Source organism: Niabella pedocola (assembly GCF_021044425.1).
Taxonomy (GTDB): domain Bacteria; phylum Bacteroidota; class Bacteroidia; order Chitinophagales; family Chitinophagaceae; genus Niabella; species Niabella pedocola.
On record NZ_JAJNEC010000005.1, the window covers coordinates 57,672 to 115,342 of the forward strand.

The following is a 57,671-nucleotide window of genomic DNA, read 5'->3' on the forward strand; positions in this document are numbered from 1 at the left end:
TGCTGAACGTGGGTTGCGGTGTGGAAACCACTTTTATATCTGTATTACGTACATATTTATACGCCAGGTTGATCGTAACAGGAACGCTGATCCGCGGTTCGGTGGCGGCCATCAATCCCGGGAAGATCTTTGCCTGATCCAGCTTACTGAAATCATTTCCCATATTGCCCGTTGAGCCTCCGTTTGCATTTGCCGAAGGTTGTCCCTGGTCGAACCCGTTTACCACGTTATCGCCATAGTTTCGCTTGCAGGCCACAGCTGACATGAGCAGTAGTATCCACAACCCGTATGCTGTTTTGTATATGCTGTTCATTGAATGCGTATTATAATATTTAGTCATTAAATCCCTGTTTACTTACGCTGTAATCCGATACGTATAATATTGTTTACAGGGTGGTTGTCAAATAATGAAAAGCTACCCGCAATTACCACTCCTTTACGGCCCGATAAGGTGGTGGTTTCAAAAATATCGTTGATCGTTCCGTTAAAGACACCGGTATTATTCAGGTTTGCAGCCAGGGTTCCATCCGGGTTAAGGATCATAAATCCCTGGCGTGTAATAAATGTACTGCCCGTCTGATCCCGATAGCGTTCAAAAGCCCCCGACAGGATAACGGTACCATCGCTCAGCTGGCCGGCATAATTGACCAGTCTTCCGCTATTGGCCGTGGACCGTTCAAAATCGCCCAGTTTAAAACCAGTGCTGATCGAACCATTGGTATTCAGCATTACGACCCCCGCCGGACAGGCTACCCCGTTAAATGACTTAAAGTCGCCCGTTACCAATAACTTCTGTGTGACAGCATTGTAAGTGATCTTCGTAATGGCACCATCGGCCCCTTCGCCCACATTAAAAGCCGGGTTTCTTTTGCCATTGTTATCCAGCATTACGATGCGTCCTACACCTTCATTGTTGTATAATGTAAAATTTCCCCCAATGATGATGCTGCCAGGCGTGGTACCGTTCATAAGCTGTACAGCATCCGAAATGGTTCCATTAGTACCGAATCCTTTTGTTCGGTACGGATCGTAATTATAGCTGGTATCCAATATACCATCCTGGTTCGTGGCAGCAACCTGCGACTGGTAGGTATAATTTTTAACCACGGAAAACGCGGTCGACAACGTATAGTCGTTGTATACATAACGGGAAAAATTACCCACCGAAATAAGGCGCCCGGCAGCATCCAGGAAAACTTTTCTTACCGGTCCGTCAAAACCGCCCTTAAAATTGACAAACACACCGATATTGGCGGATGGATTTTCCGGGTCGGGATTGTTCACATTTGTAGTCACCGAATCGATCAGGCCGTTTTGGTATACCCGCGTCATATTATTGACCCCTTTGTAGATACCAAAGCTTGAGAAGCCGGTACCGTAAACCAGGTAGCCGGGAAAATTGGTGAGCTTAACCATGCCATAAATGGTTGAGCCCCTGTTAGGCCCCTCACCCACATAAAAATTATCACGCAATGTACCGGTCGTGGGATTTAACTGGATCACTCCTGCAATATTATTATTATGGTAGGAGTCCGGTGTGGTTCCCAGGAAACTCAGCCCGTTCCATGTGGTAAAGCCTCCGCAAACAAACAGGTTCAGCACCTGCATCCAGGAATCGTAATATACACTCCATACAGGCCCGTTGGTGGCGCTGCCCAAAAGCGGGTTTCCTTTTTCATCTTTCTGCGTGGTTGCATTAAAGGTAGAGTCCAGCCAGGCCCACCCCGTTATATTAAAATCCGGACCGTAGAACTGTTTATCTCCGATGATCATAGAAGAAGCGCCGGACGAAGCGTTGCCAGGTACTATTACTGTGAGCGTGCTGTCATTGCTGTTAACCGATTTAACGGTTGCCCTCGAGCCATTCAGGTAAAACTCAATAAGCGCCGGGTTAATGCTCAGCAGCGTATCGATACCTGCAACCTTGAACCGTACGGTATCTCCGGCCTGGCCCTGAAGCGGAACCGGCATCTGAAGCAGGAGTCCAACGCTATTAATAAACGGAGGTGCATACGCCCCGGCATAGTCCATCTCCTGACGCTTAAAACAGGATGCAACAAAAAATGAGCAGATGATTAATAAAAAAATTACGTTTTTTTTCATGTTGCGAATTTTATCCGGATGATCATTGAAAACCGATATACATAGCATTAGCCAGGGTTTGCTGCGGATCAAAACCCAGGTAGTGCGTACTAAATACCAGCACATGGCAGTAACCATTCCTGGGCTTAACATTACTGGTAGCCACCCTTGTGCTCCACCAGCCCTGGTAGGGAGCCGCCGGGTTGGGAATATAGGAGAAGTAAAGGCTCCGGTACCCGATGTATTTGATACCGTTTGCATCCCCGTAATTCACGCCCACATTCATTACACGACCTCCGGCCGAGCGTACAAACTCTCCTGAAAAAGACGAGATGTTCTGCATATCCAGCTGCGGATAGTGCTCCAGGCCACGCGCGCCCCTGAACATATACATCATGAGGGTATTCCTCCAGAATTCGGGTTTAATATTATCAACAGAAGTAAGCGTATCGTGCCCCAGTGATCTCAGGTTCCTGTTGATAAAAAGAAACGTGCTTCTTATGGAGGAATCAGCCGGGGCGAAGAAGGTGATCGTACTGTCTGTAAAATAACTCTGCAGACCGGCCTTTTTTATAATGTGCACCAGCGTATCGAACATATAGGGCTTCGATTGAAGAAACTCCAGCATATTTCCATCAAAGTTGGGTGTGCTAAGACCAGAATCTACATAATAATCCTTTCTGCAACCCGTTATCACTGCAACAGAGAGAAAGCCTATTAAAAAAGTCTTCAACAACAAATATTTCATAAAGCGCATTTTTAAAATCATACGTTAGTTCCAGTAAGGATTTAAAGATATATTGGGATTAACCGTGGAGATAGCGGCATCAATGGGATAGGTCCAGGCCCCGTTCATAAAGTCTTCATAGTTGATCGTATTAACCGTATACAGGGAGCTCATGATCTTCTTTGTGCGAACCAGGTCATAGAAGAACGTGCTTTCTCCCATCAACTCCCGCTCCCGCTCCCACCAGATCGCATCTTCCAGTGTAATGCTTTCGGTGAGATTAGTCACATTTTTTCCGCCTTCAAACTCCGTGGCGCCCGCCCTTTTTCGTACCACATTAATGGCTTCAAGAGCTCCGGGGTAATCGCCCAGTTTTTCCAGCGCCTCTGCGCGCAGCAGGTAAGCATCCACATACCGGAACAGGATCTTGGCATCCGTTGGATTTCCCGAAACCCCACCGTTGAAGTTGGCGAACTTTTTAAAAATAAAAGTGCCATCGGTATTGAACATATTCTCGAACCACTTTGAGGCCCGCGCATCCGTATTGCTGCCATTATAATCTACATCATACAGCTGATGCAGGTAATACGGATCATAGTACAGGGGTGTTATACTTACACTTGGTTTGTAGGGTGTCATCAGGGTAAGGGCGCCCACCGTAGCATAAAATCCAAAAAGCTCACCCGGTTTTGAACTCTGGCTTATTTCAAACAAGCTTTCATCTGTATGCCCGTTGAAGATCACCTGGTAATCATCGTAAGGCAGCAGTTTATAATAGTTTCCGCCCTCACCGATCAGCGTATTGCTGACATCCGCTACTTTCTGATAGTAGGCCATGGCATTCACCTCATCGAACCCGGCCATCCACATATACATTTCCATCATTAATATGAGGGCGCCGCCCTTCATAGCCCTCGAACCCTTTTTTGAGGCATCCGCATAGGTCCATGGCAGATCATCCAGCACGCCCTGTAAATCACTAATACATTTCTTAAACAGTTCCAGCTGATTGGTTCTTCCGTTTTTACCTACATCATTGATATCAGAAATATAGGGAACATCGCCCCAATGGCGCGCCATTATGAAATACGTAAGGCTCCTGATAAATACCGCTTCCGCACGATACAATTTGCGGTCGGCATCCGTAAGATCTGCGATCTCCGTTTTGGGAATATTGGCAATCAGATTGTTTGCCCCCGATACCACCCGGTACAATTGCATCCACTGATCCAGGTTATTGAATCCCCATTCATTCCACCATGAATAAGTGGAAGACGCTATCAGGTTCTTCATTTTGTTTCCCCGCAGCAATGCCACAAATTCATTGCCATTTGAAACATAAGGCACCCAGGAGCCGCACCGGTAATCGGCCGTTGCAAGCAGGCTGTTCCCGCTTCCGCAAGTATAGCTTCTCAGCAAGGTGTAGATACCGTTTGCATATTGTTCCACATCCTGTTTTGTTTTCCAGAAGTTATTACCGGACATAGCGCCTACCGGGCTCACATTGAGAAATTTCTTACACGAAAGATTCGTGCATAAAACAGCAACCAGGAGAAAAAATATGATGGCACGATATTTCATTGTATGATGCTTTAAAATTTTTAAAAAGTAACGGTAACACCCAGTGTATACCTCCTCGCCAGCGGATACCCATAGGGATTATCGCGCCCCAGATCCGTTATTACTTCGGGACTGGGGCCCGAATAGTTGGAAATGGTGGCGACATTGGAACCGGTTAAAAAGACCCTTAAGATCTGAAGGTGCCATCGCTTCAGCAATTCCTTCTTAAAATCATAGCCCAGGGTTATTGAATTAATCTTGAAATAGGAACCATCCTCCTGAAACAACGTCTGGTTATAACGGAATGCGGCAATGGCAGCGTTATGATCATAGGTATAAGGATTGGGATAAACGGCGTTGTCTCCGGGTGCCTTCCAGTAATTATACTCCTCTACAGGCGGCACGGCCTGTACACCAGACAAGGTGCTGTTCAGCGGGTTGTAGAACTGCTGAAACTTATAGGCCAGCGGCGTATTGAGCACATCCCTGAAAAATGTAAAAGAAGTAAATATATTGAACGTAAAATTATGATAGGCCAGGAAGTTTGAAATCCCTCCTGTTAATTTTGGTACCGGGTTACCCACGGCCACACGATCGCGGTTATCGATCACGTAATCGCCATTCAGGTCCGCAAAGATCGGATCACCTGCCTGCAGGTAAACACCATTGATCCGCATCGGAAGGTTGGTGGCCGGGTCCACAGGCACATCGGTATTCCGGGCATACACGCCCTTCGTTACAAAAAGATAGTTGGAAAAACTGCTTCTCCCCAACCGGTATAACAGGGGCAGGTTTAACTGGTCTCCGGGATTAATAACCCACTCACGCGCATCGTTGGGCAACCGGGTTAATATGTTACGGTTAAAGGCTCCCACCAGGCCAAAGGTCCAGCTCAATTTACTGTCCCTGGGCAGCGGCCGTACATTCAGGGTCAGCTCATGACCGTAATCTACCCAACTCACATCATTGGATGGGTATTTGGAATAACCTGTTTCAAAAGGCACATCTATAAGCAGGGAATTATTTTGAACGAATTTGTAATAGAAATCATATTGTATGGTAAGCTTCCGGTTAAAGAACTCGCCTTCATAACCAATATTCGTCATCCGGTTCGTGATCGGTTTATAATAGGCATTGGGCTCTGTTCCGAAACTGTTTAACACAGAAGGCTGCCCATTATAGGAAGATCCGGGATAGTACTGGCCATATACCATAAAAATATTTCCCTGCGGAACGATCGTTTGCCCCCAGCTTGCCCTGATGGAACTGGAATTCATCCAGCTGCTCCAGCCCTCGGCAAATTTTTCTTTGTAAATATTCCACCGGAAGGAGATCATCGGGTTACGATTAAATCCTGTTAAAGGCCCGTTGATGGAAGTGCCGTCAAAACGGAAACTTGCGTTGAACACATATTTCTGCATATAATCATAGGAAACGTTGGCGCCGTATCCAAACTGCCGTACGTCTACCGGCTCACCCAGCGTTCCATATACCGCAGCTCTAAGGTCGTACCCAAACGGCCCGGAAATAAAGTTATTGGGGGTAGAAGGCAGCTGGGCATACGTGGTTTTTGATTTATTCACATTCAGGTCACTGAATACATAGCCTGACACCGTGTGTTTCTCCTTCAGGAACCGGCGCGTATATTGCAGCATATTGAGATTATAATAGGTGTTGGCACTGCGGTCCTGCGTATTGTACTGGGTATAGCCATAATTCAGCCATCCGGGATAAAATATATTATAGCTGGTCGTATTGAAGGTAATGCTGCCCGTACTGCGGAACCGTAGGTCTTTTATGATCTCGTACGTCAGATCGAGGTTGGCCCCCAAGGTATTTTTTTTATTATCATCCTTTAAAATGAATGAAGCCAGGGCCGTATTATTCTCTGTATACACATTGGGCGGTGGTAACAGGGTTGAGGCCATACCACTGGTGCCCACGCCGGTCTGCAACAGTCCCACACCACTACCGTTCTGACGGAGCTCGGATGCCGCATTTACAGAGGTCAGCATACGGATCTTTTTATTCTCACTCTGGTATTGGGAGTTGATCCCCGCACTATACCTTTTATAACCGGTATTCTTGATAATACCCATATCCTGCATGTAGTTCAGGTTCACTTTGTAATCGAACTGGCTCATACCGCCTGCGAAGCGCAAATTGTGGCTATGATTTAATTGCGGACCAAAAAAGTAGGATTGCCAGTTCACCGAATTATTCAGGTAAGGATTTAAACTATCCGAAAGAAAATAATTGGCATTCACAGTGGCCAGTCCCCAGTTAAATGCATTGTTTGTCTGGGCATTGTTATAAAGCACCTGGTTTACCTTTATCTGCCGTTCCAGGTGCCCGCCATATACATCGCGAAGGGGCGGAACCGCCGTATAAATATACTTCCCATCATAAGTAATCTGGGGAACTTTAGACCGGCCGCGTTTCGTGTTGATGATCCAGACACCGTTGGCTCCTCTTGAACCATACACCGATGTTGATGCAGCATCCTTTAAGATCTCAACGCTTTCAATATCCTCGGGTGGTATTACCGAAAGCGGGTTGGCGCCGCCGCCGGCCTGGGCAAAACCGTATTCGGTATCCTCATTCGGATCAATCGGCACCCCGTCTATAATGAACAATGGTTGCCCCGAAGCTAAGTAGGCATTATTTCCATCGCCCGTTACATTGATATTGGACAATCCGCGCTGAAAGATGGATCCCCTGGCACCCGGCATACCCGAAGTATTCTGAATATTTACCCCTGCCACTTTTCCCTGCAACAATTCCGTTACACTGGCAGCCGGTACGTCTTTAATATCATCTGCGGTAATTACGGTTGAAGCACCGGTAACCAATGACCGGCTCTTTTTGGTAAAACCCTGTACCACCACATCCGTAAGCGCTCCGGATGCCAGCTTCAGGTAAATTTCGATATTGGCTTCTCCTCCGCTCACCTGGTAGGTAGCAGGGCTATAGTTTAAATGGGTTACAGCAATTGTGGCACCCGCCGCAGCATCGATCTCGAAACGGCCCACGGTATCTGTATACACGCCGCGGGCTCCGGCTGTTACGTTAGCACCGGCTACCGGCAACCGGCTCTGTTCATCAAATACAGTGCCCCGCACCTTTTGCGCACCCGCCCGGATGGAGCACATCAATAATAGCAATGCCGGAAGCAGCAGATGTAAACGCAAGCGTCCTCCCTGCCTTTTATTAAAACGGGATATTGATAATCTCGTTGGGTTGTGCAGCCACAAAACGGTAAAAATTTTATCCATAATCAGCGATTCCTGGTTAATTATTTTCGGTCATCAATCATTAGAAAATTTTGGAGAGCTGTTCCTGAACTGAAAAGCGATCTCCCAATCGCCCTTTTCATAGATCGCGTAATTGAATACGAGCGCACACACATATCCAAAGCCGGCCGTGCCCTTGCGATAATAAGAAAATGTTACAGCCGCCCTGGTAGCCGCAGCATTTGTATACTTTGTAGGTATGGGCCCCAATGGTATGGGATAGGCCACCTGGTAAACAACCGCGGTATCCGTTAATTTCATATCAAAGCCGTGCACCAGACCGGGCCAGTCCGTAGTATTAAATAACCGCGGGTTTATCGGCGCAAAAGCCGAATCCAGGAATTTGAACGTAAGACTATTGCCGGTACCTTTCTTTGTGAAATAAACATCTACTTCGCTCTCCTGCATCCCCAATCCGTCTTTAAGACGTTGAACGTTGCTAAGGCTGATGCCATTGGTAGGATAAGATACCGCCGGGCCTGTTGTCATCCCTGTTTCCGGATTATAGTTAGAGGGCGCATATGGAATGGCCTTCCGGGGCATGAACCGTAAATTATAGTAATAGTTCAAGCCACCGGAATTGGAAACTTTTACGTCAAATTTGTATCCCGAATCGGGCTGGGAACGTATATGGCTCAGATCCATCCCGGACCAGGTTACCAGCTGACCGGAATGCTGTCTTATTTCAAAAACCCGGTGATTCTCAATTTTACGTTTGTTTTCTATTTCAGCCAGCGAGGTTTCTTTGCCGGTATAAGCACCACCGTCCTTCCATACCCAAATAGGATATATGCTATCAGTCAGTTCCGGTGCAGGATCACCATTATAACGCCGAAGATTGAGCATCGTAAACTCGAGGGGCTGTGAAGAGTTGGCCCCATTAAAATTGTCGGAGAATACCGTATTTCTTCCCAGTGTTGGGTCATAAAAGGTGCGTGTAAACGTTGCAAGCGGATCGATCGAATCGCGATCTTCCGGAAAATCCTTTTTACAGGAGGATATAAGAAGGAGCAATCCTGCCACCCCAAAGCATATCAGTAAATATAAATAGCGCATAAGTAGGAACGTATATTTGTTTAGTATAACCACAGTTCAGCCAGGTTGCATTGTTTATAGGATGCAAAGCCTCCGTAATTTGCAATAACCGTAAACCGGTAATACCGCCCCCTGCGCGCAACAGGGAGATAGAACCGTTGTTTGGCCTGCAATCCCACGGTTCCGTTCACCAGCTTCAACCGGAAGGTATCCGGTGGCGACCATACCGCAGGGTCGTTAAGATTGGCTCCTTCCGGAGCAAACTCTGTTGTGAAGGCCGTGACCATCAGCTCTCCGCTGGTCCATTCTGCTTTATTCTGGATTGCTACAGACGTTACATCGTAGCTATGCGTCATATCGGTTATAAACCAAAAAGGCGGCGGCGGCATGGTACCGGTATTTTTGGTATTCCAGTATGTGTTCAGATTATTATCAAACAAATGCGAAACAGTACCTCCATAAACCGTAGACGGCTGTTGCGATACCCAGGACAACGGCTTCCATTCATTTCTCAGGATGTACGGTGTATTCATGTAGTCAAAAAAATTCGAGAATCCGAATTCATGATCGTCAGCCAGAACATGCACCAGCACATTTCCTGCCCGTACGGTGTTAACGGAGGACGTAAGTGCCGGCTTCCAGTATGCATCATACAGGGAAAAGTTCATATCCCTCAGCTCTATGATCTTGGGGCCTCCGCTGATTGCACCCGTTGAATTTTGCTGCACACCGCTCAGGTTCATCATATAATCGTAATTGATCGATTTTAAGATGATGCCTGTAGAAGACCGGGCCAGGACATCAAAGCTCCAGATCCCGGGAAGAATATAGCGGGAAATGAGGAATCGCATCATCTGGTTATTGAAACGTCCGGAATCAGCCTGTTCCAAATTCAAATGTGCCGGATCAATATACAGCACAGGGCTGTCTGTACGGGCCCTGTTGGTATTGAAGTTATTGATAGCGATCTCAAAGGATTTATTGGGGATCGCAAATAAGGTAAAACTATCCGTCGAATTCAGGCGGGCTACAATATCAGGATATTTATTCAGCACCTTCACCATGGAATCAAAGTGGTTTTCCTGGAGAAACTTCATTACAGTTCCATCATATACGGTTGATACCGGCTTATAATCGTAATAGGTTCCATAATCGTGCTTGCAGGAGCAAGTGAGCAGCACCAGCAGCAGCACGGAAGAAATAACAGATACTTGCTTCATAATTTTCAGGAATTAAGATTATCGCTTCCAGTAAGAGTTTTGTTCTATAAGCGGATTATTGTCCAGCACACGCTGGCTTACCGGCCAGTAAATACCTCCCTGTTCCACCAGCTTATTAAATTCGTAATCGTTGGCCAGGTACTTTTTGTAGCGGATGAGATCATACCAGGCATATCCCTCTCCCATCAGTTCGATCCGGCGTTCCCTGAAAATATTCCACAGCAGCCCATTCTCGCGGCTGCGTTCCGTTGGAATGTATACAGGACCACCAGAGCCCAACGGTCTTAAGTTATTGGCAAACCCGTTGGTAAACCGCTGTAGCCTTATATTTTCAAGAAATCCCTGGGCATTACCAACGGTACCGTTATACAGATAACATTCGGCCAGTAAAAGACAGATATCTTCGGCCCTTGCCAGGGGAATGCAGGAACCGTATATTGAAAATCCATTGGCCGCGGGAGCAAAGGTTTTAAACTTGGACAATATGGGAATCGATGCATAATAATTGGTAAAATATACCGACTGGTAGCTGCTGGCAGCCGACTGGTAGGGATGCCGCAGGTCCGTAATGCTATAAAACAACCGGTCGATCGTATCACGGGGAACGTAGATATCCGGCTTCTGGCGGGGAACATATGGATTGGCAAGGGTAAGCGACTCCATATGACCTACCCCGCTGGGGCCCGATTCTTTATTATCCATATTATAGGACAGCGAAAGCAACTGGTAACAATAACTTCCAATGACGCCGTTGCCATAAAAGATGCTGTTATTACCGGTTAAATAGTTGGTTGCATTCTGATAGCCCACAAGCTGTGTGCGTGCCTGTGCCAGGTTATCCCATATTTTCCGGGCTACCGGCTCCAGCCGCTCGTAATCTCCCATCCAGGCGTAAATTTGCGCCAGCACGGTCATGCCCTGCCAGTATCCCCAATAAAAATTGCCGATCTGGGCCCATGTTTTGCCATAATACGGGCCGCTGAACTTTAACTTGCTTTGATCAGTACCGCCGTATTCCGTTGGCAAACTATCCAGGTAGAACTTAACATCATTGATACAAAAATCAAGTACCTGCCGCTGCGGGGTTCGTGTAAGATTGGTATTTAACCCTTCTGTAGTAGCGGAAGTAACCAGGGGCACATCTCCCCAGATACGGGAGATATACAAATACAGGAACGCCCTTAATACATGGGCCTGCGCCACATCCACTTTATGATATAATGCGGAATACCGGGTATCCTGAAGACATCCTCCTGATTTTTCGATAAATGTATTACAGGCATCAATTGCCGCATAAAACCGACGCCAGTCTTTGAGATCTTCCATCCCCGGCAGATCCTCGTTCAGCCGGTTCCGGATGATCGCTTCGATGTAAGAACCCGAACGGGGTGTAGCAAAGTCGGCCATCCGGAGATCGCCGTAAAGCCAGTGTGCGTTATTGTTGGCAAGCGCAGCCCTGGCAAGCCCATACAAGCCGGCAAGCGCGGACTTGGCATCATCATAAGACTGCCACATATTAATAGAACTGGCTGCTTCAGTGGATTCAATATCTAATTGCTTTGTGCAGGAAACCGCCATCGAAGATACCAGGAACAAAAGCAACACAACTTTATTAAAAAAGTATTTACTCAGACTGTACATGATCGCTTCTGTTTTTATTTTAAAAATTAATTTTTACGCCCAGGGAATAAGAAGTAACCAATGGAAGCGTATACCCGGTATAGGCGCCCCGGTAATTCACCTGTTCCGGATCGCCGCCCGAAAATTTTGTAATTGTAAACAGATTGGTTCCCGTAACATACACAAGCATCTTGGGAATTCTTTTCTTCTTAAAGTAATCGAGGGAAGCCAGATCATACCCCAGCGTTGCATACCGCAGCTTCAGGAAACCGGCATCCTCGAGGAAAAGATCCTGGTCTGCCCTGTAGGGGATTACACCGCTCCAGGGATTATACAATGGATAGGCATTGTAGTCGAATGTTTGCTGCCAGAACGTTATTTCCTTTACCGAGGAAATGTCCCTTGAGTTTTCTCCATTGATAAAATCCAGCTTTGTTGAAGTCAGCTGATTCAGCAGTTGCTGTCCCAGGGCATAATAAAACATAAAATCAAGATTGAAATTCCGGAACGAAAAGGTGCTTCCGATACCCCCGGTATATACCGGCATAAAGTGCCCCTTCAGTACCTTATCACTTTTGTCAATAACACCGTCGTCATTAACATCCGTCCATAGCGGGTCGCCCACCGAAAAAGGAATGGTACCCCCAAAAGTCATAGGCGATACAGAACCATCAGTATTGGTTCTACCCGCCGGTATATCAGAAGCCGTATGGATCATGCCCTGGTTTTCAAATACCCAATAGCTGTCTGTGGATTTGCCTATCTCCAGTTTCATATCCCCATATTCGATCTCGTTAAGATCATACGGCAGTTTCAGCAATTTGTTTTTGTTCCAGTTAAAGTTGGTGAAGAACTGCCAGCTCAGCCCCCCTGCGTGCTGCAGTATATCGGCAGTAACGCCCAGGTTCAGCCCGGTGTTCTGAACGGCCATACCCTGTACCCATTTATAGCTAAATCCGTTTTCAGATGCCACCGGGGTGGGCACAATCATATTCTTGTCCTTGTTGTTATAAAAATCCGCCGTCAGGGTTATACGATCATTCAACCATCCCAGATCAATCCCGATATTGAGTTTTTCGCTAAACGGCCAGTTATAATACCGGTTGATCCAGCCAAAGGTGTAGGGCTGGGAAATCCCGGAATAACCACCGCTGCCGCCGATAACCGGTTCATCGGAATAGCCCAGGTCAACCCGGTATTGCGGCCCCAGTTTAAACCGGCTATCCTGGATCAGTTTGCCAAATGTGCCCCAGGAGCCTCTGAGGGCAAGCGTGCTAAATAGTCCGTTTTCCGGCAGCAGCTCGCGAATATTCAGGCGGGCGGCCACCACAGGGGTCAGCAGCCAACGGTCTGTAGGTGAAAAGCTCGAATAGCCATCGTACCGGCCAACCGCATCAATATTGAAGATGTTTTTAAAAGAATAACCGATCCTTCCGTAATAGGACAACAGGCGGGCCTTCAGGTTATCGCTGAACGGGTAAGCGAATATGTTGTCGTTATTCGAATAGGCCGATCCGTTTACAAGCACGGATTTGATCTTAATAAAATCATTGGGTGTATTGTACCCATAAATATAATCGTACTTAAAAAAATCTGCGAGGTAGCTCTGCCCGGCTTCCAGCCGTATCTGGTGGCGGTTGTTGACCAGCGGGATCGTATAACGGATCGTATTCTTTACAGATGTTCGCTGGGCCAGTCCATAATACGTGGAAATAAAGCTGTTGCCATCCATAAGATCGCTTCCCCAGAAAACATCCCTTAACGATTCTTCATAGTCGATGGATAGCTGGGTCTTTAACTGCAGGTTCCGGAAGTTGGCGGTGGCCGAGAAGTCGCCGGTGATCGCATTATTCTTATTATCGTCGATAGCGGTCCTGTATTTATCCAGGTATACCTGGTAGGCCTCGCGGTTCGGCGAAAGCGGATTGGCCAGATCCGGAACAAATCTTGTTTCGGCAAACCGGTCTCTCAGGCTTTTGTTCCGGTCACGATCTGTACGGGCAGCATTGATATTACTGGAAATGGTCAGCCATTTCAATGGCAGCATATTCATGCCGAAGGTAACGGCATATCGATCCAATTGGGTATTATCAAAATTTTGGTCCTTGGTATCACTGATATTAAAGCGGTAACTCGCCCTGTCGTGCCCGCCGTTTATTCCAAACCCCACATAATAAACAGGCTTTGATCTAAAATAAATAGCATTCCAGTTGGAAGGTCCATAATAATTCTTATCATACTGATTGGCCACATAAACGGGATAAGCGGCCATCTGTTCGGGCGTAGCGTATGCGTCGTAATAGCGCTTCCGGAAATCATTCTCATAGGCCGCATTAACGGTCCTTATTTTGGGGGTGCTTAAAATGCCTACATAGGAGTCAAAATTAATAACGGGTTTTGCAGAAGGCTGCGCTACTTTGGTGGTGATCCAAATAGCGCCGTTTGTTGCCAGGGGTCCCAGCGTTGCTATATCCGCCGGTGTTTTGAGCACTTCGATACTGCCGATATTATTTATATCCAGTGCGGCAAGCAGATTGGTACCCGAACCCAGTTTATTAAAATCATAGCGTTGAATATAATAGCTGTACGCATTCTCCTGCGTAAGGGGTGTTCCATTCAGATATACAACCGGCTGCAGACCATATACATCCTGCTTGGTAAACAGCGGCGCCGACAATCCCCTGATAAACATAAACTGCTCGCTGCCTGGTTCTCCGTTCTCCTCCTTCACAAACACCCCCGATGCATTTCCCTTTAGATATTGCTGCAAAGAAATAAGCGGTGTTTTCGAAATACCGTCCAAACGAACCCGTATTTGTTGGCCACTGCTATCATCCAGGCGTTGATTATTTGTTTGCTGAAGAGACGCCTTAAACGACTCTGCATGCGCTGATGTCGATAAAGAATCTTCGTTTCCCTGGCCGCTGGTCTGGGATTTAGTTATCATTGGTATCAACACTAAGCAGAAAATCATCAGCTGACAGAAAATCAAATTTCTTATACCGAAAGCAATTCGCATATTTGAGTTAATTTACATTTTGACTAATTTTCTCCCATACCTCTAAGCAAGCAGAAGCAGTTACGCAATCGAATATTTTTAAAAATAAAAGAAAATTATTTCTTAAAAATTCGGCAGGATTGATAATAAAAAATACTACTAAAATTCAATTAAAAAGTATTAGTCCCACGCCTGTATTCAAGTATACACGGGCATTGCAAGCATTTGACCATGCAGCAGACAGCAGCCGGCCGTGCCCGTTTTTTACGAATCTTACCTTATTAAAAATGGATACGGAAAAACACCTATCAGGCCGGCACTATGGCCTTTCAACACAGGCGTGCCGGTGCAACGGCATATTGGACGCCATTGGTTTTACGACGGGTTACCGGCACATCCACCGAACCACATCCGGCATACATAAGCCAATGATCATTATATCCGCAATACTTTTTTGCAACGAAGATGTTGCCATTTCTGTTGTTACCGGAGTCACAAAGGCTCTTGTAAACAACCTTCCGTCTGGTATCGGGCCGTTATATGAGGCACTCAAAGCCTTGCATATCCGCTATTGTTCATACTTCTTTATCTGAAAATAAGTGCCCACGATCTCGCTCCGCGTATGATCATTCGGATCTGTTCTGCCATATACCACAAACAATACATTGGGTGCCACCTCCGTCATGGACATATAGTTTCCGCAATCCGGCGGGTACAAATCATTATAGAACTGCAGCCTGGGGCCCCAGCTCGCTCCATTGTCATTACTGAACGTCAGCCAGTTTCCAGGTCGCCCGTAACTCAGGGCGATAATACCATTCTCCAGTACCAGCGCATCGGGCCAAACACCGAAATCATTCACGGATGTAGCGTTGCTCCAGGTTTTGCCCATATCGCCGGAAACGCTCATAAAAAGCGGGGTTGTTTTATGATACGGGAAAGGCATTTTCACCGACGGATTGTTATGATCACTGCTTCCAAGCGATGCGGGATAGTTTCCGGATGAACGGATAAAGCAACATATTTTGTTACCCGGCACCACCAGCAGCACGGGTTCACAAAACCCTTCACCCAACAGCTTATCTGTAAGATTAAACGCTACCGTAGCATAGTACGACCAGGTTTTTCCATGGTCCGTAGAACGTACCAGTAATACAGAAGAACCAATGGTATTGGCTATTTTGCCATAGAGGGTCATTAACAGGGATCCGTCTTTTAAACCGGTTATTTTCCTGTCGGTGACGCCGGACCAATTCATTTCTGCGGGAATATTAATGACCGCGGTAAAAACGCTCCAGGTAATTCCCTGGTCTTTGGAGCGGTAAAAAGTGGCTTCATAAACGCCGGGCTTACTGCCCTTGCGGGTCCTGAAACTGTGATGAATCGTTTCATTATCAGGTTGAGGAAACTGGTACGCAGATGGCCCTATCTCATGGTCGGTTTTATGCCAGGTTTTACCACTATCCGCTGAACGCATTGCGCCTGCCTGTAGCACGCCGTTGTTAAACCGGAACACGACACCAGACGGGCAACCTGATTTTTGCATCGGCACAATCTCCACCGTTTCACCTCTGATCACTTTGATGCCGGGCACAAAGCTTACCCGCTGCTGCATCTTTTCAAATTGCGGATTGAAGCTGTATTGGGCACGTGCCTTAAACATCACCAGGCAAAGCACCAACAATCCCGCAGAGCGGTACCGGAGTTTAAGCATCCTATATTTTTTTATTGAAGTAGTTCTTTATAAACAGCCTGCAGATGCAGGACAGCAATCGTTTTATATGAAATACGCATTAAAGCTCCGGGCGTATACCACCTGATAAATATCTTTAACGCCGCCCGCAACAGCAGCAGGATCATTTGCCAACCGATCATGTAAAATCAGCAGTGCAGGCATCATCCGGCAACCCGGTGCCCAGGCAGGATCGTTGATATTAATGTGGTAACCAGTCTTAAGCAGCACCGGCTGCAACATGGATCATTTACCGCCACACCGTTTTTATATTCACAAACTCCCGGATCCCGAAGCTGCCCAGCTCACGTCCGTAGCCCGATTGATTAATACCGCCAAAAGGCACGCGTGGATCCGATTTAACCAGGGTATTTACAAAGCAGGCTCCGGCCTGCAATTGTTCCCGGGCAATGCGCTCGCCCTTTTTTACATCCCGGGTAAATACGGCAGCACCCAAACCGAAGCTGGTATCATTTGCTATTTCGATGGCATGTGCTTCATTGCGTGCTGTTATCACGCAGGCTACCGGGCCAAAGAGTTCATCCTTATAACCCGTCATGCCCTTTTTTACATTTGTCAGGATAGTGGGTGTATAAAATGCGTGTTTCCCCTTAAACGCAGGAATCGTTCCGCCCAGGATGCAAACAGCACCTTCCTCAATATTTTTCAATACCTGCTGATGCAGTTCATCACGAAGATCCGCGCGGGACATGGGTCCCAGGTTGGTAGTCGCATCCATTGGATCGCCCAACTGCTTATGACTCATTTTCTCCTTAAACAACCGCACAAACTCCCGTTCCACCTGTTTTACTACGATGAAGCGCTTTGCTGCTATACAACTCTGGCCATTATTGATCAGCCGGCTCTGGGCACAAACCGTAGCCGCCAGCTCCAGGTCGGCATCTTCAAGGATCACATACGGATCACTGCCGCCAAGTTCCAGCACCGTTTTTTTTATCTGGCTGCCGGCCTGCGCCGCTACCTGCTGGCCAGCTTCCGTGCTGCCGGTTAAAGTAACCGCTTTCACCAGCGAATGATCAATAATCGCTTTTACGGCCTTACTGCCTACCAGGAGTGTTTGAAAAACGCCTTTGGGAAAGCCGGCTTTTAAAAGCACCTGTTCTATAGACAACGCGCAACCCGGTACATTTGATGCGTGTTTCAGCAGCCCGGCGTTACCGGCCATTAACGCAGGAGCAATAAAGCGAAAACATTGCCAGTAAGGAAAATTCCAGGGCATTACCGCCAGTACCACCCCAATGGGCTGATAGGTAACAAAGCTGTTCCTCGCTTCCGTCTTTATCTTTTCGTCTTTTAAAAAAGCAGCACCTTTTTCTGCATAGTAGGTGCATACCGATGCACATTTTTCAATTTCAGCGACACCATCCTTTAATGGCTTGCCCATTTCCCGGGCCATCAATACCGCCAGCTCGTGTTTTTGCTGCTGTAATACCGTAGCCGCCTTCAGCAGCAGACGTCCGCGCTCTTCTAATGAAGTACCCCGCCATTTCAGCCATGCTTTATGCCCGGCTTCAATTTTCGCTTCTACTGTTTTTGCCGTTTCCTCTTTGTATGTTTGAATCCGTTTCCCGTTTAAGGGATTGATCGATTGTATTGCCATTGTATTATTTTTTATGCGTTCAGACCGCCGTCCATCAGAATATTTTCACCATTGATATACGCTCCTGCCTCAGATGCCAGCAGCACCATCAGGCCTTTTATATCGTCGTGGTTAGCCATCCGTCCTAAAGGTACTTTTTTTGTGTAATTTTCAAGAAACCGCTCCGGCTGATTGTTCAACAAGCCTCCGGGGCTCACGCAGTTTACGCGTACATTCTTTCCGCGCATCATACGTGCCCAGTAACGGGTAAGATTGATTAATCCCGCATTGTGAAAATAATAATCGGGAGGCGGACTCTGCGTCATGGTAGTTCCTTCATAATTGGAAAGATCGGGACCAAACATACCCATCATGGAAGCGATGTTAATGATGCTGCCGCCTCCACTACTGATCATCAGCTCTGTCATCTCCCGCATCAGGTCAACCATCCCGGTTGCATTCACACGCATCGATTCCGCAAATTGCTCCATAGGCGCATCATAAGTGGCCATAGGACGGGCCACTGCATTGTTCACAAAAACATGCAGGGCTCCAAACTGCTTTTCAATGGCAGCTTTCAGATCCCTGATCGAAACCGCATCTCCCTGGTCCAGCTGCATGGCATGCACATCCAGTCCTCTCTCCTTAAGCGCATTTACAAACGTGTGATTGGCCTCCAGGTTACGGGAAGCGGTGATCACCGTTCCATCGGCTTCCGCCATTCCTTCTACGATACATTTACCATAATTACCGGCCCCACCGGTAACCAGGATGATCTTTCCTTTTAAACTCAACAGGTCTTTTACATTCATAATACGTCGATCATTATTTTGTTACCACCGGCTTCCCGGCTTTCCTGTGCAGCGATCAGCACCTGCATGATCCGCCGTGTTTCTTCAAATGCGATCCGTGGTGTTCCTTCTTCAACCGAACGGATAAATTCAATAACATTATCCCGGAACATGGCATAAGAGTTTTTTATATCAGCCATGCGCCAGGCATTTTTGCCAAATACAGATACCTGGAAGGTGGCCGCAATATCCATAAACAAATGGAGGGTGGCTTTAAGTCCGCCTTCAAATTCAAGCGTCACGATTTCCTTCCCGGTATCCCCGGTATTTGTAACCGAAACAACGCGGCAATTGCCAACGATGGCAAATACGGCTTCCAGCATATGCACCCCGTATTTTACCCAGTCTTTTTTCCCCACTGCTGTTATCAGCTGCAAGGGACCCAGGTTGGGAAGGTCCTGCCGAACCGCGCGACATTCTCCGGCATAGCGCATGGAGGAACAGGACATAAAGAAACGGCCTTTCCCGGCTTCCGCTGCAAACCAATCCAGGTCGGCTTTTGTAGCCACCAGCGGTTTATCAATAAAGAGCGGCACTCCTGCGTCCAGGAATGGACGGGCCATTGCCACATGGTTCTCCGGATCATCCCGGCAAAGCAGTACCGCATCCACTTCTGCGGCCATTGCCTCCAGCGAATCGGAAATATGTGCGATGCCGGCAGCCTGAGCAATGCTGTTCGCTATTTCGCGCTCCTGTGCCCATACATGCGTAACACGTGCCTGCGGAAGCCCCAGCGTTTCCTTGTTTGCCTGCAGATAGGCCGCCACCGCCGGGTAGCCGATCTTTTTAATTTCGTCTGCATCGAACCGGCCGTTCACAATCGCTGACCAGGAATACGGGTGCGCATTGCCCTCGCTCATTCCGATCATGCCTAATTTAATCATTGCTTTATTTTTATTTTAACCAACCCTGCACACTCCAGTTGTGCAGGTTTAAAAAGTCGGGATCCTTAAAGGCCGCGTTCCGCGCCTGTTCAAAAAATTCCGGTTCCAGGGCCTTACCCGCAACGGTATCCAGTGCTTCCCGCAGGTATTCCATCCGGTCGATGCCCACCAGCACAGAAGACACCTGCGGAAACGATAATACAAATTTAGTAGCCAGTTGCGGCAAGCGCAGCCCGGAAGCCTCCATTAGCGGAGCATAGGCGGCAATATGCTGCGCTACCTCTTTTAATGCAGGATGCAGCTCCTGCCCTCTTTCGCTCAGCAAGCCTTTCAGCAGCACGGAGCGGATCACGACCCCCATACCCTGTTGTTCCAGCTCTTCAAACAATACTGCCTGGCGCTGATCCATCAGGTTAAAAGGCACCTGCACCACATCCCATCCACCGCTATCCATTACCGCCCGTGTTTCCCGGGGGGTGTAGGTAGAAACACCCGTAGCCCGGATGACCCCTTCTTTCTTATACTGCTCAAATATTTTTTTAATGCCGCTATGCCGGATGATTTCTTCATCCCCGTCATGCAGCATCAGCAGGTCTACATAACCGGTTTGCAACGCATCCAGGCTTTCTTCAAGCGATCGCTCAATAGCTGCGGCCAGCGCTTTCTCCGACGGCAATGTATGATCTCCGCGCCGGAGATGTGTGCATTTTGTTGCGATGATCACTTCCTGCCGCCGTTGCCGGAATGCACGTCCCAGCAATGCTTCGCTTTTTCCATACTGGCGCGCTGTGTCAAAAAAATTCACGCCCTGGTCCAGCGCCGTCTGCAGGAGTTGAATGGCCTGGTCTTCCGGAAGCAGCTGTGACTCATGCTCGATGCCCAAACCGTAGGGAAGCCCCAGGGCCACCGTTCCGAAAGCCATTTCGGAAACTTCGATACCAGTGCTGCCTAATTTTCGTTTTTTCATTTTTTGAAAGATACTTCATTCACCTGGCAACCAGGATTGCTGTGCCTCAAAAACAGTGGCAAACAAACCGGCTCCCATAGCTGCTATCATTGCGGCCCCTCTGCAGGCGGCCTCATTATTTTTATTACGATAAAAACTTCGCCCGATCACCGCTTCCTTAATACTACCCCACAATGCGCTTTTAGCGCCCCCACCCGTAGAAAACACCGCATGGCTTTCCTGTTCTGTATCTACCCGGCTGATCAGTTGTTTTAAACTCATAGCGGTCGATTCCATGATTGCCCGTACATAATGGCCGTGGTGAAACCGGCCCTGCTGATGTAAGAAACCGCGCTTGCCGGCATACCTATGTGCACAGGGCAGGGCCACCAATCCATCACATCCGGCAGGAACCGCTGCCGCCATTTCGAGCAATGCCTCCATGGTATATTCCATGGCATAGGTTTCCCGGTACCATTCCAGCGCTCCGGCGCCGTTACGGTCGAAGCTCATTTTAAAATAGGCACCCGGCTCCAGCGCCGGTGCCATACAAACATCTTTTAAGCGTTTTTTATTATGGCTGTATAAAACCGCGGCGATCACTGTTCCGGTAGATTCGCTGAGCTTTGCTTTGGCACCGATCCCCACTCCCATTGCCGCCATATGATGATCCAGTCCCCCAGCAAATAGTTGAACACCCGCAGGAAGCCCCAGCGGGTTTCCCGCCTTAAGCCTGCCGCAATCGGTCCCCATAGCACATAGCTGTGAAAGCTGTTCATTCCTTATTCCCGATACTTCAAGCGCATCCGGCCACCATATCTGTTTTTCTACCTCCATCAAGCCCAGCAACGACGCCGTACTTGTATCTACCAGCCGCGCTCCCGTAAGACAAAACGTAAGATAATCCGGCAAGGTTAAAAGGGCCGCTGTTTGCTGCCATAAGTCCGACTGCTGCTGCTGGAACCATTTAACTTTGCTGATGCAAAAGCCAGCACCGAAAGGGATCCCGATACCGGTGGTCTCCATCCACTGTGCTTTTGCTGCAAATCCGGTAAGCGCCGGATCTTCCGGAGCCCGTTCATCCGTCCAGAGGATCAGCGGTGTCAGCGCTTGTCCGTTTATATCGGTCAATATAAACGTGTTGGCCTGAGACGAATAGGCCATTGCCGCCAACGTTGCCGGAGCAGCTTTTGCTTCTATGAAAGCTGTATGAATGCATTGTTGCAGGGATTGCCAGAACAGGCCGGTATCCAATGTCACCTCCCTGCCCTTACTGTGCCTGGGAACGGCCACCCTGCCCGAGCCCACCAGCACGCCCTCCCTATTGAAGAGTCCGGCCTTAAAATAGCTGGTTCCCATATCAATGCCCAAGAACAACATTCTATTGTAATGTATCTAATAAGTTTTTTGTTTTTGCCACAAGGAGCGCACCGCAGGATGGATCAAAAATAGCATTGGATGCCTCATAAACGCCCCTGGAGGCGGCATCGGGTGTTACAATATACCCCTGCAATTCTCCGTTGGCCAGTGTGATCACTGCCGCATCCGGGTAGCTGTTCTTGATCTCAAGACCATACTCTACAAAGATCTCTCCCGGCCAGCCAATAAAGGTAAACAAACCTGTTTTAAAGATGAGGATCTCCGCCTGCTCCGTTTTCCGGTACAATTCCTCCAGCTGCCCGCCCGCTGCCAGTACAGAAAGGTGGGCCATTTCTTTTGCTCCAAACCAATTCACCTCCCGCGAGCGGATCTCCTGCGGACTGTACCCGCCCGCCCGGGCAGTATCCAGTGCGTTTTTGCATGTTGCCACATATCCGGCTGCCGCTGCCGGAGAGGGAAACGACTTACGTACCAGCGTCAGATTTGCCCTGGCCGTTGTTATTTCAAGCGAGCTTTGATACCGGATATCCCGCATGGCAGTGAGAATGGCATTTACCAGGATACCCGCAAGCCGCCGCGCTTCTTCAAATGTATTGCCTGTTGTTACATGCCGGGGGCTTTGATTGCCTGCGGTTCCCAATTGAAACAGGAATACCGTGTCTGCTGAAAAATGTTCCTGCAGTAGCGCCCTTGCCAGTCCGGGGAAATCGCCGCTGTACAGCGTAGAGTCTTCATGCAACACCGTTGGATGCATGCTGCAGATGACCATACAGGCCATTACTGCTGCATCTGCTTTACGGCGTACCATCAATACCGGCACAGCCAGGTCCGATGCTGCGTCCGGGTGGTGGCGGTTGGTACCGATACCGGTAGCATCTGCTTTTGCAAACCCTGCTTCAGCGATAACGGCCTGTGCAAGGGCCTGCTGTACCGCTTCCAGTATCTGTGCTTCAAGAAAAGCAAGATACGCCTCGTCTACCGGTTGCAATAAGGTATCATGTGCCCCTGCAATAAATGTTACCGTAGCCGGCCCGGAATGGGTATGCGTAGCAGTGATCATTATATGTTGCCTGGGGATGCCATGGGTCATTTCTACCTGCTCCTGTACGCGTAAAACGGTTGCCCGGCCTACATAAATAAGATCGCAGGATATAAAAAGCAGTTCTTTTCCTTCGCTATGAAGATACAGTACACTGGCCTGCAGCGGATCATGCACACCGGTGCTCTTCCGTGCTACAAAAGGATAGCCTGCCAACTGAAGACTCTTTTTGGGGGTGATATCAATTGCAAATGCCCCGGCTTTTATCATTGGAGAGTTGCGGTTTGAGAATTGAGAATTGGGATTCGAGACTTGAGAATTGAGACTTGAGAATTGAGATTTGAGCCGGTTGTTTTTAGCTTTGCACTGCCAGCCCTGATTTATTACTGATCGCAGACGGCAGGCGGCTGATTTCTGATCGCTGACAGCTGGTTTCTGATATCTGATATCTGATAGCTAATACCCCTTGTTCCAGTCTGGTTCAATATCCATTGCGGCCGTTTCGGACACCAGCACATCAGTTCTTAGCGTTTGCAATATGGATTCAGGGATCTGTGGCGTTACCGGTCCGTGCAATACCAGCCGGGTCATCAATCGCTGCCAGGAAGTGGTTGTGCCATGTACCGTAATGGAATGGGTATCTACGCGGTGTTTGGCACGGATCACTTCTTTGGGTCCGATGGTTGCGGCCTTTGGTGGTACGGCAGAAAGATCTCCGCTTTTTCCAAAGCTGCCATGCAAGGAATTTTGTGCCAGGGTGAAAGGACTTAAGGTAACAATACGCGCGCACATCTCTTTCCACTCCTCCAAACCTCCGGCAAACTCCGGTGCATCCGGCTCTATAAACGCCAGGTGCCCGGTCCAGCCCGGTCCGCTGTAGCAAACATCCGCCCCGCCCAGGTCTTCAATCATTTTCCCGTAATCGTTAATGTTATGATCGGTGAACCCTACAAACTGCTCCCGCGCCGGGCGCAATGCCGGATCAATACGATCGTAGAAATAATGGAACATGGCATAGGTAAATCCATATTTCCAATCGGCCGGTGCAATCCTTCCACGCTCATCGGCATACTCGTCCATTGCAAAAGCATAAATATTTTTACAGCTTACTTTATTGGCATTAATAAGGCGTACCACGTGCCGGTAAGAAGGACAGGGATTGGGCAATATCAGCACCAGCTTTTCATTGGTTTGCGTAGCCTTCCAGATCCGTGTAAACAGGTCGGTCACCCACACATACTCCACATCTGCATCCGGATATACCGTTATTTTAAAATCGGGATTTGCATGTTTTTCGATATCCACTCTTTTGATAGCCCGCACCTTTTCAATAACCGCCTTGTCTTTAAAAGGCACCCATTGTGATGCTTCAAACTGAAAGTCACTCATAACTGAATCATTTTATTTTTTATTATTCACGTTTCACTACCCGCTTCTCACGACCAACGATCCACCGCTCTTTTCTCTATCCCTTAACAAACCGCTGTTCGCCGGAAACCCAGGTCTGGAGCACATGATGACGTGCATCCAGCACCACCATATCTGCATCAAATCCCGGTGCTATCGTTCCTTTTTTATCCGCCACTCCCAGGACGCGGGCCGGGTTGGCGCTGGCCATGGTAACCGCATCTGCTAACCCGATCTCGAGATATTCCATCGCATTGCGTACCGCCTGATCCATTGTAAGCCCGCTACCCGCCAGGGTATTATCGGCCGTCTTCCGTACCGGCGCTCCTTTATAAGCAATCTCCACCTCTCCGTTCTCCCCAAAAATAAACCGGCCGGCATGCAATCCTGCGCCTATATTGGAATCGGTGATCAAACAAACCCTTCCCGGGCCATTGGCCTTACAAACCATTGCCATCTTTACTGCAATGGGATCCACGTGTACCCCATCCAGTATAAAGTCCACGCTGATCTGTTCATCGGCCAGGATGGCTTCCACGATACCGCAGGGGCGTACGCCGGGCTCTGTAACCGGCGGACATGGAAATACATCATAAAAATGAGTGGCATGAGAGGCACCCAATGCGATGGCCGCCTTGGTTTGCATTACATTGGCCGCCGTGTGGGTCATAAACACCGGTGTATTGCCCGCGGCCATCAACGGTATAATATCTGTAATATTATCCAGGTCCGGCGAGATGCTGAATACGGACCGGTACGGCTTTGTAGCTTCAATCAACGCCTTTACACGGGCCGGATCGGCCTTGGCAATGGTATTGGCCACCAGGGAACCGGTCAGCTTTATGAAGGGCCCTTCGAGGTGAAACCCCAGGATATTGGCGCCTTCAGACTGTACCACTGCCAGTGTTTTTAAAAATGCGATATCTTCTCCTTCCCTGCGCGGACAAACAGTAGGTAAAAAACTGGTAATGCCGTACTTAAGGATGATCTGCGCGATCTGTTTCAGATCGGCCGGGCCGTTATCGATCAGGTATTGATGAATACCGTGCATGTGCAGATCAATAAACCCAGGTACGATGAACGCATCGCCCACATCAATGATATGCATATCTTCTTCATCCGCTCCGGTGGCATCACCTACGGCACTGATAACCCCCTTTTCAAACCAGACGGCCGTCTTTTGAAAGCCGTTGCCGGTCATTACATTTCCCCGCAGGCAGATCGTTTTATTTGTTGTTTGTAGTTCGGATATGGCTTGCATCGATTCTGTTTTTACACGTACCCAAATTGTTTTTCAACGTCGGAGATCGCATCCTCGATCATATCGATCCCCTTCATGGCATAGGCTTCATCCATAATGAGGGGCGGTGACATACGGAGGATATGTCCCGCCGGTATCCATGCCAGCCCGCGTTGAAAGGCCTTCTGGTACACGAGCGTTCCGGCTTCGGCAAAGGGTTCTTTTGTGGCTTTGTCCTTTACAAGTTCAATGCCCAGCAAGAATCCTTTCCCCTTTACATCGCCGATGATCGGGTGTTCCGCTTTCATCTTTTCCAGGCGTTTCATAATAGCGGCGCCTACCGTCCGCACGTTTTCGAGCAGCCCTTCGTCTTCAATCACTTCAATAGAGGCCAGCGCCGCCGCACAGGCCATCGGATTGCCGCCATAACTGGATGAAGCGGAGATGCTCTCCAGTGCTTCTCCGTATTCTTCTTTCAGCACCATCGCCGTTACCGGGAACCCATTACCAAAGGATTTTCCCAGGGTTACGATATCCGGCTGTACATTCCAGTGATTCATACAGAGGTATTCACCGGTTCGTCCCATGCCGGCCAACACTTCATCGTCAAACAAGAGGATCTTTTTCTTTTCGCAAAATGCTTTTAGCTTTGGAAAGAAATCATCCGGCGGAAAGATAGAGCCGGCCCATCCCTGGGCGGGCTCCAGTACAAATGCAGCCACATTCCCCACCGTACTTTCTGTAATAAACTGGTCATAAAAAGCAATGTATTGATCGGTATCGATCGTACCATCGGGCTTTGTCCACAACGGACGGTAAGGGTCCGGACGCGGCACCATATAAAAGCCGGGAGCCCTTGTGGGTCCGTAGCTGTATACATCGCCCCGTATCATTTGTGCACAGCTTACGGCCGCCATACTTTTTCCATGAAAGTCACGGTATCCCGAAATGAATTCGTGTTTGCCGGTTATGGCACGGGCTGCCCGGATTGCTGCTTCCACGGCGGAAGCTCCATCGCTGTAAAGCTGGATGGCATTCAGATTTCCCGGCAATACATCCGCCATCTTTTCCAGCAGCTTCTCCTTAACAGGTGTGGTAAAGTCATGTGCGTTCATCAGCTTTTTTGCCCAATAGGCAATGGCCTCTGAAATTTTGGGATGACAATGGCCCAATGAAGTCACGTAGATACCTGAAGAAAAATCGAGGTACCGGTTTCCATCTACATCCGTAAGTGTAACCCCGTAGCCTTCTTCAAAACATACAGGAAAAAGTTTTACCTGGCTGCTCAACCCCTTCATATAACGGGCTGCCCGGGTATGCATTTCTTTTGATCGTGGACCCGGCGTTTCGGTGATCAGCCGCGGAACGCCCGCGGCGTTTTCCTTCCACCAGTCTTTTGTTACGGTTAATTTTTGTTCGTCTGATTGTTCCATAAAAGTTGTTATTTCCAGATCCGGTAACCGGATATTTCCGGTTTCAAATTTGATTTATAAAATCCGGTTTGATGCCACAGGTTCTACCGAATCATGATACTAATTTTTATTTTTTATCATCAGCCTGCTATCCCCAAACAAGTGCATCGTATGCCACCCGGTTATCTGCATTACCGGTCCGCGCATCGCGATATAAAGGAGCAAAACAAAGAAGTGGCTGCATCAAAAACAGTTGATGGCATATGGTGGTTTTAAGGCCCGCGAACGGCATCTGTAAAAATCAGGTGGGTTGAACGATCCTAATAAAATGGTTTCAGTTGTTGCAGGAAGGCCAGATCATTAAAAGACGCAGCATCAATTGCCTGCTGCAGGTGTGCCTCCGACCGGGCACCGATCAGTACCTGGTCCACATCCGGGTGATGCAATGCCCAGGCCAGCGCCCATTGTACCTGCAGTTCTTTTTGTCCGGCTGCTGCAATACGCAATCGTTGTAAAGATCCCAGCGCGTCGCTTGTAAAATAAATGTCCTGGTGCGCCGGCATCCGGTCAAACCGCGATCCCTGCTCCACAGCTTCCATATGTTTACCGGTAAGAAAGCCGGCACCCAGGGGGCTATAGGTAATAACCTGTAGCTGATACTTCCTGGTTACAGCAAGCAGCGAAGCATCCAGATCTGAAACGGCCAGGTTGTGATTGTTTTGTATGGCGGTTATTTTAGGTAACCGGTGGCGCTCCTGTACTTCCAGTAACCGGCTTAGCCGGTCTGCATTAAAATTACTGGCTCCAATGTTTTTCACGAGTCCCTGTTGCATAAGCCCTCCCAGCAATGTCAACAGATCCACATCCAGCACGGATGCATGCCAGCTATGAAAAAAAAGCAGGTCGATATACGGGCGCTGCAACCGCCGGAGGCTTGCCGCAATGCGTTGTTTGAGAGATACAACATCATAAGGCGGAAGCAATTTGCTGGCAATGGTCACCTGCTCCATCATGGAAGGATGCGCCTGCAGCCAGTTTCCGATAATGGTTTCCGACGCACCCTGGCCGTATGCTTCTGCCGTATCAAAAAACAGGATCCCCCGTTCGGCAGCGGCATCCATAATCCGGAATGATTGCTGCTGGTCAATTTCCCGCCCGAATGTAACGGCACCCAGTCCTATCTTTTGTAATGGTTTCATTGTGTCTATTTATTACCAGGCCGTCCATCCACCGTCTACCAGGATGTTTTGCCCGGTAATATAAGAAGCGGCTTCAGAAACCAGGAAGGCTACGGTTCCGGCAATTTCGTGTCCTGCTCCAACGCGGCCCATCGGCGTTTTTTCCGACAGCCGTTTAATAAACTCCGGGTGTTTTTCCTGAACACCGGGGTTGGGAAACGGACCGGGTGAAATGCAGTTGCACCGCACATTACTCCGCCCCCAATGTACGGCCAGGTAACGGGTCATCTGGATGATAGCGGCCTTTCCGGCACCGTATTCAACAGGATTTTTATTCATACCCAGTCCATCATACACGGCAGGATACGGTGCCACGTTCCCATACATACTGGAGAACAGCACCACGCTGCCCGCCTGTTGTGCCGCCATATGCATGCCCACTTCCCGCGCCAATAAAAAGGTATTGGTAATGGCTTTATTTACGTTATTGAATTCCTCAGCAGTCAGTTCTTCCATTATTCTGGAAGTTGAGGCAAAGGATAGATCAACCAGTCCTTGTGGCACCCCACGCTCCGCAACCTGTTGCTCAACAAAGGCTTTTACCAGGGCTTCATCACCGGTGTTGATATCCGCCGGCGTAACGCTCGACTCCAGCGCATTTGCCGTTACAAACCGGGCCGCACGCCCGTTAAGATCACAACAGAGCACCCTGGCTCCGGCCTTGCTTAACAATGCCACCGTTGGCTGTCCCAGGTAACCGGCACCACCGATCACCCATACGTCTTTTCCCTTCAGACTTAATATATTTTCCAGTACTTCCATTTTTCCTGATTTATGCTCCTTCTAAAATAGTTAAACATTGCTCAACAGAATAACCTGCATGCACCATCCCCATTAATGCCCGGGTGATCCGGTCAGGAAAGGCATGCTGAATGATATTGCGGCCATAGACGATACCGGCGATGCCCTGGCCCAATAGTATCTTCGTGCGTTCCAGGATCTCTTTATCACTGGCCTTACCGCCCCCACGTACCAGTACCGGAATTTCGCCGGCAGTTTCCACTACTTTGTGATATGCTTCGAGCTGATCACAGGGATCCGCTTTAATGATATCGGCTCCCAGCTCTACGGCCTGTCGCACCAGGGGCAGGATCTTATCCAGGTCTCCATCCACCATATACCCGCCTGCTTCGCTGTTGGGGCGAAACACCAGGGGTTCTACCATCAGCGGCATGCAATAATGCTCTGCCTCCATTTTTATTTTAATAATATTATCGATACACTGGGCGGTCACCTCCGGTGCACCGGGAATGCGGAATAAATTTACACACATACAGGCCGCATCCGCCCGCACTGCCTGCAATACCGGCTCTTCAATCATTTTGCTGAACGCCGTTGCAGGTAATTCTTTGCCATAAACATTGGCTACATCCGTGCGCAGCACCAGCGCTGGTTTTGCCTTGCCCGGCACCCGCTGTAAATACTTTAGCTGGCCAGGGGTAAGCTGTATGGCATCGGGATTGGCATGAACGATCACATCCACGGCCTTCCGGATATCTTCGATGCCTTGTAAAAATCCCGGTTCATTAAAAAAGCCGTGGTCGATGGCTACATCAAAACATTTACCCGATTCCGGGTTCATCAAACGGTTTAACCGATATTGTTTCATGTTATTTGTGAGTTAACGATCGCTGCACGCCGTAAACACAGTTGCTTCCCGGTGCATTCAGCAAAGGCCGGCGATCGGATATGTATTAAAGTTGTTTAACGCGTGAAAATGCTGTTGTAAACATAAAGGACAATCATTTGCATCAGAACCGTTTTCACAAAAGGTCACTCAACGGTATGCGGGTAAAATAGATCTTCGTTTTTCCGGTGTGTGAAGCATAGTAACTAACCCAAAGTTCCTTTTCCTTTATCAGCATCCCGGGATAACTGCAATCCCCGCCGCTTTCCAGCACCAGTGTTTTAAGTACTTTGCCATTAAGATCTGTAAGAAGGACACCGGTTTTGGCGCCGCCGGGCAGGTATAACCGGGTGCCAACAATCAGTTTTTTCTGATCCGGTGTAAACATAAAATCGGGGCCGCCCAAACGGTAATCCAGTTTCTGATAATTGAACGCGGTAAAAGGTGCGTTGCCGGTGGCCAATACGCCCAACCGGTCACCATCTTCCCTCCGTACCAGGATGTACATTTTGCCCCGGGTATCAAACCGGATGGAAGATTCATTGGGACCTCCGTCAATATCCAGGTCCGTTATCTTTTCAAAATGTTTACCATCGGTTGTTTTTACAAGCGTTACACCAAAATTCCTGCCTCCTGCTGTTTTTATCGCCTTCCGTTCAGAGCCATCTCCATAATCAATTCCATAACCCGTGCCTTTATACCAGGTCAGCCGCCAGATCCAGTTACGTCCGCTGTTATCAAGCACCGCCCTTTCTGGTGTGGTAAATTCCATATTCTTTCCCATAAAGGCCACATGCGGGTACATGCCCAGCAGGCGCGACGGTTTTTTTGTAGTATCATACACAGATCCGCCCATAAGGCAGAGCATGCGCCCATCCGGCATTACGGAAATCTTCTGATCCCGGAGATCAATGCCTTCCTTCCTGATAAGGGCAAAAGGTTCCCAGGTTTTTCCATCTTTGGTGCGAAGGATGCGGCCCACCCCGTTGGAGCCCGGCACATGCCCCGATCCTTCGCGGAAACTGCAGTACACATACCCCTTGTATTCGATCAGATCCGTGAAAGCATTATGAGGTGCACCGCTCCAGATCTCAATGCCGGGTATTACGGTAGATGGAAGCGGAGCCGGGAACTGGGTGAGGCCAAACAGGGAAAGCAATAAAAATGGCGTAAGGGCAATCAATTTTTTCATTTGTTTTTGTTTTAAAAGTCCGATGGTTATGTTCAATCATCCAGATAATGCCGTTCTCTTAGCAGCCGGATCCAACGGTCGTATCCCTTCTTGGTAATATGTACACCATCAAAGGTCAGTTCTTTTATCAGCTGGCCGGTTCCATCATCAAAAACGGCATGCAGATCTACCAGGGTAGCCCCGGATGCTGCAGCGATCTTCCGGAGTCCTTCGTTTACGACCCGGATATGTGCTTCTTTATGATAGTGCGCGGCGAGTTTTTTGAAAGAGCTGTTGGTAGGCAACAGGGTTTGCAGGAAGATCTTTGTGCGGGGCGACCGTTCCCGGATACGTGTTACCATCCGCTGCTGGTTGCCGATCACAATGCTGTCCGGGATCCCGCGGGCGATATCATTAATGCCGATCAGTATAAAGATCTTTGCAGGTTTCCCGTCCAGGATGCCGTCCAGCCGTTCCAGCACGCCGTTGGTAATATCTCCCGGGATACCCCTGTTCCTGATCTGCGGCTGTCCCAGCGTTTGATTAAACAACCCCCAGAAGGTAATACTATTTCCCAGGAACACGATATCAGACGAATCTGTTTTCTCGGAACGATACAGATCATTTAACAGCGGATAGATCTCCGGACGGTACGTTGTGTCCCAGCTAAGCTCCTGGCTATAAGCGCTGTACCCCAACAAAAGCAGTAACAAAAAAGACCCGGTTCTAAAATTCTTCCGCATTGTCAAAAGTAGCAGACCCCGCAGGCATTACATAGTATTATATGATCGACTACCGATACTTTTTTTCATCAGATAAATTCAACTGGTACTATTTTACTTAAATTTATAATAGAATAATATCAGTCTTAATTTTTTCATTTATGAAAGCGATTGAACAACGTCTGCCTCAGGATTATGACAAATCATTTATTGTATTTCGGGAAAGTGGCCAGTTTTTTCCCTGCCCCTGGCACTACCACCCGGAGTACGAGCTGGTACTCATCACCAGCAGCACGGGTCGCCGCATGGTAGGTGACCATATTGGGTATTTTGACAAGGAGGACCTGGTTTTTATGGGTCCCGGTCTTCAGCATGTATGGCTCAACGATGATACCTATGTTAAGGGGGAAGCCGAAGAAGAGGCCGATGGGATCGTGATCCAGTTTGTAGAAAAATTCCTTGGAGAAAAATTCCTGGAGATCCCCGAAATGGAACGGCTGAAAAAGATGTTTCAGCTGGCCGCTCATGGAATGGTGATCCAGGGCGATACCCGCGACCAGATCAATACCATTATGAAGCAAATGCCGGAGATGACCGGACTGGAACGGCTGTCCGCACTCTTTAATATTTTTCATCTGCTGGCCAATACCAGAGAATATGAATTACTGGCCAGCCCGGGATATGTACAAAAGGGATGCTGGAACGGATCCGACCGGTCTGCAAAGATCACCGAGTACATCATGCGCAATTTTGACAGCGATATTTCGCTGCCGGAAATCGCTGCCCGGTCCAATATGGCCATCACTACTTTCTGCAACTTTTTCAAAGAAAATTACCGGACCACATTTGTGGAATACCTCAATACGGTAAGGGTGGGATATGCCTGTAAACTCATTGCCGAAAAAAATAAAAATGTAGTGGAAATCGCTTATGAGTGCGGGTTTAAGAACCTGGCCAATTTTAACCGGCAGTTCAAGAAGATCAAAAAAATGACACCCACCGATTACCGCAGAACGGTGGATGCTACGGCTTAGCACACAGCTGGCTTCCTTGTTTAGTAATGGCCGTTTCCATAACACCGGCTTCGTGCCCTATCAATACTCACTGGTGTAATAAAGTTGTCCTGCTGTAGTTGATGGTTAGTCGGGACGATATTGCTTACCTTTCAAACGTCATACAGCAGGCTTTCTATAAACCAGCGAGCAATTGCTTCATTTGGGCCCTTACCTCCGGCTCTGCGCCGGCCTCCAGTTTGCTGGTGCGGCAACGCCAGGTTTCATAGCCTCCCGCTTCCATTTCATGCGGAGGAGGTACATAGCCGATATTTCCGTTTGCCAGGCAAATGGTAAAATACGGAGCATCCTTCAGCTGTTCTTTTAACCATAACCCGGTTTCTGCAAAAAGCTCCCCGGGAAATGTTCCGATCCTTCCGGCACCGATGCGGATTCCCTGAATATGGACCGGACAACGGTCGGGCCCTGCTGCTAAAAACAATTGTTCCCGCGCATAAATCTGTTTGACAGTTTCTGTATTCGTACGGGTATCCGGTTCAAATGCAACATCATTCAGCCATTGCTGCGCTGTTGCAAGTTCCGCAGCTGCCGGTTTACGTACGGCACATTCAAATACAGTGGTTTCTACTGAGAGGGCAGCCGATGCATCCCACTGCAATTGAGGCACAAGAGCAACGATCTGTTTGGCCAGTGTGGCACCGATCAGCCTGCTTTTTTCAAACGGCTCGCCGGGATACCGGTGCGGGTCTAAAAAATCCCAGATATTGATATTGCCGCTGGTACCGTTTGACATGAGGGCCACGAAGCGGTCATCGGCGCCCAGCATTTCCTTCAGCGAACGGGCAAAATATCCGAAATAGTCGGCGGATATTACCGTTCTTGGAAAATCACCTACATAATGCAGGGAGTAATTGGCCAGGACGCCCAGCCAGGCCCCGTCCAACGAACGTAGGGCCATAAAAGCCAGTTCCGGATCCGGTTCACCGGCCCGCTCAAGGATCTGGTCTTCCTGTCCGAAAGGATTGGTCACCACCGTATCCGTACCTTTTTCAAAAGGATCAAAAGGCCGGAAGTCTTTTTTCATACGATACCGCCGGCAAACCACATGCTCCGGAATGCTGGCCGATCCGTAAGCAACCATACAGGGCGTCAATTGTTCACAAGCCTTCGTTACCACCTGCACCAGTGCCGTAGCCAGGGAAGCGCAATACGCCGTATCTATCTCCGATAAAAAAATACCGGTAACGGATCCTCCGGAATGCACATGTGTGGCTGCGATGAGCTGGTACTGCACCGGTATACCGGTTGCTGCTTCAATCTGCTGCTTTACGGGATTCAGAAATTCATAAGTGAGCGAGCAGATATCCACCATCACCAGCGCAAAACGGGTATTGCCCGATTGCAATACGATTGCCTTGGCATAAAGCGGATCTTCGACCGACTGTGCGTGGTGCGAAAAAAAATCCCCGTTAATTATGGAACCCACCGGCGGAGTAATCTCTGTTATTGCCGTACCGGCCGATAGCATCTTTTCGTTCATTATTTAATTTAAACACCGTGATATCTAATAAGCAGGCAGGTAGCGGATCTTCCGTATCCGGTCTGCAATAAAGACCGGTAAAAGCAGTACTATTTTTCTACGCAATCATAATACAATCTTACAGTAGCACCTGCCCTCAAACCGCTTTTTATAATTTTACACCAGTCATTATTTTCCCCTTTCAATAGCGACTAAGATAATTGAATTTAAGTGGTGATTCAAAAAAAATATTATACCTTTTTATGGCAGCTTTTTTTAACGAAACGATACTCCGATCCCCTGCAGGGGCCACCATCATAAAGCCGGTTCCCCATACTGCAATCGGATGGGATGCCATTGCACAATTATCCGGCCTGTTGCAACAACTGGGCGGGGGACCGGTCCTGATCATTGCCGATCCGGCGCTGGTTTCGCTTGACATCATTCGTCCGGTACTGGACATCCTGGCGGCGCAACAGACCCCGTATACCATCTACAGCGATCTGATACCCGAACCTACGGTAGCAACCGGTCAGCACGCGATCGACTTTGGCAGGAACGGCAATTTTAACCTGGTCATCGGGTTCGGAGGCGGCAGCGCACTGGACATGGCCAAGCTGGTGGCGGTATTTGCGCATAATGCCGGGCCCGTAAGCGACTATCTCAACCTTTCCGGCACCAAAAAGATTGAACAGCGCGGACTCCCCAAAATCCTGATCCCCACAACCTCCGGTACCGGGGCCGAAGTAACGAACATTTCGGTACTGGCGCTGGAACGGACCAAAGACGTGGTGGTGCACGATTACCTGCTGGCCGATGCAGCCATCGTAGATCCCGCTTTTACCATGTCGGTTCCGCCAAGAGTTACTGCCGCTACCGGTGCCGATGCCCTTACCCACGCCATCGAAGCGTTCCTTTCGGTAAATGCCACTTCTTATTCCGACGGACTGGCATTGCACGCCATCCGCCTGATCGGAAGTTCGCTGCAGCAGGCCGTTGCAGACGGCAGTAACCGGGAAGCCCGTGCGGCCATGGCCTATGGCAGTTACCTTGCCGGCATGGCGTTTTTTAATGCCGGCGTAGGCGCTATACATGCCCTGGCCTATCCGCTGGGCGGACAATTTCATCTGGCGCACGGCGAATCCAACGCGGTGCTGATCCCATATGTGCTGGGATACATCCTTCCGTCCTGTACTGAGCGGCTTGCCGTAGTTTACGAAGCGTTGGGACATAGTGCTGAAGGGCTGCGCATCCCTGAAGCCGCTGAAAAATGCATTGATGCCCTGGCGGCATTAACAGCAGCCGTCCGCATTCCCAAAACCCTGGGCGGGTTTCAGATCCCCGAATCAGCCGCCGCCGCCCTGGCCGCCGACGGAATCCTTCAGAAGCGCCTCCTGGCCCGCTGCCCGATGGATCTTTCAGAGCAGCAGATCCATGAAATTTATGCCCGCGCATTTACCGGCGTATACCGGCATTGACCGACACTTTTAATCTCAAGATACAAAACTGCCTACCAACCAAACAGACCACCACAGGTATGCGCTCTAAAACCCAGTCTTCCGTGCAAGTCTGTGAAATCTATGCGTACATTCAGCCTGAGCATATGTACGCACCTTACCATTGAGTTTCGCCGGCGCTCTTTACAGCCGGCTGCCAGCCCCTTTCAGCTGTGTTATAAGCACCTCATTTCGAAGGATATAATTTAGTTCACCTAAAGATGTATTTTTTTGATGCTGCTTTTGTATCTTCGCCGCTATGCCTTTCCGGTTAAATAAAACAACGGTTTGGTATTATATTTTAATGAATTATCGAATCTTTTTCTGAAAAGAAAAATAAAATGAAATTTAATGGATCCTTTAATAATTGTTTACATTCTCGGCGGCCTCGTGCTGGGCATTATCGCCGGTAAATTGATCTTTGCAAAAAATACACAGCAGAAAATTGAAGAAGCGGAGTTACATTCCAAAAACATCCTCAAAGAAGCAGAATTAAAAGCCGAAACCATCCGGAAGGAAAAAGAGCTGGAAGCCAAAGAACGTTTTGTTTCTTTAAAAGCCACACATGAAAAAGAAGTGACCGAGCGCAACCGGAAACTGGCTGAATCCGAAAACCGCATCAAACAAAAGGAGCAATCCCTGAGCCAGAAGGAAATCAATGCCGACAAGCAGATCAAGGAAAACGACGCCATCAAAGAAAACCTGAACCGCCAGATTGAGTTGGTGAATAAAAAACGGACCGAACTGGAGAAACACCAGGAAGAGCATATCCGCCGCCTGGAAAAAATTGCCGGTCTCTCCGCCGAGGAAGCCAAAAGCCAGTTGGTAGAAAGCCTGAAGAATGAGGCCCAAACACAGGCCATCGGCATCCAGCAGGAAATTATTGATGAAGCCAAACAAAAGGCCAATAAAGAAGCCCGCAAAATCATTATACAAACCATACAGCGTACCGCTGCCGAACAGGCGATTGAAAACTCGATCACTGTTTTCAACCTGGAAAGCGACGAGGTAAAAGGCCAGATCATTGGTCGTGAGGGACGGAATATCCGCGCCCTTGAAGCCGCTACCGGTGTGGATCTGATTGTGGATGACACCCCGGAAGCCATCCTGCTTTCCTGCTTTGACCCGCTGCGCCGCGAAATTGCACGGCTGAGCTTACAGCGCCTGGTTACCGACGGACGGATCCATCCGGCACGTATCGAAGAAGTAGTGGAAAAGACCCGCAAACAGATCGAAGAGCAGGTAATGGAGATTGGAGAACGTACTGTGATCGACCTCGGTATTCATGGGTTACATAAAGAACTGGTACGGATGGTAGGCCGTATGCGCTACCGTTCCTCTTACGGACAAAACCTGCTGATGCACAGCCGGGAAACCGCCAACCTTTGCGCCATCATGGCTTCGGAGCTGGGACTGAATCCCAAACTGGCTAAACGCGCCGGGTTATTACACGATATCGGTAAAGTTCCGGATGAAGAATCGGAACTGAGCCATGCGCTGCTGGGTGCAAAACTGGCAGAAAAATATGGAGAAAACCCCGCTGTGGTGAACGCTATTGCCGCACACCACGACGAAACGGAAATGCAATACGTGATCTCCCCCATCGTACAGGCCTGCGACGCCATCAGTGGTGCCCGCCCCGGAGCACGCCGCGAGATCATGCAGCAATACCTGCAGCGGATCAAGGACCTGGAGAACCTGGCCACCAGCTATCAGGGCGTGGAAAAAGCCTATGCCATCCAGGCAGGCCGTGAGCTGCGTGTAATTGTAGAATCAGATAAAGTTTCCGACCAGGACAGTGATAAGCTCTCTTTTGAAATTGCCCAGAAGATCCAGACAGAAATGACCTTCCCCGGCCAGATTAAGGTAACCGTGATCCGGGAAAAAAGAGCGGTGAATGTAGCCCGGTAATACAGTTTCCAACTATAAAAACGTTAAAAGTCTTTACAATATGTAAAGACTTTTTTATTTACATTTCATTCTGATAATCATTCGTTAAAGACATTTTTCACACCTACTGTTTCCCTATTTTTGGATCCTTATTCAAAATTGACTTTTTAACCTTCAAAAAACTGAATTTATGAAGACAAAACTACTTACGGTAGCCCTGATGACATGTGCTTATTTTTATTCGAATGCCCAGGTTGAAAAAGGATCCACGCTTTTGGGCGGACAGCTTGGTTTTACAACACAAGGTGACACGTCCAGTAAAAAAAACACCAACGGGCAGATCGCCATCCGGGCAGGCAAAGCGTATAAAGAAAATCGCGTATTTGGCATTAACCTGGGGTATGCCGGCACTAAGAATGAAATGAACTCCAATGGGAGTGAGCAAAAAAACACAAGCTTCACTGCAGGTATTTTTAACCGGTGTTATAAAGAGCTGGGACATGATTTCTACTTTTTCGGTGAAGCAGGCCTCGGTTATTCCTACGGAAAAACAACGGTGAAGGAAGACCTGCCATCGTCTAAAAGAAAAATCAACCAAACCTCATCCTCAATAGGACTGGGAGTTACGCCGGGGATCGCATACCGGGTATTGGATCACCTGCATATGGAGCTCCTCATTCCCTCATTGCTAGCGGTGAATTATAGTAACAACAAAGTAGATTTTGACGGAACCCAGCAGTTTAAAACGAACACATTCAGCTTTAACACGGCCTTCAGCAGGAACCCGCTGGAATCTTTAGGTATTGGATTCAGCTTTATTTTTTAATTAAAAGGCGTTTATAATGATGAAAAAAACAGTTGGGATCCTGATGGCGTTGGCCGGTACTTCCGGCGCAGCTTTTTCGCAAACTGAGAAAGGCTCTTTTTTAACCCGGTTCTCAGTTGGCAGCAATAAGGCTACGCTCAATTGGCGGCAACATAAATACCAGTATAAAGGGTAATTTAACCAGTCAATCCATAACCTTACCCGTACCTTTGCTCCTGATTTATGAAGGAGCAAAGGTTTATTCGTTTACTGATACTGGGTTTGTTATCCGCTATCGGTCCGTTTTCCATCGACATGTACCTCCCGGGTTTCCCGGATATTGCAAAAGACCTGCATACCAATGTGAGCAAGGTTTCGCTTACCCTTTCCGGTTTTTTCATCGGCATTTCGATCGGGCAGCTGCTCTATGGACCGTTGCTGGATAAATACGGGCGCAAAAAGCCGCTGTATATCGGCATGGCCTTATATATTGTAGCGTCCTTTGGTTGTGCCATGGCCAGTTCCATTGAAATGCTCATTGCGCTGCGGTTTTTCCAGGCCATCGGCGGTTGTGTGGGCATGGTGGCATCGCGGGCTATTGTGAGGGATCTTTTTGATGTACGCGAAAACGCCAAAATATTCTCCCTGCTGATGCTGGTGGTGGGCGTATCGCCGATCATCGCTCCAACAGCAGGCGGATACCTGGCCGCAGCCTTTGGATGGCAGGCCATTTTCATCGTACTGGGCATCATCGGTACGGTAATCCTTACCATGGTGATTTTCCTGTTGCCCGAGTCAAAAAAGCCCGATCCGGATTATTCCCTCTACCCGAGGTCGATCCTTGGAAAATTTGGAGCCGTATTCCGGGAGCAGCAATTTGTTACCTACGCCTTTGCCGGATCCTTTACAGCGGCCGGCCTCTATGCTTATATTGCAGGCTCGCCCCATGTATTTATGGAGCTTTTTGGGGTGAGTGAAAAAGTGTATGGCTGGATCTTTACCATTGTAGCTGCGGGGCTGGTAGCAGCTACGCAGATCAACGCCCGCATCCTGCGCAAATATCCCAGCGAGTACATCATTCCCAGGGCCATCAGTTTCCAAACCCTGGCCGGGGTATTGTTGCTCACAGGATTTGCGTTGAACTGGTGGGGACTGTACAGCAGCATCGCACTCTGTTGTATGTTCCTGGCCTGCCAGGGTTTTACCTTTCCGAATGCCTCCGCCCTGGCCATCGCTCCTTTTGCACAAAATGCCGGAAGTGCTTCTGCCCTCCTGGGCTGCATCCAGATGGCCGTAGGCGCTTTCAGTACGGTAATGGTGAGTGTATTTCATAATGAAACCGCAGTGCCCATGGGCGGGATCATGGCATTGTGCGCCTTTACCGCGCTCTGCATCCTGCTTTTTGGCAGACGGGCAACCCGGAAGCGTAAGGAACCGGTCGAATCCCAAACAATTGATATGCTCAAGCGCCTGTAAACGGCTTCAGCAGCAATATCCGTTCTTTTTTTTTGGAAATTATTAATTTCCTTGCTACCTTTGCATCCCGATATTTAAATCGGACTAAAAATTTAGAGTTATGAGCAGCGCTATAGACTTTGTACACGAACAACTGACCCCCAAAAAGACGTTCCCCGCTTTTAAAGCAGGCGATAACATTACCGTTAATTACAAAATTATTGAGGGTAACAAAGAGCGGATCCAGTCTTTTAAAGGAGACGTTATTAAAAAACAGGGTAACGGAAGCACTGCTACTTTTACTGTTCGGAAGATCTCTGACGGTATCGGAGTAGAAAGATTGTTCCCCTTTACTTCTCCCAACATCGAATCGATCGTTTTGAACAAAGTGGGCCAGGTGCGCCGTGCAAAACTGTTCTATCAAAGAGAGCGTTTTGGTAAAAGTGCCCGTATCCGTGAAAAACGTATGGCTGTTGCCGACGTTAAAAAAGCGGCAAAAGCGTAAACAATACCGTTATACAATATTCAGGATCCCGCTTTTTGCGGGATTTTTTTTTGCCGGCTGCTGCTTTCCAAGCCCCTCTTCCGCAAGATCTTGTACGTTGTCCGTTTACACCGGATCCGCTCCTCTGATAAAAAATATCAAAATTATTCTGCCCTTTTTAAAACAATTGCATTTTTTTGACGTAATAATCTTTGTAATCTTCAATCTTATATTTAATCGTTCAGATTACGATACAAACCGTATATTTGAACACTAATTTTTACTGATCATGGCAAATTTTCAATTATTGGGTGCTTTGGGAACCAACGAAATCATTATTATAATGGTGATTGTGCTGTTGTTATTCGGAGGCCGTAAAATTCCTGAATTGATGAGAGGTTTGGGTAAAGGAGTACGCGAATTCAATGACGCAAAAGACAATGTGAAGCGGGAGATCGAAGAGAGCGCCAATACGATTTCTTCTGAGCCTAAAAGAACTTCACCTACCCAGGAATAAGACCTTTTTTTAATATTTTCCTTCTGACTACAAAAGCGATTTTCTTTTGCAGGACTTTATTTCTATTGCCCGGTACCAAACGCAACTGCAAAATGGTGAAACCACCTGCAGGAATGCCGTTGAAACTTACCTGAAAAAGATTGAAGAAAGCAAACAACTCAATGCCTTTATTGAGGTGTATGCTGCTGAGGCGCTGCAGCGCGCATCCGAACTGGACGAGCTGCCCGCTCCTCATGGAAAGCTGCATGGGGTTGTAGTAGCCATTAAGGATGTTATCTGCCATAAAGGACATACCGTAACCGCCGCATCCAGGATACTGGAAGGGTTTACTTCCGTATTCTCCGCAACGGCGGTAGAGCGGCTTTTAGCTGAAGGCGCCATTATCATCGGCAGGGTCAACTGCGATGAATTTGCAATGGGCTCCACCAACGAAAATTCTGCCTACGGAAAGGTATTGAACGCTGCAGACCAAAGCCGTATTCCCGGTGGTTCATCGGGAGGGTCGGCAGTAGCCGTACAGGCCGGGCTCTGCATGGTGTCGCTGGGCAGTGATACGGGCGGTTCCGTTCGGCAACCGGCCGATTTTTGCGGTATCATCGGGCTAAAGCCCACCTATGGCCGTGTATCGCGCTACGGGCTTATCGCCTATGCGTCTTCTTTTGACCAGATCGGCGTTTTTGCCAAAACCATCCCCGATACGGCATTGGTGCTGGAAGTGATCTCCGGTGCGGATGCATACGATAGTACCGTATCCCAACAACCGGTTCCAGCCTATTCCCAACAGCTCGAAAAAGACCGCCGGTATAAAATTGCCTATTTCCCGGAAGCCCTGGAACATGAAAGCCTGGATCCGGAGATCGCCCGTGCGATCAAAGATCAGTTGCACCAGTGGGAAGCCCAGGGGCATGCCGTAGCACCGGTGCATTTCGACCTGCTGGATTATATTGTTCCTACCTATTATGTGCTTACCACGGCCGAAGCCTCTTCGAACCTTTCCAGGTTTGATGGTGTAAAATATGGATACCGGTCGGCGGCCGATAATCATACCGAACTCGACGATTTTTACAAAAGGAATCGCTCAGAAGGATTTGGAAAGGAAGTAAAAAGAAGGATCCTGCTGGGTAACTTCGTTTTAAGTTCCGGCTATTATGATGCATACTTTACCCAGGCTCAGAAAGTACGGCGCATTTTAACAAATAATTTACAATTGATTTTCAAGGAGTTCGATTTTATTTGTTTACCCACTGCGCCCTCGGTAGCCTTCAAAATCGGTGAAAAATCGAAGGATCCGATTGCCATGTATATTGCTGATATCTACACCGTTATGGCCAATCTTACAGGAGTACCGGCCATCTCGCTTCCTATGTTTACCCATCCAACCCACCAGATGCCTTTTGGCGTCCAGTTAATGGCAGCACCCTTTAATGAATTATCTTTGCTGTCTTTTAGCAACAATAATTTAGCTTCATAATCGTTATCTTAAAGCTTACACTCCAAACTGCGTTTTTTATAAAAGTTCTATTATTAAAACACGACAGAAAAAATAATGAGCAGAAATAAGTTAACTGTTTTTATCGGCAGTTCAATCATGTCGCTTTGTGCCCTTACGTCGGCGCATGCCCAGTTGAGCCCCGTAAAAGAAACCGCAGCGGTGCCCGCAGCGCCTGTTGAGCAATTGGTAAAAGCCGATCCCAAGGCCGGGTTTAAAGACCTGTTTGAAAATACCGAGCTCAAAGCAGCCAGCTTTAAAGGCATTAAAACGGAACACCTCAACCCCAAGGCTATCAGTTTTGTGAAAGATTATATCGACCGCAATGCAAGAGAATTAAACGAGCTGAAGACCTGGGCACGTCCGTATTTCGATATGATGGACGATGTATTATCGCAAAGCGGAATCCCCAAAGAATTAAAATACCTGGCGGTGATTGAATCGCATCTGCGGGCCAACCTGGTATCCTGGGCTGGAGCTGTAGGTCCCTGGCAGTTTATGCCGGAAACCGCGCGCGGGCTGGGACTGAATGTTTCCCGTGGCCGGGATGAGCGTACCGATTACCTGAAAAGTACAAGGGCTGCCAGCAAATACCTGAATTATCTCTTTAATCTTTATAAGGACTGGTTGCTGGTAGTAGCCGCTTATAACTGCGGGCCGGGCCGTGTTAATTCCGCCATCAATAAAGCTGGGAGCAACGACTTCTGGGATCTTCAATACTACCTGCCTGCCGAAAGCAGAAACCATGTAAAGAAGTTCATAGCCACCCATTACATTATGGAAGGTCAGGGCGGTGTAACCACCGTTTCCAGAGATCAGGCATTGGCCATGATGAAAACCGTAAAGGATGAGGTTACCCAGCAAAATGTAAAGGTACAAACCATCAGCGGGCGCTATAATGCAACCGCCATTGCCAAATACCTGGAGATGTCGCTTGCGGATTTCAACAAGCTTAATCCCAGTCTTGACAAAGTACTCGCTTCCAACAGCACCTATCAGTTGAAACTTCCCGAAGAAAAAGTAGACCTGTTCCTGCAGAAGAAGAATGAGATGCTGAACGAGTCCATTCAGATGCTGATCAACCCGGAGTACCGGAACTAAGGTTTCAGATATGAGATTTGAGATTTGAGATTTAAATTTAGAATTTCATCCAGATGTCTGCCACAGGATCCTCCTGTGGTTTTTTTTGTTTAACAGGTCCCCCTGTATTTTGTTTTTACCGCAGAACTTGTTTAATTTTAGAAAGGCTCCTCAAACAGATGCCGGTGATCCCTGCCGGCGTCCTGTGATCAACAGCCATTGTAAAGGAACCTACATTCAAAAAGTAAAAATTTTTCATGCTTATGAAACAACTGTTTCTGCTCCTGGCAACCATATGTTGCACTCATCTTAGTTATTCCCAGGCCCGGTTGATGGAAAAAGTAACCGCAAAGGACAACGACGTGGTGATCCCCTTTAGCCGTTATCAACTTCCCAACGGGCTTACGCTGATCGTTCATGAAGATCATAGCGATCCCCTGGTGCATGTAGACGTTACCTACCATGTAGGATCCGCCAGGGAAGAGATCGGCAAATCCGGCTTTGCGCATTTCTTTGAACACATGATGTTTCAGGGCTCGGATAACGTGGCCGATGAGCAGCACTTTAAGATCATCACCGAAGCCGGCGGAACACTGAACGGTACCACCAACCGCGACCGGACCAATTATTTTGAAACCGTGCCCAAAAACCAGCTGGAAAAAATGTTGTGGCTGGAGGCAGACCGTATGGGCTTTTTACTGGATGCGGTAACGCAACAGAAATTCGAGGTGCAACGTGCCACCGTAAAAAATGAGAGAGGCCAGAACTATGACAACCAGCCCTATGGTCTTGTTTTTGAAAACTCCAGTAAAAACCTCTATCCTTACGGCCATCCCTATTCCTGGCTTACGATCGGCTATATCGAAGACCTGAACCGCGGCAATGTAAACGATCTTAAGAATTTCTTTTTACGCTGGTATGGCCCTAATAACGCTGTACTTACTGTTGGTGGTGATGTAGCTGCTGCAGATGTGGTAAAGATGGTTGAAAAATATTTTGGCAGCATTCCGGCCGGACCGGCCGTAAAGAATATGGGGCCGATGGTACCTGCCCTGGACAAGGACCGGTATGTTACCATGGTGGATCAATATGCCAAATTACCGCGGCTGCAGATCGTATACCCGGCTCCTGAAATGTATACAAAAGAAGAAGCCGCACTCGACTGCCTGGCCGAGATCATCGGGCAGGGCAACAATTCCCTCCTTTATCAGAAGCTGGTAAAAACCCAGCAGGCCCTGGGTGCCGGCGCTTATAATATGGGCTCGGAGTTGTCGAGTGAATTTACCATCAGTCTTACTCCGGCCAAGGGCAAGTCGCTGAAAGAAATGGATGCGGCCGTAAAACAGGTATTTGCCGATTTTGAACAACGAGGTGTTACCCAGGCGGATGTTGATAAATTCAAATCGGGGATCGAATCCCAAACGATTTACGGACTCGAATCGGTGAGCGGAAAGGTTTCCCGCCTGGCGGCCTTTTATACATTTACCGGTAATGCCAACTTCATCACCAGGTACCTGGAAAATTACCGTTCCATTACCCCCCAGGCAGTGATGGACGCCTATAACAAATACATCAAAGGAAAAGGTTCCGTACGCCTGAGTGTAGCTACGAAGGACGATCCGGATAATATTGCTGGCAATTCTAAATATGAAATCGATAAAAGCGGCTACAGCGCTCCCGATTATGGTTATGCAGGCCTCACCTATACAAAAGCAAAAGATAATTTCGACCGGAGCAAAATGCCTCCTGCAGGAAATGACCTGGCAGTAGCAGCACCCGCATTCTGGAAAGAAAAAAAGAACGGCATTCACTATATCGGCAGCCCGTTAAAGGAAATACCGGTAGTAAATATTATGATCGGCATCAAAGGCGGAAGGCTGGCAGAACCGGCTGAAAAAAGCGGACTGGCCGCATTATTTGCCGCATTGATGAATGAAGACACAAAGACCCGCTCGGCGGAAGATTTCAGCAAAGAACTCGATCTGCTGGGCAGTTCCATATCTGTAAGCGCGGCTACCGACGCCACCAATATTGTAGTGCGGAGTCTTGAAAAGAATCTGGATCAAACCCTGGCGTTGCTGGAAGAGCGTATCCTGCAACCGAAGTTTACAGAAGCGGCATTCAACCGGATCAGGAATCAATATATGGAAGGTTATAAAAACAACCTTACCCGGCCCGCAAGTGTAGCCACGTCGGTCTATAACAAGTTGCTATTTGGCAACAGCGCTTTTGGCAGGAATACTTCCGGCACCGATCAAACGCTTGCCGGCATTACCCTGGCAGATGTTGAAAATTTCTATGCTCATTGTTTCTCCGCCGCAGATGCGGAAGTAATCGTGATTGGTGATCTGTCTAAGCAGGAGATCGAAAATAAAACCGCCTTCCTTGCAAAACTTCCTAAAACAGCACCGGCCATAAAACAGCTGCCCGATTTCAAACCCGGCCCTGCGGTAAATGGCAAGCCCATTCTTTATATCGTTGATTTTCCAAAATCGGCCCAAACGGAATTCCGGATCGGGAACCGTACCGGTATGCGGTTTGATGGTACCGGCGATTATTACAAATCCGGCATCATGAATTATCCGCTGGGCGGTGTGTTCAACAGCCGGCTCAATCTTTACCTTCGGGAGGATAAAGGCTGGACCTACGGCGCCGGGGCTTATTTCAGCGGCAGCAAATACACCGGTTCTTATACGTTCTATTCCGGTATTAAAGCTGCCGCCACGGATAGTGCCCTGCACGATGTACTGCGCATTATTACCGAATATCGCGATAAAGGTGCCACACAAGAGGAACTGGATTTTACCAAGAGTGCCAAATTGCAAAGTGAGGCCCGTAAATATGAAACCGGTTATCAGAAAGCCTATTACCTGAGTGACATTTTAGAATACAACCTCCCTGATGATATTGCAGTAAAACAAACCGGTATCCTGAAAAATTTTAAACGGGAAGAGCTGAACCGCCTGGCGAAGACAAAGCTTTCCGATCCGCGGAACCTGGTGATCCTGCTGGTAGGTGATCAAACGTTGTTGAGTGCTAAAACCAGGGAACAGTTCCAGGTTGTTCTGCTGGATAAAGAAGGCAACCCGGTTCAGCAATAGTCTTTTTTATAGCAGCGGAAATGGCTAACGGCTGGCGGGTAAGCAGATAAGGGATGTTACATAGGCGTCCTTCCTACCCGCCCTCCGGTTGCCTTACCGCACAACCTTTGCCGTTTTATAGCTCCGTTAACAAAACAGCAAACCGCAATGAGCTATCTTAGGCCTTATTAAATAACCACTGTATGCTGGAGATCACATCTGTTACCAAACGGTATAACCGTCAGTTGATCCTCAACATTCCATCACTCCGGCTTCCAAAGGGTATTTACTGGCTGAAAGGAGAAAACGGCTCGGGCAAAACCACCTTTTTAAAAATGACGGCGGCGCTGATCCCGTTTGACGGCAGCATCTCGGTGGGTGGCATTTCACAAACAAACGCTCCTCTTCTTTACCGGCAGCGGATCAGTTGGGCGGAGGCCGAACCTTTGTATCCCGGCTTTTTAACCGGCCAAGAGTTGATTACGCTTTACCGGAAGATCCGGAAATCTCCCCCGGAAGAAAGTGCTGCGCTGATACGCTTGTTTGGCGCTGCTTCCTACATACATAACCCGGTAGCCACCTATTCGGCCGGCATGCTCAAAAAGCTTTCGCTGATCCTTGCATTTACCGGCGTTTCAAAACTGGACCTCCTCTTGCTGGATGAGCCCTTTATTACCCTGGATGCGCCGGCCTGCAACCAACTGGTACAACTACTGCTGGACCAACAGCAGCAGGGCCGCTCGTTTATATTAAGCTCCCACCAGGATCCCGGCCCGGACCTGCTGCCGTTCTGCAGGGAACTCATGGTTGACAACAAAACGATCCGCTATTGAGCCCCTTGTTCCGCATATTTTACCAATCTTTTGTAAAGCCCTTTTACAGGGAAAATGCGGGCACTTTTGTATTTGTATTTACCATGTTCTTTTTTGTAGTGGGCACCGTAGATGGTGCGGGGCTCTTTAAATATCATTATGGACTGATAAAAGCCCTGCTGGGCATTCCTGCGTTCCTGGTGATCGCAATCCTGTTGTGGGGGTTTTATGCACGCAAATGTGCCGTGTTTATCACCCAGCTGCTACAGCAGCCCCCGTACCGGTTCTTTTCTGTTTTCAGAAATCTGCCCCGGAGGCTCCAGTATACACTTTTCGCCATTACGGATTTCATCCTGCTGCTGCCGCTGACCTTCTACCTGGTACTGGTCATTACCGAGGGGTTTTATCTGCAGCGCGTTACCGCAACAATAATTGTGTTAATCCTGCTCGTCGCATGTGGCACCCTGCTTCCAGCATGGCATGTATACGTATTAAATAACCCTGAAAGAAGCCGCTTTTTTTTAAAGGGATTCAAAGGTCCTGCGGCCAACCCCATGCTGTTTTATTCCGGCATCCTTATCCGCGCTGTTCAGCAAACACAAAAGCTTGCCTGGTTGGGTATCAAGCTGTATACCTGTACCGTTTTGTACTTTACAAGCGCAAATAACCAGCTGGCACCGGACGATCTGCAGCTCACGTTTCTGCTCTTCAGTTTTGGCATCCTGGCTAATGGCGTATTTATCAACCGGCTTCGCAGGTATGAAGAGCAATATCTTTCATTTTACCGGAGCCTTCCGGTGTCTGTTGCAAAACGGTTTATAACCTATGCCTTATACTGCTGGGTGCTGGTGCTTCCGGAACTGGTATTGTTATTTTTTCTTTCGGGACGGTATCTGAACAGCCGCACTGCATTTTTCTTTGGCACTTATGCATTTTCTGCCGTTCTCCTGCTCCTGGGCATCAGCTTTGTAAAACAGGTAACCGTTAAACCCCTGGCAGCCATCCTGCTCCTGTTGTTCTTTACAGGATATTTTATCATGATGGCTTCCGGCATCGGCCTTATCAGCCTGGTATTCTTTCCCGGTGCAGTGATCCTTTTTCTGACCCGGTATTATCGATCGGAAGCGATTGTGTCCTGAGCAAAATCGCCAGGCAGCCGCATAGCCCGGAAGTATCCTTAAACTCTTTTAGAAAAACAGGATGCCGTAGTTAATGGATCAATACGATTTCACTCACATAAACAGCACCTTCATCTATGTAGGTTTCTCTCATTTTGAGCCGGTTCGCTGTAAGTTCCACGATCGTATAGGTAACTGCGTCTGCCCCTGTTCCTATAATAATGCCGGTCTTATTACCCGTAAATTCCCATTTGTCCGTTGTTAGCTGAGCACCCGGATCATCACCTCCGCACACCGTTTTGGGATCCATGATCACATCTCCGTTCGCTTTAAACAGGGTTGCATCATCTTTCTCACAGCTTGATAAGACAACCGGTGCGCCGCTTTCGCCTTTGGCATCAGCCGGATCTATCCCCCAGGTCCAGGTATCCAGTTTCCATTGACCTGCAGTCAGCAGCGTTGCCGCATCTTTCTCCGTTCCGTTATCGGCTACCTGTGTATCCTTCTTGCTGCAAGCCATAAATAACAGCATCAGGAACAAGCCCGTCGTAAAATAAAAAAAGCGTGCACAGTTACCGGCACGCCAAAGCAGCGTCGTTTGTAATTGTCTCATAATAAACCCATTGGGCGTCAATAATACAGTGTGGTTGCTAATGTAAAAGTAGTATGCGGTTATGCGCTTGGCAATACCCACAAGTAGTATTTTTTAAAATCGCAGTTAAGTGTTAGCTTTGATACGTAGAAAAAAATCGCAATGTTTACGCGTAAAGATGATCACCAGCCCTCTACCAGGATCAACCTCTATGCCTGGGAAAGGCGCGGACCCACTGCAAATGATGAAGGTGTTTCTGTTACCGGAAACCGTATGCAATGTTCCGCGGTTGCGCCTGGTATTTTCCGGATTATGCAGCAGCTGATTATGCCTTTCAGTGTACAGCCAGCAACAGAAAGTGGCTGTATTGACATCGATTTCCGGAGCCCTGGTATAATTCCGGTATCGCAAATGACAACAAAGATTGATATAACAGTGCCTCCGGCAGAAGGTGTTCCGTACCTGATCATCCCCTATTATTTGGAAAACTAGTTTTAGCAGCAATGACGACTGACCGTATTTACAATTATGTGATCATAGAAGATAATCCTGTAATGCAAAAAGGATTAGCTTATATTTTGAGACGATTTGATAACCTGGTCTTAAAGGGGCAGTATTATAATATTGAAAGTGCCCGGGAACCCCTCACGAAAATTCAACCCGATCTGATCCTGCTGGATATTATTTTAACCGGCCTGAACGGGGATAAGGGTTGTGCCCAGTTGAAAAAAGACCTGTTTAAAACGCCCAAAATAATCGCGTATACCAATGCTTCTTTCAACAAAAAAGAGCTGATCAAAATGGGCTTTGACGGCTACGTGCATAAAAACGAACCCGTTGATACCCTTATCTCAGTGATCAGCGATGTGCTTGATGGCACGTCTAGCTTTGAAGCTTCTAAAGATACGGTTGCAACAAAAGAGCACTACTCCTATAATGAATCAAAGGCTCCGAGAGAGTTCCAGATCATGGCAATGGCGGTAATGGGGAAAACCAATAAAGAGATCGGAGATCAGCTGCATATCAGTATTGAAACTGTTAAAAAAAGCCGTCAGAATTTTAAAACAAAAGCAAACCTGCGGGATAAAAGTATGTACGGGATCCGGGAGTACCTGGAGAAGGAACATGGGTACCGCTTCGGAGAAAATGGTTTTGTAAAAACCGATGAAAATGACTAGCCCAAACGGTTCCGCGATGTGAATACTTGGAATACCGTAACCGGCCAAGCCCCGGATACGGCTCTTTGAAAAGAGCCGCGCCATGTCTACACGTTAAAGCCCCTGACGCCCTCCCAGCACGGCTTCAATGGCTTTTGCCTTTAACAGGCACTCTTCCCACTCCAGCTCCGGTTCGCTGTAAATAGTGATCCCTGATCCTACTTTATAAGAGAGATGGCCCGATTGCGCGTTATACATCAAACTCCGGATCACCACATTGAAATCAAAATCACCGTTGGGCTGTATGTATCCCAATGCGCCGGAGAAGATACCCCGCGCATTTTTTTCATACTGCTCGATCAGTTGCATCACCCGGATCTTGGGCGCGCCGGTCATAGACCCCATAGGGAATGTTGCTTTTAAAATACGAGACATCGAAACCGGCTCATCCACCATTCCAGAAACGGTTGAAATCATCTGGTGCACCTGCGCAAAGCTGTAAATCCCAAACAATTCATCAACCTGCACCGATCCTTCACGGCAGATCCGCGACAGATCGTTCCGCACCAGGTCCACCACCATTACATTCTCCGCCCGGTCCTTGCTGCTGTTGGCCAGCTGCCGGCGTTCCGCATCCAGGCTGGCAGTATCTGTGCCCGTTCTTGAAAGGGTACCTTTTATGGGCTGACTGATCAGCCGCTGGCCCGTCTTTCTTAAAAACCGTTCGGGGCTTGCACAAATCAGCCATTGATCATCTACCCGGTAAAGTCCGGAAAACGGATTGGGTGAATGCCCTGCAAGTTGATGGTACACATCAAAAGGGTCCATTTGAGCGGCCTCCGAAAAAAATTCTACACAATAATTGATTTCATAACAATCGCCACGGTGAATATGCGCCTGCAGTTGCCGGATCGTTTCGAGGTAGGCGTCTTTGCTAACCCGGCAGCGCACGGGCTGCTGCAACAGTAAAGGTGCAGCCTGTACCACCGGTTCCCGCAGCAGTTCATGATACAAATGCTCGGGATTTTCCCCTTCAATATAAAGCCGGTCTTCTTTTACATAAAGCAGCCATTCGGGCTCAAAGAAAAAGCCTTCGGGAAACCCAACCGCATCTGCCCTTCCGGACCAGCGCTGTCCGGCACCGGTTTCCAGTTCATAGTTCCAATGCCCCAGCAGCCATGTGTTCTTTTTCTTCAAAAAATCTTCAAAAACATCCAAAGCTTCTGTGCCTGTAAGCACCACCTTGCGTCTTACACCCGCACCAGCCAGAAAATCAAACTGCTGGTCCGGAAAACCACAGGAGTCCAGAAAACAAAAGGTGTTAAACCGTCTTAACCAGTTTAACACCTTTGTCTTTATCAAGACAGCGTCATTTAAAGGAAAACTTTGGCCTGCTGTTCGTTCACTACCCAATGTCTCTTATTAAAAACGGTCCTGTTTGATTTCTATCTGAAATCGTCGTCGTCATCAAAATCATCATCATTGTTACCGAACAGATCGTCAAACTCCTCGTCCGGTTTAAATTCCTCTTCGTCTTCCTCGTAGGATTTTTTTGCCTTGCCTCCGCCACCGGATTTCGATTTCGATTTTGGAATGTCAAATTCTTCAAAATCCTTATCCCAGTCTTCGTCCTCTTCTACTTTATCCCACTCGTCATCATCCTCATCAAAGTCTTCCTCATCATCGTCCTCACTCTGTGAAGCCTTTCCCTTTTTTCCCTTTGCAGGCGTTTCCTCTTCATCTTCATAAAGATCGTCCTCTTCATCCAGCTCCTCGTTCTTTTTCTTCGATTTGGAGGATGCTTTTTCCGCAGGTTCGTTTCCTGCATTTGTCTTCTTGTCTGTTCCTGTTGACTTATTTGATTTTGCCATAACCTAATAAAATCTGGTAAATGAAAATGTAAATTTTAATCGAAGTTTTTAATTCTCCAAATTTTTTAAACTGATTTTTTTTGAATTAAATTTTGATCAATTGTTCCCGCTCGGGGCCGTTGGAAATGTACTTTACAGGTACTCCCAGATAGTTATCGATAAAGCGGATATAGTGCTGCATTTTTTCCGGCAGGGTATCGTAAGAGGATGCACGGGAAATATCGGTATGCCATCCGTCAAAGGCTTCAAATACCGGCTGGTAGGATGCCAGGTCCAGCCGCAGGGGCACTTGCCGGATCTCTTTGCCTTCCAGGGAGTAAGCGCTGCAAACCTCCAGCTTTTCAAAATGATCCAGCACATCCGCCTTGGTCATCACCAGCTGGGTAACGCCATTGATCATACAGGCAAAATCCAGGGCCACCAGGTCGATCCAACCGCAGCGTCTCGGCCGGCCGGTAACGGCTCCGTATTCTTTACCAATATCCCGCAGGCGCTGACCGTCTTCATTGTCCAGCTCGGAGGGAAACGGCCCACTTCCCACACGCGTACAATAGGCCTTGGTGATACCGATCACTTCTTTAATATGTTGTGGTGCCACACCCAGCCCGCTGCATACGCCGGCAGAGATCGTATTGGAAGAGGTCACAAACGGGAAGGTTCCAAAATCCACATCCAGCATACTGCCCTGTGCGCCTTCCGCCAGCACTTTTTTCCCTTCCTTCAGCAATTTGTTAATAAAGTATTCACCGTTAACGATATTGAGTGTTTTCAGGAACTCAATTGCACGGAAGAAATCCTCCTCGTCCTGGCTGATGTCTTCATCAAAACCGTAAGACTTGAGCATCACATAATGCTTTTCCTTCAGTGCCTCGTACATGTTTTTAAAGTCGGGGTTCAGGATATCGCCCACCCGCAGTGCATTCCGGCCGGTTTTATCCATATACGCCGGGCTGATCCCTTTTAAGGTAGATCCGATTTTGCTATGGCCCTTTGCAAGCTCCGATGCTTTATCCAGCGCCCGGTGCGTGGGGATGATCAGGTTCGTCCGTTCAGCTACATAAAGATTTTTCTTCAGGTCTCCTTCAAACTTTGTCAGCTGTTCGCATTCCTTTTCCAACGAGATGGGATCCAGCACCACCCCGTTCCCGATAAGGTTGATCTTTCCTTCATTGAAAATTCCTGAAGGGATCTGGCGCAGCACCAGCTTTTCTCCGTTCCGGTAAAGGGTATGCCCCGCATTAGGACCACCCTGAAAACGCGCTACCACGTCATAGTCTTTTGCAAAAAAGTCTACAATCTTGCCTTTGCCTTCGTCGCCCCATTGCAGACCCAGAATAACATCTATCATTATGAACTTTTTATAAACTGATCTTTAATAAAGCTACAAAAATAGAGGTTTGGAAGCGAAACCCTTGCAGGGATTTTAAAATATGAAATGAAAAATTTTAAATACAAAAATGAAGATGCCGCGGCGGCTCCGGAATCGGCCGGAGAACGTGAATTGCGAATGAACAATAGTTAATAATCAACAGCTCTGCGTGTATGAAGCGTGGAACAAATTTCCCAGCGAAACCCGTTTTTGGCGGCGAGCTCTCAGCGATCCCTTTTCAGCTTTCAGCGGGTTAAGCCCGGGATCGGCATTCCGGTGCCAGATGTAAACAAATCGAACCTGAAACGCCAGCCCCACCCTACTGCTTCCCCGGTAAATCCTCTGTATCATACCGTTCTACCGACTCGATTCCGCTAAGGTCCTTCAGCCGGTTTACCAGTTCATCCAGCTCCTCCTTATCGTGTACATATACCTTGATGTTTCCCTCAAATAATCCTTCGGAGGCTTCGATGGTCAATGCCGCAATATTGATCTTCAGTTCGGCGGAGATCAGACCGGTAATTTTACTTACCACCCCAACATCATCCATACCGATGATACGCACCCCCGTCAGGAACGAGATCTCTTTATTCTTCGCCCACTTGGTCTTTACGATACGGTGGCCGTAATTCGCCAACAGCTTGGGTGCATTGGGACAATTGGTGCGATGAATGGCCAGTCCCTTTCCGGTAGTAATAAATCCAAATACGTCATCTCCGGGTATGGGCTTGCAGCAATTGGCCAGGTGGTACATGATCTTATCGCTGCTTTCCCCAAAAATGATCAGCTCCGTATCCTGTTTGTTACCGCTCTGTGCCGGTGTATGACTTTCAATTTTATGCTCCTGTACAATCTTAACCGGCCGTGGGTATTCGATCCGGTCGCCGATCACTTTAAACTCCTTCAGTTCTCTAAGATCGATGTTCTTGATCGCTACCTGGTAAAACAATTCCAGGTTCGAATGCAATTTATAAAACTGTACCAGCTCATCCAGGTTGGCCTGCTGCATGGAAACGCCCATTCCCTCCAGTTTGCGCTGAATGGTATAACGCCCTTCATCGGCTACTTTTTTCTTTTCTTCCTTCAGCGCTTCTTTTACCTTGGCTTTCGCCTTGGCCGTTACCACAAACGATAACCAGTCTTCCGAGGGCGTTTGCTTATTACTGGTGATGATCTCTACCTGGTCGCCACTGCGCAGTTTATAACTGATGGGCACCAGCTTATGGTTCACCTTCGCACCGATGGTTTTAGCACCGATGGCGGTATGGATCGCAAATGCAAAATCCAGCGCGGTACTGCCTACCGGCAGCATCTTGATATCGCCTTTGGGTGTATAGATATAAATTTCTTCCGTAAGGAAGCTCATTTTGAAATCCTGCAGAAAATCCACGCTGTCTGCATCCTGGTTGTACAGTACCTCACGGATCTGCTGAAACCATTTATCAAATCGGTTTTCGTTGGCGCTTCCCTCTTTGTATTTCCAGTGGGCGGCCAGTCCTTTTTCTGCGATCTCATTCATCCGTTTTGTCCGTATCTGTACTTCCACCCATTTTCCCCGGGGGCCCATTACTGTGGTATGCAATGCTTCATACCCGTTGGACTTGGGATTGCTCACCCAGTCGCGCAGACGCTCGATAGATGGGGTATACTCATCCGTGATCAGCGAGTACACCTTCCAGCAATCTTCCTTTTCCCGTTCCTGCGGGGAATTCAGGATGATCCGGATGGCAAAAAGATCATACACCTCCTCGAAAGTCACTCCCTTTTTCTTCATCTTGTTCCAGATGGAATGGATATTCTTCGGGCGGCCGTAAATTTCAAAATCAAACTTGTTACGCTCCAGTTTTTCTTTGATGGGCTTAATAAATTCGTTGATATACCGGGTCCGGTCGCGCTTGGTTTCGGCCAGCTTTTTTGCAATCTCTTTATAGGTATCCGGCTCCAGGTACTTCATTGCCAGATCTTCCAGTTCGGTTTTAATACTGTACAACCCCATACGGTGCGCCAGTGGGGCAAAGATATAAACCGTTTCGGAAGCAATTTTCAGCTGCTTTTCGCGCTTCATGCTGTCCAGCGTACGCATATTGTTCAGGCGGTCCGCCAGTTTGATCAGGATCACACGGGGGTCGTCGGTAAGGGTAAGCAGGATCTTCTTGAAATTCTCTGCCTGCTGGGATGCGGAGGAGTCAATCACATTGGAGATCTTCGTAAGTCCGTCCACAATCCTTGAAATTTCCGATCCAAACTCCCGTTCGATATCCTGCAGGGTAATATCCGTATCTTCTACCGTATCATGCAGCAGGGCACAGACCGTAGACCGCACCCCCAGACCGATTTCCTCAATACAGATTTTGGCCACGGCGATCGGGTGCAGGATATAGGGTTCCCCGCTTTTCCGCCGCATACTGCTGTGGGCATCCGCAGCCATCTCAAACGCCCTGCGGAGAATATCTTTATCGCCCGGCTTGATCTTGTCTTTCAGCGCGCGCAACAGCGACCGGTACTCTCTTAAAATCAGCTTTTTCTCCTGCTCCTCGTTAAGACTATATTTGGGTTTTTGCTCTACAGTTTTCATGCAATAATGGACACACTCCTCTTCCTTTTGTTTCTTTGATTACGATTCAATCCTCCGGTTAAAATTACAGAAATTCTGCTGCGCAGCCTCATATCGCTGTAAACAACAAAAATAGAGGGAACGAAGGCTGCACCCGGCTCTGGTAGAGGTATATTGTCACAGATCAGCGATTTTTCTACTTTCAGGCGAGAATGCTTACCCTCACTCCACGCGGACGATTCACGGAAAGAGCGCGAAAATCTGGTTTTTTAAAGGAAGGACGATGCTACTTTTTGCCATGTTCCATTGATTTCGGAACGCAAATTGAACATCCGAAAATGGCAAATAAAAAGGAAGATCCGGTGGGCCAAACCCGGCAGCACCCGGATTTGAATTATAAACACATTCCTTTTTAATCATATTTATGATTAAATTACAGGGTAATTAGCTAACCGTTCAACACCGTTAAATGAACCATCCTGCTTATCCTTATGAAATCAATTCCGGCACCAGGTATTCTTTTATCAGCACCGGAAAACTGGTCATAGAAAAAGTTGTTGAGTTTTCACCAACTGCTATCCCGCATGTTTACAACCTGGGCTTCGGAGATCTTTGCGCGGATGGAACAATTGACGATTCCATAAACTCTAACAACGGGGATATTGTAAAAGTACTGGCAACGGTTATCCGGATAGTAGGAGCATTTACGCTTCTTAAACCTCACATCAAGGTAGTATTTACGGGAAGCACTCCCGACCGGTTGCGGCTTTATCAACGGATTTTACGGATGTACTATTTCGAATTTGTAACCGATTTTTTGATTACCGGCCTGGTAAAAGAAAAACGACTATATAAGGAGTTGATCTTCAAACCTGAAGCACCCAATTTATATTTGGCTTTTTTTGTTCAAAGAATTTATTAAATTTGTTATATGAGCATCCTAAAAAATACTAAAAAACGCAGCCGGAAAAAACTCGTATTAAATGGCACCACTGTTTATATGGTTTCATTTGATCCAGCTGTTGACGGTACCTTGTTTAGCGATAAGCTAAAAAAGGTAAATGCGCTCCTGGAAAAAACCATTTTCCTGAAGCAACCGTAATTCTTTTAACGCTGTATTTTCTTTATTATTTTTGTGCCATAGATTCAACACGCCTGGTCAACACGATCTTCCATCCATTTAACTACCGGAACGAGCACTAAGCACGCCTGTAGTTGTACCGTCCCCGTATTCCCTGTATTTTTTCCGGGAACAGTGTTTTTTATGGCAGAATATACTACATTTGCAGCCCGAAATAGAGTTCTTATCCGGATGTGGTGGAATTGGTAGACACGTCAGACTTAGGATCTGATGCCGCAAGGTGTGGGGGTTCGAGTCCCTTCATCCGGACTTCACAGGTTTGAGGTTTAATGTTTAAAGTTAAAGTTGATAACCTTAAACATTGAACCTTTAAAGCATTAAACAATACAAATGGCGACAATTACACAAGAAAAAATTGGCCCTCTTCATGAAAAGCTCAGCGTAAAGCTGGAAAAAACGGATTACCTGCCCGGGTTTGAAAAGTCTTTAAAGGAGTATAGCAAAA

48 protein-coding genes and 1 tRNA gene (2 of these 49 cut by a window edge) are annotated in these 57,671 nt (G+C 48.0%); 19 read left to right on the plus strand and 30 right to left on the minus strand.

What is annotated here, in order from left to right; genetic code table 11:
- The 24 genes from LQ567_RS07930 to LQ567_RS08045 form a co-directional block, all read right to left on the minus strand.
- A protein-coding gene (locus tag LQ567_RS07930) for a M60 family metallopeptidase (protein ID WP_231003919.1) crosses the window boundary here: on the minus strand, positions 1-313 show its beginning. The gene continues 1,661 nt to the left of window position 1, outside the view; 313 of the gene's 1,974 nt are visible here — the first part of the coding sequence; the start codon lies at positions 311-313; the stop codon falls past the left edge of the window.
- A gap of 38 nt (positions 314-351) precedes the next feature.
- A complete protein-coding gene (locus LQ567_RS07935) occupies positions 352-2,103 on the minus strand; it encodes a DUF5008 domain-containing protein (RefSeq protein ID WP_231003920.1) in 1,752 nt (583 codons plus the stop codon).
- A 22-nt stretch (positions 2,104-2,125) separates the two neighbouring features.
- Positions 2,126-2,830 (minus strand): hypothetical protein, encoded by a 705-nt coding sequence (locus tag LQ567_RS07940; RefSeq protein ID WP_231003922.1) that lies wholly within the window; start codon positions 2,828-2,830, stop codon positions 2,126-2,128.
- A 24-nt stretch (positions 2,831-2,854) separates the two neighbouring features.
- A complete protein-coding gene (locus LQ567_RS07945; RefSeq protein WP_231003924.1) occupies positions 2,855-4,390 on the minus strand; it encodes a RagB/SusD family nutrient uptake outer membrane protein in 1,536 nt (511 codons plus the stop codon).
- A 20-nt stretch (positions 4,391-4,410) separates the two neighbouring features.
- Positions 4,411-7,560 (minus strand): SusC/RagA family TonB-linked outer membrane protein, encoded by a 3,150-nt coding sequence (locus LQ567_RS07950; RefSeq protein ID WP_231003925.1) that lies wholly within the window; start codon positions 7,558-7,560, stop codon positions 4,411-4,413.
- Positions 7,561-7,677: 117 nt separating this feature from the next.
- Positions 7,678-8,718 carry a DUF5007 domain-containing protein gene (locus tag LQ567_RS07955; RefSeq protein ID WP_231003927.1) on the minus strand — a complete coding sequence of 347 codons (1,041 nt, stop codon included), beginning with the start codon at positions 8,716-8,718 and terminating at the stop codon, positions 7,678-7,680.
- A gap of 20 nt (positions 8,719-8,738) precedes the next feature.
- The gene (locus tag LQ567_RS07960; protein WP_231003929.1) at positions 8,739-9,917 is read right to left on the minus strand and encodes a discoidin domain-containing protein; all 1,179 of its coding nucleotides are present in this window, start codon (positions 9,915-9,917) and stop codon (positions 8,739-8,741) included.
- A gap of 18 nt (positions 9,918-9,935) precedes the next feature.
- Entirely contained in the window at positions 9,936-11,558 is a 1,623-nt protein-coding gene (locus LQ567_RS07965; protein WP_231003931.1) for a RagB/SusD family nutrient uptake outer membrane protein, read from the minus strand.
- Between the two features lie 19 nt (positions 11,559-11,577).
- A complete protein-coding gene (locus LQ567_RS07970; protein WP_231003933.1) occupies positions 11,578-14,484 on the minus strand; it encodes a TonB-dependent receptor plug domain-containing protein in 2,907 nt (968 codons plus the stop codon).
- A gap of 619 nt (positions 14,485-15,103) precedes the next feature.
- Complete coding sequence (locus LQ567_RS07975; RefSeq protein WP_231003935.1) at positions 15,104-16,249, minus strand: sialidase family protein; 1,146 nt, start codon at positions 16,247-16,249, stop codon at positions 15,104-15,106.
- 268 nt (positions 16,250-16,517) lie between these two features.
- On the minus strand, positions 16,518-17,888 hold the full coding sequence (locus tag LQ567_RS07980) for an NAD-dependent succinate-semialdehyde dehydrogenase (RefSeq protein ID WP_231003937.1): 1,371 nt from the start codon (positions 17,886-17,888) through the stop codon (positions 16,518-16,520).
- Positions 17,889-17,899: 11 nt separating this feature from the next.
- Entirely contained in the window at positions 17,900-18,679 is a 780-nt protein-coding gene (locus LQ567_RS07985) for an SDR family oxidoreductase (protein WP_231003938.1), read from the minus strand.
- Positions 18,676-19,602 (minus strand): Gfo/Idh/MocA family protein, encoded by a 927-nt coding sequence (locus tag LQ567_RS07990; protein WP_231003940.1) that lies wholly within the window; start codon positions 19,600-19,602, stop codon positions 18,676-18,678. Before LQ567_RS07990 ends, LQ567_RS07985 begins: the two co-directional genes overlap by 4 nt.
- Positions 19,603-19,612: 10 nt before the next feature.
- Positions 19,613-20,569: an aldo/keto reductase gene (locus tag LQ567_RS07995; protein ID WP_231003942.1), complete on the minus strand. Its 957-nt coding sequence runs from the start codon at positions 20,567-20,569 to the stop codon at positions 19,613-19,615.
- Between the two features lie 15 nt (positions 20,570-20,584).
- Positions 20,585-21,928 carry an FGGY-family carbohydrate kinase gene (locus tag LQ567_RS08000; RefSeq protein WP_231003944.1) on the minus strand — a complete coding sequence of 448 codons (1,344 nt, stop codon included), beginning with the start codon at positions 21,926-21,928 and terminating at the stop codon, positions 20,585-20,587.
- Between the two features lies 1 nt (position 21,929).
- Positions 21,930-23,237 (minus strand): neutral/alkaline non-lysosomal ceramidase N-terminal domain-containing protein, encoded by a 1,308-nt coding sequence (locus LQ567_RS08005; RefSeq protein WP_231003946.1) that lies wholly within the window; start codon positions 23,235-23,237, stop codon positions 21,930-21,932.
- A gap of 186 nt (positions 23,238-23,423) precedes the next feature.
- Positions 23,424-24,356, minus strand: coding sequence for a sugar phosphate isomerase family (locus LQ567_RS08010; protein WP_231003948.1), 933 nt, complete (start codon positions 24,354-24,356; stop codon positions 23,424-23,426).
- A 76-nt stretch (positions 24,357-24,432) separates the two neighbouring features.
- Positions 24,433-25,635, minus strand: coding sequence for an N-acetylglucosamine-6-phosphate deacetylase (nagA, locus tag LQ567_RS08015; RefSeq protein ID WP_231003950.1), 1,203 nt, complete (start codon positions 25,633-25,635; stop codon positions 24,433-24,435).
- 11 nt (positions 25,636-25,646) lie between these two features.
- The gene (locus tag LQ567_RS08020; RefSeq protein WP_231003952.1) at positions 25,647-27,047 is read right to left on the minus strand and encodes an aspartate aminotransferase family protein; all 1,401 of its coding nucleotides are present in this window, start codon (positions 27,045-27,047) and stop codon (positions 25,647-25,649) included.
- 299 nt (positions 27,048-27,346) lie between these two features.
- Positions 27,347-28,225: an aldo/keto reductase gene (locus LQ567_RS08025; RefSeq protein WP_231003954.1), complete on the minus strand. Its 879-nt coding sequence runs from the start codon at positions 28,223-28,225 to the stop codon at positions 27,347-27,349.
- A 12-nt stretch (positions 28,226-28,237) separates the two neighbouring features.
- Positions 28,238-29,026 carry an SDR family oxidoreductase gene (locus LQ567_RS08030; protein ID WP_231003956.1) on the minus strand — a complete coding sequence of 263 codons (789 nt, stop codon included), beginning with the start codon at positions 29,024-29,026 and terminating at the stop codon, positions 28,238-28,240.
- Between the two features lie 10 nt (positions 29,027-29,036).
- On the minus strand, positions 29,037-29,873 hold the full coding sequence (locus LQ567_RS08035) for a class I fructose-bisphosphate aldolase (protein WP_231003957.1): 837 nt from the start codon (positions 29,871-29,873) through the stop codon (positions 29,037-29,039).
- A gap of 154 nt (positions 29,874-30,027) precedes the next feature.
- Entirely contained in the window at positions 30,028-31,083 is a 1,056-nt protein-coding gene (locus tag LQ567_RS08040) for a hypothetical protein (RefSeq protein ID WP_231003959.1), read from the minus strand.
- Positions 31,084-31,115: 32 nt separating this feature from the next.
- Entirely contained in the window at positions 31,116-31,805 is a 690-nt protein-coding gene (locus LQ567_RS08045) for a GDSL-type esterase/lipase family protein (protein WP_231003961.1), read from the minus strand.
- A gap of 140 nt (positions 31,806-31,945) precedes the next feature.
- Here LQ567_RS08045 and LQ567_RS08050 point away from each other — a divergent pair, with 140 nt between their 5' ends.
- Entirely contained in the window at positions 31,946-32,818 is an 873-nt protein-coding gene (locus LQ567_RS08050; protein WP_231003963.1) for an AraC family transcriptional regulator, read from the plus strand.
- A gap of 154 nt (positions 32,819-32,972) precedes the next feature.
- On the opposite strand, the gene LQ567_RS08055 is transcribed toward LQ567_RS08050, so the two are convergent.
- Positions 32,973-34,337, minus strand: a complete 1,365-nt coding sequence (locus LQ567_RS08055) for a hypothetical protein (RefSeq protein WP_231003966.1) — start codon at positions 34,335-34,337, stop codon at positions 32,973-32,975.
- 242 nt (positions 34,338-34,579) lie between these two features.
- Between LQ567_RS08055 and LQ567_RS08060 the strand changes: the two genes are divergently transcribed.
- The 12 genes from LQ567_RS08060 to LQ567_RS08115 all read left to right on the plus strand — a co-directional run bounded on the left by LQ567_RS08060 (position 34,580) and on the right by LQ567_RS08115 (position 48,563).
- Positions 34,580-35,794 (plus strand): iron-containing alcohol dehydrogenase, encoded by a 1,215-nt coding sequence (locus LQ567_RS08060; RefSeq protein WP_231003968.1) that lies wholly within the window; start codon positions 34,580-34,582, stop codon positions 35,792-35,794.
- 369 nt (positions 35,795-36,163) lie between these two features.
- A complete protein-coding gene (gene rny / locus LQ567_RS08065) occupies positions 36,164-37,723 on the plus strand; it encodes a ribonuclease Y (RefSeq protein ID WP_231003970.1) in 1,560 nt (519 codons plus the stop codon).
- 169 nt (positions 37,724-37,892) lie between these two features.
- Positions 37,893-38,528: an outer membrane beta-barrel protein gene (locus tag LQ567_RS08070; protein ID WP_231003971.1), complete on the plus strand. Its 636-nt coding sequence runs from the start codon at positions 37,893-37,895 to the stop codon at positions 38,526-38,528.
- A gap of 16 nt (positions 38,529-38,544) precedes the next feature.
- Positions 38,545-38,703: a hypothetical protein gene (locus LQ567_RS08075; RefSeq protein WP_231003974.1), complete on the plus strand. Its 159-nt coding sequence runs from the start codon at positions 38,545-38,547 to the stop codon at positions 38,701-38,703.
- A gap of 47 nt (positions 38,704-38,750) precedes the next feature.
- Positions 38,751-39,983 carry a multidrug effflux MFS transporter gene (locus tag LQ567_RS08080; RefSeq protein ID WP_231003977.1) on the plus strand — a complete coding sequence of 411 codons (1,233 nt, stop codon included), beginning with the start codon at positions 38,751-38,753 and terminating at the stop codon, positions 39,981-39,983.
- A 100-nt stretch (positions 39,984-40,083) separates the two neighbouring features.
- Positions 40,084-40,467: a 50S ribosomal protein L19 gene (gene rplS / locus LQ567_RS08085; protein WP_231003981.1), complete on the plus strand. Its 384-nt coding sequence runs from the start codon at positions 40,084-40,086 to the stop codon at positions 40,465-40,467.
- A 268-nt stretch (positions 40,468-40,735) separates the two neighbouring features.
- Positions 40,736-40,963: a Sec-independent protein translocase subunit TatA/TatB gene (locus LQ567_RS08090; protein ID WP_231003983.1), complete on the plus strand. Its 228-nt coding sequence runs from the start codon at positions 40,736-40,738 to the stop codon at positions 40,961-40,963.
- A 46-nt stretch (positions 40,964-41,009) separates the two neighbouring features.
- Positions 41,010-42,434, plus strand: coding sequence for an Asp-tRNA(Asn)/Glu-tRNA(Gln) amidotransferase subunit GatA (gatA, locus tag LQ567_RS08095; protein WP_231003985.1), 1,425 nt, complete (start codon positions 41,010-41,012; stop codon positions 42,432-42,434).
- A 75-nt stretch (positions 42,435-42,509) separates the two neighbouring features.
- Entirely contained in the window at positions 42,510-43,553 is a 1,044-nt protein-coding gene (locus LQ567_RS08100; RefSeq protein WP_231003987.1) for a lytic transglycosylase domain-containing protein, read from the plus strand.
- Positions 43,554-43,795: 242 nt separating this feature from the next.
- Positions 43,796-46,633, plus strand: a complete 2,838-nt coding sequence (locus LQ567_RS08105; RefSeq protein ID WP_231003989.1) for a M16 family metallopeptidase — start codon at positions 43,796-43,798, stop codon at positions 46,631-46,633.
- A 182-nt stretch (positions 46,634-46,815) separates the two neighbouring features.
- Positions 46,816-47,445, plus strand: a complete 630-nt coding sequence (locus tag LQ567_RS08110) for an ABC transporter ATP-binding protein (RefSeq protein ID WP_231003991.1) — start codon at positions 46,816-46,818, stop codon at positions 47,443-47,445.
- The gene (locus LQ567_RS08115; protein WP_231003993.1) at positions 47,442-48,563 is read left to right on the plus strand and encodes a hypothetical protein; all 1,122 of its coding nucleotides are present in this window, start codon (positions 47,442-47,444) and stop codon (positions 48,561-48,563) included. The genes LQ567_RS08110 and LQ567_RS08115 overlap by 4 nt, the downstream gene beginning before the upstream one ends.
- A gap of 70 nt (positions 48,564-48,633) precedes the next feature.
- Here LQ567_RS08115 and LQ567_RS08120 read toward each other — a convergent pair whose 3' ends face one another.
- Positions 48,634-49,155: a lipocalin-like domain-containing protein gene (locus LQ567_RS08120; RefSeq protein WP_231003995.1), complete on the minus strand. Its 522-nt coding sequence runs from the start codon at positions 49,153-49,155 to the stop codon at positions 48,634-48,636.
- Between the two features lie 141 nt (positions 49,156-49,296).
- On the opposite strand from LQ567_RS08120, the gene LQ567_RS08125 reads away from it, so the two are divergent.
- Positions 49,297-49,626 (plus strand): hypothetical protein, encoded by a 330-nt coding sequence (locus LQ567_RS08125; protein WP_231003997.1) that lies wholly within the window; start codon positions 49,297-49,299, stop codon positions 49,624-49,626.
- Positions 49,627-49,637: 11 nt separating this feature from the next.
- Complete coding sequence (locus LQ567_RS08130; protein WP_231003999.1) at positions 49,638-50,312, plus strand: response regulator transcription factor; 675 nt, start codon at positions 49,638-49,640, stop codon at positions 50,310-50,312.
- Between the two features lie 93 nt (positions 50,313-50,405).
- Here the strand turns inward: LQ567_RS08130 and LQ567_RS08135 are convergent, their stop codons facing one another.
- The 4 genes from LQ567_RS08135 to LQ567_RS08150 all read right to left on the minus strand — a co-directional run bounded on the left by LQ567_RS08135 (position 50,406) and on the right by LQ567_RS08150 (position 56,106).
- Complete coding sequence (locus LQ567_RS08135; RefSeq protein WP_231004001.1) at positions 50,406-51,653, minus strand: anthranilate synthase component I family protein; 1,248 nt, start codon at positions 51,651-51,653, stop codon at positions 50,406-50,408.
- Between the two features lie 83 nt (positions 51,654-51,736).
- A complete protein-coding gene (locus tag LQ567_RS08140) occupies positions 51,737-52,162 on the minus strand; it encodes a hypothetical protein (protein ID WP_231004003.1) in 426 nt (141 codons plus the stop codon).
- An 85-nt stretch (positions 52,163-52,247) separates the two neighbouring features.
- Positions 52,248-53,510 carry an adenylosuccinate synthase gene (locus LQ567_RS08145; protein WP_231004005.1) on the minus strand — a complete coding sequence of 421 codons (1,263 nt, stop codon included), beginning with the start codon at positions 53,508-53,510 and terminating at the stop codon, positions 52,248-52,250.
- A gap of 340 nt (positions 53,511-53,850) precedes the next feature.
- Positions 53,851-56,106 carry a RelA/SpoT family protein gene (locus LQ567_RS08150; RefSeq protein WP_231004007.1) on the minus strand — a complete coding sequence of 752 codons (2,256 nt, stop codon included), beginning with the start codon at positions 56,104-56,106 and terminating at the stop codon, positions 53,851-53,853.
- A gap of 448 nt (positions 56,107-56,554) precedes the next feature.
- On the opposite strand from LQ567_RS08150, the gene LQ567_RS08155 reads away from it, so the two are divergent.
- The 4 genes from LQ567_RS08155 to tig form a co-directional block, all read left to right on the plus strand.
- Positions 56,555-57,007, plus strand: a complete 453-nt coding sequence (locus LQ567_RS08155; RefSeq protein WP_231004008.1) for a DUF6934 family protein — start codon at positions 56,555-56,557, stop codon at positions 57,005-57,007.
- Between the two features lie 9 nt (positions 57,008-57,016).
- On the plus strand, positions 57,017-57,187 hold the full coding sequence (locus LQ567_RS08160; RefSeq protein WP_231004009.1) for a hypothetical protein: 171 nt from the start codon (positions 57,017-57,019) through the stop codon (positions 57,185-57,187).
- Between the two features lie 206 nt (positions 57,188-57,393).
- Positions 57,394-57,475 (plus strand) — tRNA-Leu (locus tag LQ567_RS08165).
- Positions 57,476-57,556: 81 nt separating this feature from the next.
- Positions 57,557-57,671: the beginning of a trigger factor gene (gene tig, locus LQ567_RS08170; RefSeq protein ID WP_231004010.1), read on the plus strand. The gene runs 1,292 nt beyond the window's last position; the window shows 115 of its 1,407 coding nt (coding positions 1-115); the start codon lies at positions 57,557-57,559; the stop codon falls past the right edge of the window.

What these genes read in the sequence shown, in the direction of transcription:
- LQ567_RS08090 (WP_231003983.1), top strand. Translation starts at nt 40,736, where the DNA reads ATGGCAAATTTTCAATTATTGGGTGCTTTGGGAACCAACGAAATCATT.
- LQ567_RS08140 (WP_231004003.1), bottom strand. Translation starts at nt 52,162, where the DNA reads ATGGCAAAATCAAATAAGTCAACAGGAACAGACAAGAAGACAAATGCA.
- LQ567_RS08025 (WP_231003954.1), bottom strand. Translation starts at nt 28,225, where the DNA reads ATGAAACCATTACAAAAGATAGGACTGGGTGCCGTTACATTCGGGCGG.
- LQ567_RS08050 (WP_231003963.1), top strand. Translation starts at nt 31,946, where the DNA reads ATGAAAGCGATTGAACAACGTCTGCCTCAGGATTATGACAAATCATTT.
- LQ567_RS07995 (WP_231003942.1), bottom strand. Translation starts at nt 20,569, where the DNA reads ATGAAAAAACGAAAATTAGGCAGCACTGGTATCGAAGTTTCCGAAATG.
- LQ567_RS08130 (WP_231003999.1), top strand. Translation starts at nt 49,638, where the DNA reads ATGACGACTGACCGTATTTACAATTATGTGATCATAGAAGATAATCCT.
- LQ567_RS07970 (WP_231003933.1), bottom strand. Translation starts at nt 14,484, where the DNA reads ATGATAACTAAATCCCAGACCAGCGGCCAGGGAAACGAAGATTCTTTA.
- LQ567_RS08040 (WP_231003959.1), bottom strand. Translation starts at nt 31,083, where the DNA reads ATGAAAAAATTGATTGCCCTTACGCCATTTTTATTGCTTTCCCTGTTT.
- LQ567_RS08160 (WP_231004009.1), top strand. Translation starts at nt 57,017, where the DNA reads ATGAGCATCCTAAAAAATACTAAAAAACGCAGCCGGAAAAAACTCGTA.
- LQ567_RS07975 (WP_231003935.1), bottom strand. Translation starts at nt 16,249, where the DNA reads ATGCTTAAACTCCGGTACCGCTCTGCGGGATTGTTGGTGCTTTGCCTG.
- nagA (WP_231003950.1), bottom strand. Translation starts at nt 25,635, where the DNA reads ATGCAAGCCATATCCGAACTACAAACAACAAATAAAACGATCTGCCTG.
- LQ567_RS08005 (WP_231003946.1), bottom strand. Translation starts at nt 23,237, where the DNA reads ATGATAAAAGCCGGGGCATTTGCAATTGATATCACCCCCAAAAAGAGT.
- LQ567_RS08010 (WP_231003948.1), bottom strand. Translation starts at nt 24,356, where the DNA reads ATGAGTGACTTTCAGTTTGAAGCATCACAATGGGTGCCTTTTAAAGAC.
- LQ567_RS08080 (WP_231003977.1), top strand. Translation starts at nt 38,751, where the DNA reads ATGAAGGAGCAAAGGTTTATTCGTTTACTGATACTGGGTTTGTTATCC.
- LQ567_RS08035 (WP_231003957.1), bottom strand. Translation starts at nt 29,873, where the DNA reads ATGAAACAATATCGGTTAAACCGTTTGATGAACCCGGAATCGGGTAAA.
- LQ567_RS08155 (WP_231004008.1), top strand. Translation starts at nt 56,555, where the DNA reads ATGAACCATCCTGCTTATCCTTATGAAATCAATTCCGGCACCAGGTAT.
- LQ567_RS07935 (WP_231003920.1), bottom strand. Translation starts at nt 2,103, where the DNA reads ATGAAAAAAAACGTAATTTTTTTATTAATCATCTGCTCATTTTTTGTT.
- LQ567_RS08030 (WP_231003956.1), bottom strand. Translation starts at nt 29,026, where the DNA reads ATGGAAGTACTGGAAAATATATTAAGTCTGAAGGGAAAAGACGTATGG.
- LQ567_RS08105 (WP_231003989.1), top strand. Translation starts at nt 43,796, where the DNA reads ATGAAACAACTGTTTCTGCTCCTGGCAACCATATGTTGCACTCATCTT.
- LQ567_RS08045 (WP_231003961.1), bottom strand. Translation starts at nt 31,805, where the DNA reads ATGCGGAAGAATTTTAGAACCGGGTCTTTTTTGTTACTGCTTTTGTTG.
- rny (WP_231003970.1), top strand. Translation starts at nt 36,164, where the DNA reads ATGGATCCTTTAATAATTGTTTACATTCTCGGCGGCCTCGTGCTGGGC.
- LQ567_RS08070 (WP_231003971.1), top strand. Translation starts at nt 37,893, where the DNA reads ATGAAGACAAAACTACTTACGGTAGCCCTGATGACATGTGCTTATTTT.
- LQ567_RS07940 (WP_231003922.1), bottom strand. Translation starts at nt 2,830, where the DNA reads ATGAAATATTTGTTGTTGAAGACTTTTTTAATAGGCTTTCTCTCTGTT.
- LQ567_RS08060 (WP_231003968.1), top strand. Translation starts at nt 34,580, where the DNA reads ATGGCAGCTTTTTTTAACGAAACGATACTCCGATCCCCTGCAGGGGCC.
- LQ567_RS08125 (WP_231003997.1), top strand. Translation starts at nt 49,297, where the DNA reads ATGTTTACGCGTAAAGATGATCACCAGCCCTCTACCAGGATCAACCTC.
- LQ567_RS07965 (WP_231003931.1), bottom strand. Translation starts at nt 11,558, where the DNA reads ATGTACAGTCTGAGTAAATACTTTTTTAATAAAGTTGTGTTGCTTTTG.
- LQ567_RS08110 (WP_231003991.1), top strand. Translation starts at nt 46,816, where the DNA reads ATGCTGGAGATCACATCTGTTACCAAACGGTATAACCGTCAGTTGATC.
- LQ567_RS08145 (WP_231004005.1), bottom strand. Translation starts at nt 53,510, where the DNA reads ATGATAGATGTTATTCTGGGTCTGCAATGGGGCGACGAAGGCAAAGGC.
- LQ567_RS08000 (WP_231003944.1), bottom strand. Translation starts at nt 21,928, where the DNA reads ATGTTGTTCTTGGGCATTGATATGGGAACCAGCTATTTTAAGGCCGGA.
- LQ567_RS08150 (WP_231004007.1), bottom strand. Translation starts at nt 56,106, where the DNA reads ATGAAAACTGTAGAGCAAAAACCCAAATATAGTCTTAACGAGGAGCAG.
- LQ567_RS08020 (WP_231003952.1), bottom strand. Translation starts at nt 27,047, where the DNA reads ATGGAACAATCAGACGAACAAAAATTAACCGTAACAAAAGACTGGTGG.
- LQ567_RS07990 (WP_231003940.1), bottom strand. Translation starts at nt 19,602, where the DNA reads ATGATTAAATTAGGCATGATCGGAATGAGCGAGGGCAATGCGCACCCG.
- LQ567_RS07980 (WP_231003937.1), bottom strand. Translation starts at nt 17,888, where the DNA reads ATGGCAATACAATCGATCAATCCCTTAAACGGGAAACGGATTCAAACA.
- rplS (WP_231003981.1), top strand. Translation starts at nt 40,084, where the DNA reads ATGAGCAGCGCTATAGACTTTGTACACGAACAACTGACCCCCAAAAAG.
- LQ567_RS08100 (WP_231003987.1), top strand. Translation starts at nt 42,510, where the DNA reads ATGAGCAGAAATAAGTTAACTGTTTTTATCGGCAGTTCAATCATGTCG.
- LQ567_RS08055 (WP_231003966.1), bottom strand. Translation starts at nt 34,337, where the DNA reads ATGAACGAAAAGATGCTATCGGCCGGTACGGCAATAACAGAGATTACT.
- LQ567_RS08120 (WP_231003995.1), bottom strand. Translation starts at nt 49,155, where the DNA reads ATGAGACAATTACAAACGACGCTGCTTTGGCGTGCCGGTAACTGTGCA.
- LQ567_RS07945 (WP_231003924.1), bottom strand. Translation starts at nt 4,390, where the DNA reads ATGAAATATCGTGCCATCATATTTTTTCTCCTGGTTGCTGTTTTATGC.
- LQ567_RS08075 (WP_231003974.1), top strand. Translation starts at nt 38,545, where the DNA reads ATGATGAAAAAAACAGTTGGGATCCTGATGGCGTTGGCCGGTACTTCC.
- LQ567_RS07960 (WP_231003929.1), bottom strand. Translation starts at nt 9,917, where the DNA reads ATGAAGCAAGTATCTGTTATTTCTTCCGTGCTGCTGCTGGTGCTGCTC.
- LQ567_RS07985 (WP_231003938.1), bottom strand. Translation starts at nt 18,679, where the DNA reads ATGAATGTAAAAGACCTGTTGAGTTTAAAAGGAAAGATCATCCTGGTT.
- LQ567_RS07955 (WP_231003927.1), bottom strand. Translation starts at nt 8,718, where the DNA reads ATGCGCTATTTATATTTACTGATATGCTTTGGGGTGGCAGGATTGCTC.